Source organism: Streptomyces sp. NPDC007917, assembly GCF_042959105.1.
Classification (GTDB): domain Bacteria; phylum Actinomycetota; class Actinomycetes; order Streptomycetales; family Streptomycetaceae; genus Streptomyces.
Genome location: NZ_JBIBKK010000047.1, coordinates 1 through 42,769, shown reverse-complemented (window position 1 = coordinate 42,769; position 42,769 = coordinate 1). Strand labels below are relative to the sequence as shown.

Sequence of the window (42,769 nt, the reverse complement as noted above, 5' to 3'; positions counted from 1 at the left end):
CAGTTCTACCGGGGCTCCGCTTCTCGCGTCCGCCGCTCTTCCAGATCAACCCACTTGCGGCCACGCCCAGACCCGTAACTTCATGGCCTTGGCCTTTAGGGTGTGCATCCCGGAAGTCCACGGATCGGCCCGGAGGTGCCATGTCCCTGCAGATGAAGTTGCGCGCGATCACACTCGACTGCCCCGATCCGCCGGCGCTGGCGGCGTTCTACCAGCAGGCCACCGGGCTGGAGCCCCACCCGAGATCCGACGCCGAATTCGCCGCTCTCACCTGTGAGGACGGGCTCTTCATCGGCTTTCAGCGCGTCGACGACTATCAGGCTCCGCGCTGGCCCGATCAGACCGTTCCCCAGCAGTTTCACCTCGACTTCGCCGTCGATGACCTGGACGAGGCGGAGGCCCGGCTGCTGGAACTGGGCGCGGGTAAACCGGATCACCAGCCGAATGAGGGTCGGTGGCGGGTCCTCACCGATCCGGCCGGGCATCCTTTCTGCCTGGTCAGAGGCTGACCGCAACCACTGGTGACTGGCTCTCCCCGAGATCGGCCGGTAGCGTGCGGGGACGACCCAGGGGGGTGGGCTGGTGCGGCCGGTGCTGCTGGTGGATGTGGACGGACCGCTGAACCCGTACGCGGCGAAGCCGCACAGGCGCCCCGAGGGCTATGAGACGCACCGACTGCCACGACATGGGAGGAGGAGGCCAACGACTTCCTCGCGCCCCTCCTGGGACTGCCCGCCCTGCCGTTCATCACCTGGCCCGAGCCCCGGCCCGAGCCGGAGAACGGCGTGTTCTGGAAAACACCCGTGATCGTCGCCTGGGCGCGGGGCCGCCCGTTCGCATGGGTCGACGACGAGATCACGGACGCGGATCGCGCCTGGGTCCTGTCCATCCTGTCCCTCCTGGAGAGCGGCGTGTTCACCGAGGAGAAGATCAACGCGATCCGCACGGCGATCGGCGCCTGACCCAACCGCCCTCCACCGTCAGGAGGAACCGTCGAGCGCCCCGGCGATCAGCGCTTCGAGCTCCCCCGCCACCTGGTCCAGCGGTCGCATGCTGCGCTTGGCGCGGCACATGGCGATGGCGCCCTCGACGGACGCCACGATGAGGGCCGCGAGCCCCGGAGCCCGCTCGGGGGCGGCGCCGTGCTCCCGTAGCGCCTGGGTCAGCAGCTCCTCCCAGTCCTCGAACGCCTCGGCGGCGGCGACGAGGGCGGGCGGGATCCCGTCGGCCGGCGGCTCCTCGACGGAGACGGCGAGCACGGGGCACCCGGCGCGGAAGTCGCTCTCGACGACGATGCCGCGCCACAGGGCCAGGAAGGCGCGCAGTCCGGCGACCGGGCCCGCGTCCAGTTCCTTGCCCAGGAGGCGGGCGACGGCCGTGCCCGCGTACCGCACCGCCTCGGTGGCCAGCTGCTGCTTGCCCTCGGGGAAGTAGTGGTAGGTCGAGCCGAGCGGCGCCTTGGCGTGTTTGGCCAGCTCCCGGATGCTGGTGGCGTTCAGGCCGCGCCTGCTGATCATGTCGGCCGCACCGGCCACGATGCGCTCGCGCGACGGCCCGCTGGATTTGGCCATGACCGAGCTCCCCTCTGGCTATAACGCTCGTCATAGTCTAGCGTGGCCGCCGTCTATAACGATCGTTATAGTCCGTGTATGCGGCCGAAGGGAGACTTCGCCATGCCGATGATCCGGCTCACCGTCCCGTCCGGTGCCCTGACCGAGGAGGGCCGCAAGACCGTCCAGCGCGATCTGGCCGTCGTCCTGCTGCGCTGGGAGGGCGCGCCGGACACCGCGTTCTTCCGCGCCCAGGCGTGGAGCCACCTCGTCGAGCTGCCCGAAGGCGCGCAGACCACCGCCGAGGACGACTCGCCCCGCTTCCTCGTGGACGTGACGGTCCCTCAAGGCGCGCTGTCCGAGCGGCGCAAGGCCGGTCTGATCGAGGGCGCCACCAAGACCGTGCTCGACGCCGCCGGGCTCTCCCCCGCCGAGGCCCTGCGCGTCTGGGTGCTGGTGCACGAACAGCCCGACGGCACCTGGGGTGCGGGCGGCTCCGTCATCCGCTACGCCGACCTCGTGGCCCTGGCGAAGGAGCAGCGGGCCGATGCGTGAACTGACCTACGCCGCCCGGCACACCGTCGAATGGCGCGAGGCCCCCGACCCCAAGCTCCGGTCCGACCAGGAGGCGATCGTCGCCCCGGTGGCCGCGACCTCCTGCGACGTCGACTCCGCGATCCTGGCCGGACATGGCTTCGTTGATCCGCCCTTCGCCCTCGGCCACGAATGCGTGGCCAAGGTCGTCGAAACCGGTGACGCCGTGACCACCGTGTCCCCCGGCGACCTGGTGGTCGTCCCCTGGTCCATCAACTGCGGCACCTGCGACCACTGCCGCGCGGGACTGACCGCGCACTGCACGGCCGTACCGCACATGGCCATGTACGGCGCACCGATCGGCGGCAGCTGGGGCGGGCTCTTCTCCGACCTGGTCCGCGTCCCATGGGCGGACGCCATGCTCGTCCCCCTGCCCGCCGGTCTCGACCCGGTCGCCATGGCCTCGGCCGGCGACAACTGGTCCCTGTCCTGGCGCCTGGTCGCACCCCATCTGAAGGCCAGGCCGGGGGCCCGCGTCCTGGTGGTCGCGCGCGGCAGCATCGGCCTGTACGTCTGCGACATCGCCCGCGCGCTCGGCGCCTCCCAGGTGCTGTACGTCGATCCCGACCCCGACCACCGCGAGATCGCCGGCGGCTACGGCGCCACCACCGCCGAGGCCCTCGAGCCCGTGCGGCACGGATTCGACATCGCCGTCGAGGCCACCGGCCGCGTCGACCAGCTCGCCCAGGCCGTGAAATGCCTGGCCCCGGAAGGCATCTGCGAATCCGCGGGCAACCACTTCCGCCCCGGCGAGCTGCCCCTGCTCGACATGTACCTCACCGGCGTCACGATCCGCATCGCCCGCGACAACGTCCGCAACCACATCCCCGACGCCCTCGACCTCGCCCGCAGCGGCCGCGTCGACCCCAGGGCCCGCAGCTCGTGTCCGAGTGCGGCGACGGCCGCGCGTTGGTGGTCCAGTTCCTCGCCTGTCCCCCGGCGGTGGACGAGTTTCCCGGAGGGGCACGGATGTACAGCCCCGTCACCGGCCCCGGCAGCCCGCTCGCCCCGCCCATGCGGATGACCCCGGACAGCGGTGGCATCGTCGGCCACTGCACCCTTGGCATCGCCCACGAAGGCCCGCCCGGCTACGGGCACGGCGGCATGAGCGCCATGCTGCTGGACGAGCTGATGGGCTGGGCCTGCTACGCGGCCGGCACCCCCGCCATGACCGTCTCCCTGCAGGCGCACTACCACCGGCCCGTCCCGCTGGAGACCCCTCTGCGGATCTTCGCCCACGTCACGGGCGCCGAGGGCCGCAAGGTCTCCGTGGCCGGCTCGATCAGCACCGAGGAGAACCCGTCGGTGCCCCTGGTCACCGCGGACGGCGTGTTCGTCGCCCCTGACCCCGACCGGGCCCGCGCCCTGTTCCCTGGCGCGGCTCGCGCGGTGACGCCTCGTCCGGAACTCTGACGATCATGTGGGCGTTGAGTCGCTTGAGCCTTTGAGTGAGGAGCGATCGCATGGCGGCCACACTGGACGAGATCACACGGGCCTGGCTTGAGGAGCCCAGGTTCTGGCAGATGGCCACCTTGAACCCGGACGGTTCGCCGCAGTTGACACCGATGTGGGCCGGCCTGGAGGACGACCTGATAGTGGTCAACACCTCGGTCGGCCGCGTCAAGGAGGAGAACCTGCGGCGTGACCCCCGGGTGTCGCTGTGCTGTATGGACACCGAGAACCCGTACCACCGGGTGGAGATCCGGGGCCGCGCGGTCCGTTTCGTGGCGGGAGAGCCGGCGGTGCGCGTCATGGACCGGCTCGCGCAGAAGTACCTCGGCACGGAGACGTTCCCCTGGCTGATCCCCGGCGAGGTGAGAGTGGCGGTCTACATCGAGCCCTCCCACGTCCACCGTGTCGTCGGCGTCGAGAAGTTCCGGCCCGGGGTGCTGCCGAAGGGGTGAGTGTTCCGAAGGCGGCCCCACGCGTCAGGCGTCGTCGCGTCGTGCGACACGCGGGCGCCCCGGAGGAATCCGGCGTCAGCCGCGTGCCGGCTTCACAGCGCCGAGAGCGGTGTTACATGCCACCGGAGCGGGCCGGGCCGCCGCCGCGGCCGCCGCCGCTACGGCCGCCGTGGAACAGCCCGCTGTGACGACCGCTCGAACGCCCGGAGCTTGTCCGGCGTCAGGATCCAGTAGAACTCGTCGATCACACCCCGCCCCGCGGAGATGGCCAACAGCGCGATGGCGACACCGTCCTTGACGGCCAAGAGAGCGGGAAGGCCATTGGCCTCGACGATGCGGTACTCGTCCCAGGGGATGAACTTCTTGGCGAAGGAGCTGATCCTGGCCACGCGCACGGTGCCGAGGACCGGGATCCGCGCCACTCCCCGCATGCCGTTCCCGTCCGCGTAGGCGATGACGTCGGCCGACAGCAGGTTCTCGAGGGCGTCGATGTCGCCGGTCTCCGCGGCGGCGACGAAGGCTTCCAGCAGGCGCCGGTACTCCGCGGTGTCGACGGGCTCACGGCGCTCGGCCGACAGTCGTTTGCGGGACCGGCTGACGATCTGCCGTGCGTTGGCCTGGCTCAGCCCCAGTACGTTCGCGATCTGGTCGTACGGGTAGTCGAACGCCTCGCGCAGCACATAGGCCGCCCGCTCCACGGGATTCAGTTTCTCCAGGAGGAGCAGCACGGCCAGCTCAACGGCCTCGCCGCGCTCGGCGCCGACGTGCGGATCCACACTGGTGTCGACCGGCTCGGGCAGCCACGAGCCCACATGCGCCGCACGCCGCACCCGCGCCGACTGGGCCACGTTGATCGCCAGCCGCGTGGTCGCCGTCGTCAGGAAGGCCCCGGGATTCGCCACGGCGCTCCGGTCGGTGCCCTGCCAGCGGAGCCAGGCGTCCTGGACCACGTCCTCCGCCTCGTCCACGCTGCCCAGGACGCGGTAGGCGATGCCGAACAGCCGGGGTCGCAGCTCCAGGAAAGCGTCCGCCGCCTCGTCGAGCGAGTCATCGCCGGGCCGCTGTGACGTGTCCATGCCGCCATGCCTCCGCTGTTCGACCGCGGGTGCCACAGACGCGTCGGCCGGCGTCAGGAACGACCCACTCTGCTCATGACGATCCTAGTGACCAGCCTCTCCCGGGTGACCAGCCTCTCCCGGACGGTCGGGAACCGCGGCTCCCGGGTCAGGCGAGCCCTGCCAGGACGAGCGCGGCGGTGACGAGGGCCGCCGGATGCCGCCGCCTGATCTGCTACCTGCTGAGCCAGAGGTCGGGGCCGAAGACCTCGTAGTGGACGGCGGAGGGGTGCAGCCCCTTGTGGAGCAGTTCGCCGCGTACCGCGCGCATGAAGGGCAGGGGGCCGCACAGGTAGGCGGTGGTGTCCTGCGGCAGGGCGAGGTCATCGAGGGTGGCGCGGCCGGGCGAGACGTTGGGGGCGGGGTGCTGGTCGGCGTTGTTCTCGTACCACAGGTGCAGGGTGGCACGGGGCAGGCGGTCCACGAGCTCGGCCTGTTCGTCACGGTGGACGCGGCCGGCGGGTGTGCGATCGGCGTGGATGACGGTGACGGGACGGGTGGAGCCGGTCAGGGCGAGGTGGTCGAGCATGGACAGCATGGGGGTGATGCCGATGCCGGCGGAAGCGAGGAGGAGCGGGGTGTCCGCGTCGGGCAGGACGAGATCACCGGCGGGCAGGGAGACCTCGAGGGTGCGTCCGGGGTTGGCATGGGCGTGCAGCCAGGTGGAGACCTCGCCGTCGGGGGCGGTGCCGTCGGCCGAGCTCTCGCGTTTGACGGTGATGCGCCAGGTCTTGCGTCCGGGGGCGCTTGACAGGCTGTACTGGCGGATCTGGTGGGTGCCGTCCGGCAGTTCGACGCGGACGCTGATGTACTGTCCGGGCCGGAAGGCGGTGGTGGGCAGGGTGTCGGGGCGGCGCAGGACCAGGGAGACGGCGTCGGGGGACTCCTGGTGGCGTTCGGCTATGTCCATCCGCCGCCACACGTCGCCGTCCCGGACCGAAGCCTGGGCGTACAGGCGGGCTTCCATGGCGATCAGGGCGTTGGCCATCAGCCAGTAGACCTCGTCCCAGGCGGCGGCGACCCGGGGGGTGACGGCGTCGCCGAGGACCTCGGCGACCGCCGCGAGCAGATGGCGGCCGACCAAGGTGTACGTGTCGGCGGTGATGCCCAGCGAGACGTGTTTGTGCGCGATGCGCGACAAGATGGCGTCGGGCCGTTCGTCGGGGCGCTCGAGCAGAAGGGTGGCGAAGGCGGCCACCGAACCGGCGAGCGCCTCGCGCTGGGCGCCGTTGACCTGGTTGGCCCGGTTGAACAAGTGCCGCAGCAGCTCCGGACGCTCCTCGAACATCCGCCGGTAGAACAGCTCCGTGATCGTGTTCAGGGAGGCCCCCACCGTGGGAAGCGTCGCCCGCACGACCGGGACCGACTGCGCGGAAAGCATCGGACACACACCTCTGATCCGCATCTGAGATTCTTATTTTCGGCCGCGAGGACACCACACGCCCCTCCGCCGGACGGTGGTGAGCGGTGCCGGACAACCCAGCCGGCGGCCGTGGCCGGTCAGTCCGGGGCGGCACCCAGCGTCAGCAGCACCGGACCCGTCGGCGAGGCCACCAGATCGGCCACGGTCACACGGTCCAGTGAGGCGTAGAACGCCTCCTGCGCCTCGCGCAGCGCCCGCCGCAACCGGCAGGCACCGGCCAGTGGGCAGGGAGCCTCCCCCTCGCACACCACGGCCTCACGGTCCCCCTCCAGCACGCGGATCAGCTCCCCCACGCGCGTGTCCCGGCCCGCACCGGTCAGCATCAGCCCGCCGTTGCGCCCGCGCCTCGCCTCGATGACCCCCAGGTGCTGCAGATGCGCGATGGTCTTCGCCATGTGCGTATAGGGGACGTTCAGGGAATCGGCGATCAGCCTCGTGGTCAGCAGCTCCTCACTGTCCACGACGGCCAGGCGCATCACCGCCCGAAGCGCGAGATCCGTGTACCTGGTCAGCCTCACGCCCACACCTTAGCAATGTGGCATCTCATATGCGTATTTAAGGAGTGTGCACTGCGTCACGCGGGCCATGTTTCGAGGAAGAACCGACACCCAAGGGCTTGACCGCGAGCGAGGCGGCTCCTACATTCCTCACACCCTCGAGGTAGATCGATTAACCACTCGTTAACCGCCTGGTTGGAGACACCCCGCAGTGCACTCACCGCTGACTAGGCGCGGCCTCCTCGCCGCCGGTTCCGGCCTCGCCGCCACGACCGTCCTGCCTGCCCTGTCCGGCTGCTCCCTCGTGGCGGCGGAGGACTCCGATCCCGATACGCTCGTCGTCCACACCCAGTTGGGCACCACCGCCACGGGATCGCCCACCTACCTCGCGGCCCTGGACCGTTTCCGCGAGGAGAACCCGGGACTCAAGGTCAAGAACCTCATCAACGGCGACGACCTCGCGCAGGTCTACGAGACCTCACGCCTGGCCCACAAGGAGCCGGACGTGGTGATGGTCAACCTCTACGACAAGACGCTGGCATGGACGGACGTCGGCGCCACCGTCGACGTCAAGGGCTACATGAACGACTGGGGGCTGCGCGAGCGGGTGCGCCCCGAAGCCCTGGCCGCCTGGACCGACGCCAAGGGCAGGCTACGGGCCTTCCCCTACTTCGCCACGAACTGGCCGATCGCCTACAACAGGGCGCTGCTCGACCGGGCGGGCGTCGACGCGATACCCACCACGGGCGACGAGCTGATCGGCGCGGCCCGCAAGTTGCGCGCCAAGGGGATCGCGCCCGTGACGGTCGGCGGCAACGACTGGACCGGGCAGAAGCTGCTCGCCCAGATCATCCAGACCTTCCTGACCGAGGACGAGGCCAGGCACACCTACTCCACCGGGGACTTTGGCAGCAGGGGTGCCCGGGAGGGCATTGAATACTTCGTGACGCTGCGGGACGCGGGCGTCTTCGCCGACAAGGCGCAGGGCCTCACCTCGGACTTGATGACCACACAGTTCAACACCGAGTCCGCGGCGATCGAGTCCGCGATGTCATCGGCGCTCGCGAAGGTGCCCGAGAAGGTCGCCCGGCACACCGAGGTCGGTGGCTGGCCGCTGACCGACGGCGCCGTGCACGACAGGCCCACCATCCTGCGGACGTACACCCTGATCGGGTTCTGGATCAGCCCGAACGGCATCAAGAAGATCGACGCCGTCGAGAAGTTCCTGCGCTTCATGTACAGCCCGGACACCGTCTCCCGGTTCATCAAGGAGAGCGGCCGCGACATGGCGCTGCGCTCGGACACCCTCAGCACGGACTTCCCGCTGGTCGCCGCCGCGCAGAAGCTGGGCTCCGGGGTGAGCCAGGTGCTGCTGCCCGACGTGTACGTCCCGCCCGCCGCCACCCAGCCGCTGATCACCGCGACCAGCACGTCCTTCACCCGAGGCACCAGCGCCGCGAAGGTCCGCGCCGCGCTCGAAACCGCGTACCGCTCCGCGTGAACCCCCCGCCCGCTCGCTCGTCTCCCGAGCCCGACCTCACGGAAGCCACTTCATGACGACGCTGACGTCGCCCCCGGGCGGGGCCGCGATCCGCCACCCCGCTCCGCCCTCCGCCACAGCCCGTTCGCGCAGCCCCCGGCAGGGCGGCACGATCCTCGCCGTCCCCGCGCTGATCTGGTACGCGATCTTCATGGTCGGCCCGGTGATCGCCATCTTCGTGATCGCCGCCCTGCACTGGCCGGGGATGCTTCAGCCGGTGTCCTTCGCCGGTCTCGACAACGTCCGCGCGGTCCTCGACGACCCCGTGTTCTGGGACGCGGTGAACAACACCGCCGTCCAGCTGGCCGTGGCGCTGCCGATCATGATCGTATGCGCCTATATGCTGGGCTACTACGTCGCGCAGAAGCCCCCCGGACACCGTGTCATCCGCTATCTGCTGTTCATCCCCGGCCTGATCTCCACCCCCGCGAAGGCCATGGTGTTCTACGCGGCGCTGTCCCCGGACGGGCTGGTCAACGGCGCGTTGCAGGCCACCGGACTCGGTTCGCTCACCGACGCCTGGCTCGCCTCTCCTTCGACGGCTCTGGCCTGTCTCATCGCCCTGGACGTGTGGAGCGGGATCGGCTTCACTGCCGTCCTGTTCGCCGCCCGGCTCGACAGCGTCCCGGACGAACTCGGCGAGGCGGCGCAGCTGGACGGGGCCGGCCACTGGCGGACCATGTGGCGCATCCACTTCCCCGTGATCCGCGACTATGTCGGCGTCGTCACCATGCTGCAGTTCCTGTGGACCCTCTTCGGCTCGGCGCAGCACGTCCTGCTGCTCACCCAGGGCGGTCCCGGAAGTTCGTCGACGACGCTGTCGTTCCTCGTGTACCAGAAGGCGTTCATCGCGGCGGACCTGGGTTACAGCCAGACCGTCGGCGTCGTCCTCTTTCTGGCCGGGCTCGTCGGGCTGCTCGCCATCCGCCGTGCGTTTCGCCAGAACTACTGATCGGAGCGGTCACCATGAAACTCGGCAAACGCTGGCTGCCCGCACACATTCTGGTGTGGACCTACGCGGTGCTGCTCATCGTGCCGCTCTACTACTTCCTCGCCTCCGCGTTCAAGAGCAACGAGGAGATCTTCGCCCACCCCTTCGCGCTGCCGGACTCGCTCGGCTTCGGCAACTTCAAGACGGCTTACAACAGCGCCTCCCTCGGCCAGGCCATCGTCAACTCGACGCTGGTGACGGTCCTTTCGCTGGCGCTGACCCTGTTGCTGGCGCTGCCCGCGGCGTTCGCGCTCGCCCGGTCGACCGGGCGGCTGGCCTCGGTGGTGGAGAAGGTCTTCTCGCTCGGCTTTCTGATCCCGACGTTCGCGGCGCTCTTTCCCACGTTCCTGCTCGCCGCGGCCACCGGACTGTTCCACACGCAGCTCTTCATGGTCCTCTTCCTGCCCGCCACGGCGATGCCGCTGTCGGTGGTGATCCTGGTGCAGTTCATGCGGACCATCCCGAGGGAGATGGAGGAGGCCGCCCGGATGGACGGGGCGTCCACCTACACCGTGCTGCGCCACATCTACACGCCGATGTGCCTGCCCGGCATCGCCACCGTGATCCTCCTGAACTTCCTGACGTTCTGGAACGAGTACCTGTACTCGCTGATCATCATCGGCCCCGATCCCGACCAGCGCACCGTCCAGGCGGCCCTGCCCACGCTGAGGGCGGTCGTCGGCACCGACTACGGTGTCCTGACCGCGGGCACCGTACTGACCCTCATCCCCGTGTGGATCGTCTACACGGTGCTCCAGAAGCGCATGCAGCAGGCGCTCATCAGCGGCGCGGTGAAGATGTGAGCGCGCCCATCGGGAAGCAGGGCCGCCGGCCCACCATCAAGGCGGTGGCGGCCGCCGCCGGGGTGTCGACGGCGGCCGTGTCCCAGGCCTTCCACGGCAAGGGCCGGTTGTCGGAGCCGACCAGACAGCGCATTCTGGACACCGCGGGGGAGCTCGGCTGGTCGCCGAGCGCACCCGCCGCCGCACTGCGCAACGCCCGCACCCGCACCCTCGCGCTGGTGGTGCGGCGCCCCACCGATGTGCTCGGCGCAGACCCGCACTTCAGCGAGCTGATCACCGGTATCGAAGGCGAGCTGGCGCCCCGCGGCTACGGTTTGCTGCTGCATCTGGTCGCCGGGGCACAGGAGGAGAACGCCCTCTACCGGCAGCTGACGGCCGAAGGCCGGGTCGACGGAGCCGTTCTGACGGACGCGCGCACGGACGACTCGCGCCCCGCGCTGCTGGCCCGCCTCGGGCTGCCCGCCGTGCTGCTCGGTCCGCCCGACCGTGCCGGCGGGGTGCCGAGCGTCGGCCTCGGCCACCAGGGCGCCGCCGTGGAGGAAGTCGTCCGCCACCTGCTCGACCTCGGACACCGGCGCATCGCCTATGTGGCGGGCCCGGCCGATCTGCAGCACACACGGCTGCGGGGCGGTGTCTTCGAGACGGCTCTCAAGGCGGCCGGTCTGCGGCCGTACGCGGTCCTGCACACCGACTTCACCGAAGTGTCCGCCGTGGCCGCGACCCAGGCGCTGCTGGAGGCCGCCGACCGCGCCACGGCGATCGTCTACGCCAACGACTCCATGGCGGTGTGCGGCATCGGCGCCGCCCAGCGCGGCGGTCTGCGCGTCCCCGACGACCTGTCGGTGGTCGGCTATGACAACCTGCCGCTCGGCCGCTGGCTGCACCCCCGGCTGACCACGGTCGACCAGCAGGTGCAGCGGGTCGGCGCGGCCGCCGCCCGGCTGCTCCTCGCCCGCTGCGGTGAGGACGTCGAGGAGACGGTGCTCGACGACCGGCCGCGGCTGGTCGTCCGCGACTCCACCGGGCCCGCCCCCGTCTCCCCCCTCTGATGCCCGCGGCGCCCCCGCTGCCACCACGGCCGACAGATGCACGAGTGTCCCCCACGCCGCACCACGAGACCCGAGAAGGACCATGCGACGCCACAGCGCCCAGCTCACCCACCACCCCGCCGTCCTGCCCTGGCTCGGCGCCAACTTCTGGTCCCGCACCGGCGGGCCCCTGATGTGGCGCGACTACGACCCGAAGACGGTCCGCGCGGAACTGCGGGTGCTGCGTGAGCACGGCCTGACCATGACCCGGTCGTTCTTCTACTGGCCCGACTTCCATCCGCAGCCGCACCGCGTCGACGAGGCCCTGTGCGAACACTTCCACGACTTCCTCGACGCCCACAGCGAGACGGGCATGGGGACGGTGCCCACCTTCATCGTCGGACACATGTCGGGCGAGAACTGGGACCCGGCCTGGCGCGGGGGCCGCGATCTGTACGAGGACGTGTGGATGGTCGGCCGTCAGGCGTGGTTCGTGTCCCAGATGACCCGCCGCTTCAAGGACCACCCGGCGGTCACCGGCTGGCTCATCACCAATGAGATGCCCGGGTACGGCCGCGTCTACCAGGTGGATCCGCCCTCCTCCGAGGTGGTGACGGCCTGGGCGCAGGCCATGTGCAACGCCGTGCGGGCCGCCGGCGGCACCCAGCCCGTCTCGCTCGGCGACGGCGCGTGGGGCATCGAGGTCACCGGCCGCGACAACGGCTTCTCGCTGCGCGAGACCGCCGAGTACATCGACTTCGTCGGCCCGCATGTGTACCGCTCCGACACCGACCGGCCGCGCCAGCACCTGCGCGCCGCCTTCGAGTGCGAACTGGCCTCGGTCACCGGACACCCCGTCGTCCTGGAGGAGTTCGGTCTCTCCACGGACACGGTGTCCGCCGAGAACGCGGCGGTCCACTACCGGCAGACCCTGCACAACTCCCTGCTCGGCGGGGCGACGGGCTGGATCGCCTGGAACAACACCGACTACGACGATCTGTGGGACCGCTCACCGTACGACCACCACCCCTTCGAGATGCACTTCGGCATCACCGACAGCACCGGGGCCCCCAAGGCGCCGCTGCTCGAACTCGCCGAGTTCGCCGAGGTGTTGAGGGCCGTGGACTTCACCCGCTGCCGACGCGCCGACGCAGGAGCGGCGCTGGTCGTGCCCGCCTTCCTGGAGCGCGGCTACCCGTACAGCAGGCCCGCCGACCGACCGCTGATCTTCACTTCCCTGCACCAGAGCTATGTCGCCACCCGCGCCGCCGACCTGCCGGTGGGCTTCACCCGGGAAGCCGACGGCCTGCCCGGCGACGCGGCCCTGTACCTGCTGCCGGCGACCCGGCAGCTCACCACGCGCACCCGCCGTGAGCTCGAACACCGCGCCCGCGAGGGCGCCACGGTCTACCTGTCGTTCTGCTCCGGGGAGCACCCCGGCACCCGCGGCCCGTGGTTCGACGACCTGGACGGGCTGTTCGGCGTCGAGTTGCAGCTCTCCTACGGTGTCGCCGAGCCCATCGAGGACGACATCCTGGAGATGACGTTCACCGACGACTTCGGCGGGCTGACCGCGGGAGACACCCTGCGCTTCCCCGTCGCGGGCAACGAGGACAGCCGGGCGTATCTGCCGGTCCTCCCCCGCGACGCCCGCGTGGTCGCCGTCGACGCACACGGCCGGCCCGCCCTCCTGGTGCACGACACCGGAGCCGGCCGCACCGTCCTGGCCACCTATCCCCTGGAGCACATGGCCGCCCGCACCGCCCGCGTCAACCCCGAGGAAACCCATCGCCTGTACGCGGCGCTCGCCGATGTCGCCGGGGTCCGGCGCCCGGTGACGGTCGACAGCCCCCACGTCGGCGCGGACGTCCTCGTCCACGAGGACGGGCGCCGCTTCGTGTGGCTGGTCAGCCAGAGCCCCGAGGAGATCGACGTACGCCCCGCCGCCGACGGCACACTGCACGACCTCGGCTCCGGCGCGCCGACCGCGGACGTGAGCCTCGCCCCGTACGGTGTCCGCGTCCTTGAGCTGAAGTGCTGGAGCTGAAGTGACCGATCCCCTCTACCGCGACCCGTCCGCGCCCGTGCCGAAGCGGGTCCGCGACCTGCTGGCGCGCATGACGCTCACCGAGAAGGTCGGCCAGGTCAACCAGCGCATGTACGGCTGGCAGGCGTACGAGCGCACGGCCGGCGGCCACCGGCTCACCGACGCCTTCCGCGCCGAGGTCGCCGCCTACGACGGCATGGGAGCCCTGTACGGGCTGCAGCGGGCCGACCCGTGGTCGGGCGTCGGCTTCGCCGACGGCATCACGGCGGCGGACGGGGCCCGGGTGGCCGACGCGGTGCAGCGGCACGTCATGGAGAACACCCGGCTGGGGATACCGGTGCTCCTCGTCGAGGAGGTCCCCCACGGTCACCAGGCGCTGGACGGCACCGTGCTGCCGGTCAACCTCGCCGTCGGCGCCACCTGGGACCCCGAGCTGTACGAGGCCGCGGCGGCCGCCGCCGGCGCGGAGCTGCGGGCGCGGGGCGGCCATGTGGCGCTCGTCTCGGCCCTCGACCTGGTGCGCGATCCGCGCTGGGGCCGTGCGGAGGAGTGCTTCGGCGAGGACCCGTATCTGGCGGCCCGGCTCACCGAGGCGCTGGTGCGGGGTATGCGCACCGCCGAAGTCGCCGTCGTGCTCAAGCACTTCGCCGGCCAGGGGGCCACGGTCGGCGGGCGCAACAGCGCGGCCACCGAGCTGAGCGCCCGCGAGTTGCACGAGATCCATCTGGCCGCGGCCCGGGCCGGCGTACGGGCCGGTGCCGCCGGTGTCATGGCGGCCTACAACGAATTCGACGGCATGCCCTGTGTCGCCAACCGGGCGCTGCTGACCGAACTCCTTCGAGAGCAGTGGCAGTTCGAGGGCATCGTCATGGCGGACGGCTGCGCCGTCGACCGCCTGGTCCGGCTCACGGGAGACCCGGTGGCCGCGGGTGCCCTGGCCCTGAACGCCGGATGCGACCTCAGCCTGTGGGACGCCTGCTATCCGAGGCTTGCCGAGGCGGTCGCGCAGGGGCTCGTCGCGGAGCACACCCTGGATTCCGCCGTGGCCCGGGTGCTGGCCCTGAAGTTCCGCCTCGGCCTCTTCGACCAGCCCTTCTCGCGTGCCGAAGCGCCTGGGGAGCAGCGCTTTGATCCGAGCGAGCTGAGTGAACGCATAGCCCGCGCGTCGATCACGCTGCTCGCCAACGACGGAGGGGTGCTGCCGATCGCACCAGCACCCCGCCGGATCGCCGTCCTCGGCCCGAACGCCGACTCGATCGCCCAGCAGATCGGCGACTACACCGCGCCTCAGCGGCCCGGCTCCGACCACGTCACGGTCCTGGAGGGCATCCGGTCGGCCGCCCCGCCGGACACCGAGGTCACCTACGCGCGAGGGTGTGCTCTGGTGGGCGGCGACCTCTCCGGTGTCTCGGAGGCGGCCGCACTCGCGGCAGCGGCGGACGTCGCGGTGCTCGTCCTGGGCGGGTCGAGCGCCCGGTCGGGCGACACCACCTTCGACTCCAACGGCGCGGCCGCCGTCACCTCCGCCGACCCGGTGGACATGACCTGCGGGGAAGGCGTCGATCTGGCCGATCTGCGGCTTCCCGAGGGGCAGTTGGCGCTCCTGGACGCGGTAGCTGCCATGTCCGTGCCGTTCGTCGTGGTACTCGTACAGGGCCGTCCGCACGCGGTGCCCGACCCTCCCGGCACCGCCGGGGCCGTGCTGAGCGCCTGGTACCCGGGCCCGTGGGGCGGGCGGGCCGTGGCCGACGTGTTGTTCGGCACGGCCGAACCACAGGGGCGACTGCCGGTGTCGGTCCCGTGGTCGGCCGCGCAGCTGCCGGTGTTCTACAACGCCAAGGACCACGGGTACCGCGGCTATGTGGACCAGCCCGCCACCGCCCGGTACGCCTTCGGCCACGGCCTGTCGTACACCACCGTCGCCTACGCGCCACCACGGCTGTCGCGCGCCCGGGTGACCCCGGACGACCCCACCCTCGTCTGCCGGGTCGCCGTGCGCAACACCGGAGGGCGGCCGGTACGCGAGACGGTGCAGCTCTATGTGCGGCGGCTGTCGGGAGGGTCCTCGTGGCCCCGCGTACGCGAGCTGCGCGGATTCGCCCGCCTCGAACTGCGGCCCGGCGAGGGGGCCGACGCCGTGTTCGAGATCGACGCCGACACCCTCGGCTCCGTCACCCGGGACCTCGATCTTGCCGTGGAAACCGGGGAACTCCTTGTGGAGACCGGGCCCTCATCCGCCCGGACGCAGGGGGCGAGGCTGGTGGTAGCGCGCCCGGACTGAGGGTGTCCTTGGTGGGGCGCACCCCGTCGTGAAGGCCCTCGATGACGGGGCCGGCCGGTCAGCGCCCGGGCGCGGTGCCCGTCGCCCGTCCGGCCACCGGGCGCAGCGCGGTCGGTGGCCGGTTGTCCGGGGGCATCTGTACGGCCAGGCCGTCGGTGTTCTGTGCGAGGCCCAGCTGGGAGATGGCGTTGACCAGGGTCACCGTCTCGCCCTTGGCGGTCAGCTGCCAGCGCTGGGTGCGGGTGTTGTCCGAGCAGGCCTGCTGGGTGATGGTGGCGCCCGCCTCCAGCGGTGCTCCGAGGTAGCGCCTGCCGCTGACCATGTCCAGGCAGTTGCCGGTGGTGGTGCCACCGCGGACGGCGCGGATCCGGTAGTAGCCGTCCGGGGTGGCCGTAAGCGCCCAGGTGGCGTCGGGGTCGGCCGCGAGCTTGGCCGGGGCTCCTGGCGTGGTGCCCGCCGTGGTCAGCCGCTTGGTCGAGTCGGGGAGGGTGAGGGCGTAGGTGCCGTCCTTGAGCGGGAGGCGTGTCACGTTGTCCCAGCCCGGGGCGTGGCCGAGCCGGTCGGCGAGGGCGGCGAAACCGGTGTAGGTCGCGGCGGGTTCGGGGCTGCCCCAGGTGGCCTGGGAGATGAAGCGCAGCGGCATGAACGCGTCGGCCTCGACCTCGTTCTCGGTCTGCTCGGACGCGAAGTCGGGCCACATGGTGATCTTGGCGCCGATGACCTGGGGCTGGGGGCCGGTCAGCGTCTCTCCCTCGAAGCGCAGGGGTGTCCAGTCGCTGTCGTAGAGGGCCTGGGTTCTCATCTTGGAGCCGCCGCGGATCAGGTAGAGGGAGTAGGCGGAGTTCATGACCTGGTGTCCCTGCGCGAGCAGTGCGGAGGGCGGCTGCTGGACCTCGGGGGTCCAGTGCTCCACGTCGATGTTCTTGTCGAGGGAGATGGTGTTGTCGCCGGTCAGTCCGTCGTTCCAGATCCGCAGGGTCCTGCCGTCGGCCCGCACATGGGCGTTGACGCGGTTGACGAAGTCGATGAAGGCGTCCTGCGGGGTGGCCGACGCCCCGTATTTCGCCTTCGCGTAGGCGGCTATCTGCGGGTAGGCGGCGTAGTCGGAGCCGAGCATGTACTCGTCGGCGCCCATGTGCCAGTAGGGGGTGTCCCAGACCCTCAGGGCCTCGTCGAGGAGCCCGGTGTAGAAACTGAAGGCCTCGGGCCGGGTGATGTCGAGGCGCGAGGGTGACGTGGCGCCGGAGGAGTCGGTGAGTTGCAGCTCGGGGTGGTTCTGCAGATAGGGGTCGATGTGTCCCGGTGAGTTGATCTCCGGGACGAGGGTGATGTGGTACTTCTTCGCCATGGCCGAGAGCTGTCGTACCTCGTCCTTGGTGTAGTAGCCCCAGAACCTGGTCTTCGGGTAGTCGTCGCTGGCGACTTTCGCCTCGATCCACAGCTGGTTGAGCTTCAGGTACGACATCTCCCGCATCAGCCGCTCGAACCAGGGCATCGAGATGTGGATGTAGCAGGCGCACACGCCCACGCCGCGTTCGGGGTACCGGGGGACGTCGACCGCCCGGCCGCGCGGCAGTGCGGTCCGGCCGTGGAGCATCTGCAGCACGGTACGGGTGCCGAGGAACAGCCCGTCGTCCGTCGCTCCGGTGATCCGTACGGTGTCGGAGACGAGAAGTTCGTATCCTTCCGCGCCGAGGTCTTCGACGCCGGGGTCGAGGCGCAGCACCACGTCGCCCGCGCGGGGCTCTCCCCCGCTGACCACGGGTAGCCTGAGTCCAGTGGCGGCGGCCAGGTCGTCGGCGAAGGTGGCCGCGTCGGCCTGTGCCCGTTCGGCCGGGGTCGTGAGGATACGGGAGCCCTGCCGCAGTTGGAGGCTGCCGGATCCGGCGGTCCACCCCGTCAGCGCCGGCACCACCTCCGGTGTGGCCGCGGCGCGGGCGGCAGTGGCGGACGCGGGGGTGAGCGCCGAGGCCGGAAGGGCCGGCGGTACGGACAGGGCCAGGGCCGCCAGAAGGCAGACGGCCCAGCGGCGTCTTCCGCGCGCGGCGCGCATTCGTTGGATCACTGTGTCCATCGGCATGAGGGCGACATCGAGAGGCGAACACATCCGATGAATGTGTTCCGGTGTTCGACGAGAAGCGGCCTGCGCCGCGCCATGATCGCCGCTGCGGTCGCGGCGCTGACCGGGGTGACGGCGCTGCCGCCCGCGGCCGCCACGACCGGCGCGGCGGGGTGTCAGGAGCCGGTGACTCCGGCGCCGGTGATGGCCGTGGAGGAGTGCGACAGCCCGGAGCGGATCGTCGAGAAGGCCGCCAGCATCGTGCCACGCCCCTCCCAGGTGGCCTGGCAGCAGCGTGGCATCGTCGGTTTCACCCACTTCGGGATGAACACCTTCACCGACCGCGAGTGGGGCTCGGGCATGGAGAAGGAGTCACGCTTCGCCCCGTCGGCCGTCGATGTGGACCAGTGGATGCGCGCGTACCGGGCGATGGGGGCCAAGCAGGTCATCTTCACCGCCAAGCACCACGACGGCTTCGTGCTCTACCCCACCCGCTACAGCAACCATTCCGTGACCGCCAGCCCTTGGTGGGTCAGCACCGCGGGCTGCGACCAGGCCGGGCAGGCCGCAGCCGCCCGGGCCGCGGCCGAGCAGCGGCGTGACACCGACCCCGCCGCGTACTGGCGGGCGCGGAAGGCGGGCTGTGAACGGCAGGGCGGGGACATCCTCGGCTCCTACGTCCGGGCGGCCCGTGCGGCGGGGCTGCGGGTGGGTGTCTATCTGTCGCCCTCCGACGGGGCCGAACTGCCCCGGGCGTGGCACAAGGACACCTACATCCCGGCGATCGAGGCCAAGCCGGCCGGCTCGCGTTCGACCGCCGAGAAGGCCACGCTGGAGGACGCACCCGCGAGCCCGGCCGGCCAGGGCCGGTACGGCAACTCCAGCACGCCCACACCGCGTACGATCCCGACCCTGGTGCCCGGTGACGACCGTGCCCGTGCGGTGGCACGGGGCACCATGCCGTCGTTCGAGGTCGTCGAGGACGACTACAACACCTACTACCTGAACCAGCTCTACGAACTGTTCACCCAGTACGGGCCGATCGACGAGCTGTGGCTGGACGGCGCCAATCCGTGGGCCGGTTCGGGGATCAGCGAGAAGTACGACTTCACGACCTGGTTCGCGATGATCAAGGCGCTGTCGCCGGACACCGTGGTCTTCGCCGGTCCGCAGGGCACGCGGTGGGTGGGCAATGAGGCGGGTGTGGCGCGGACCGGTGAGTGGAGCGTCGTACCGGCGACGGGCGACCCGGACACGGCGCACAACGAGGGGCTGATCCCCGGTGGCGCGTGGGCCGAGGACATCGGTTCCCGGGCGGTGCTCGCCCGGCCCGAGGTGCGCTATCTGCAGTGGTTCCCGGCCGAGGCGGACTCCTCGATCAGGCCCGGCTGGTTCTACCACCCCGGCGAGCGGCCGCAGTCGGCGGCCGAGCTGGTCGACAAGTACCGGCGGTCCGTCGGGCGCAACGCCGTGATGCTGCTGAACGCGCCGCCCGGCACCAACGGGCGGATCGCCGACGCCGATCTCGCCTCGCTCGCCTCCTTCGGCACGGCCGTACGCGACACCTACCGCACCAACCTGCTGGCGCCCGGGAAGGACGCGACGGGCGCCGCGCTGAGCGACGAGGAGCTGTCCACCGGCTGGTCCCCGGCGGGCCGGGCCACCACGGGCCGTGTGGTCCTGGACCTGCCCCGGGCGCAGAGCTTCGACCAGATCCTGCTCCGCGAGAACATCACCCGGGGCCAGCGCGTCGAGGCGTTCGCGGTGGACACCTGGGACGGAGCCGGGTGGGTGCAGGCGGCGAGCGGTACGACCGTCGGCTACAGCCGGATCCTGGTGCTGGACGCACCGGTGCGCACCGACCGGGTCCGGATCCGGGTCCTGGCCGCGCGCGCGACGCCGCAGCTGGCGACGGTGGGCCTGTACCGTACGGTCGCACCGTCCACCCGGGCCGGTGGCGCCGGGTAGAGCGCCCTGGAACGCTCCACGCCCTCGAAACGCTTGACCTTGCCCCCAGGGGAAGGCCGACGGTGTCCGTGGCGACCCAAGCTGTCGCGACCGAGCCGAGCGCGCCGGCGCGCTCGGCTCCGACCGGACCCGGACGAGAGGGACCCGCATGGACGACGACGCTCTCCTGGCCGAGCAGTTGGCCTACTACAGGGCACACGCGGCCGCATACGACCGGCCCTATGAGGAGCGCGAGGACCTGCAGAAGTTGCTGGCTGCCGTCGATGAGCTGCCGATCGCCGGCGATGTGCTGGAGTTGGCCTGCGGTACGGGCCAGTGGACCCCGAGGCTCGCGGCGCGGGCGCGGTCGGTGACGGCTGTCGACGCGTCAGCCGAAGTGCTGGCCCTCGCGCGGGAGCGCACCGCGTCCCCCACCGTCCGGTTCCTGGAGGCCGATCTGTTCGAGTGGCGGCCGCCACGGCGCTACGACACCGTGTTCTTCGCCTTCTGGCTCTCCCATGTTCCGCCGCGGCGGTTGCCCGACTTCTGGAACACCGTCGCCACAGCGCTCGCGCCGGGCGGCAAAGCGATCTTCATTGACGACGGCCCCGCCGCTGCCGCGGAGGAGGAAGTCCTCGCGAACCTTCCGGTCCCGGCGGTGCTGCGCCGGCTCGATGACGGCAGCCCGTACCGCGTCGTGAAGGTGTTCCACGAGGTCAGAACACTCATGGACGACCTCACGGCGCTGGGGTGGTCGGTCCGTATCCGGCCCATGGCCGGGAACTTCATCGGCATCGCGGAACCGCCGGCCAAGAGCCCGTGACCCCGGCGCGGACGAACGCGCCGGGGCCGGGCGGCGGGCTCAGGACGCGGGCGTCAGCACAAGCCTGGCCTTGTGGCCGCTGACCGACTTCACCGAGATCTTCAGGCTGTTGAGCCTGACGGTGCCGCCCGGGCTGGTGCTGCCGCTCAGATGCGCGCCGCCCGTGGTGGTGGCCGCCATCTTCACGGACCGGGAGCTGACGTGCGTGATCCGCAGCTTTCCGAACCCGAAGCGGTGGCTGTTGACCTTGATGCTGCTGGGCGCCGACACGGTGATCTTGCACCGCCCGTCATAACAGGGCCCGTGGCCGGCGGCATACGCCTCCGGCGCCACCAGGCCGACCCCCACAGCGCCCGCCAACGTCAGCGTCGCGGTGGCCGTCGCGGCCCTCCACCGCGTACCGGTGCTCATCATGGGACCTCCCGTCCTCGAAGGGCGTTTTCCGCGCGGCATTTCTAACCCACCGCCCGCGGGACCCCTCCCGGTGCCCATCCGGGCAGCGCCACCGCTCGTCCGCGCGAGCATGCCCATATCCTCGATATTCGGTGGCGCGCCGAACCCCCGCTGGTGAAGATCGCGGCATGCCCATCTTCCTGGACACCGAACGGCTCACGCTCCGCGCCTTCACCGAGGCCGATGTCGACCACCTGCTCGCGCTGGACAACGACCCCGACGTCATGCGATTCATCAACGGCGGTCGGCCCACGAGCCGCGAGGCGATCCGGACGCGGACCCTGCCGCGGCTCCTCCACGACCACCCGTGCCTCGGCTCCCGTGGCTTCTGGGCCGCGGAGGAGAAGGCCACCAGCACCTTCCTTGGCTGGTTCGAGTTCCGGCCCCTGGACGACCACAGCCCCGCCGTGGTCGAACTCGGCTACCGGCTGAACAAGGCGGCGTGGGGGCGCGGCTATGCCACGGAGGGGGCTCGGGCCCTGATCAGCAAAGGGTTCACCGAGCTCGGGGTGGAGCGGGTCACGGCGAACACCATGGCAGTGAACACGCGGTCCCGGCGGGTGATGGAGAAGGCGGGGCTCTCGTTCCTCCGGAACTTCACCGGCGACTGGCCGGACGCGATCGCGGGCTCGGAGCACGGCGAAGTCGAGTACGAACTCACCCGGGCGGAGTGGGAACGGCGCCAGTAGGCGTTTGTGGGTGGACCGGCTCCGCGTCATCCGGCGTGGCTCGGCAGAGAGCCGAGCCAGTCGGTCAGGTGCTGGTTGACCTCCTCAGGGCGCTCCTGCTGGATCCAGTGGCCGCAGCCGTCGAGGATGTGGGAGGAGCGCAGCCCCGGCAGGGTGGTGGGGTAGGCCTTGATCGCGTCGGCCAGCCATGTGGTGGAGGCGTCCAGGGCTCCGCCGAGGAAGAGCGACGGCTGGGTGAGGGCGGCTCCGTCGAAGTCCGCGAGGTCTTCCCAGTCCCGGTCCATGGCGCGATAGCGGTTCAGGGCGCCGGTGAGACCGGTTCGTTCGAATTCACCGGCGTAGATGTCGAGGTCGTGCTCGCTGAGCCAGGCGGGCAGCCGGCCTTCGGGGAACCGGTCGCGCAGCCTCCCACCGGGGGTGACGAAGTGCGGGTCGGGGGAGCCGGGCGCGGGCATGGTGTCGGCGGACAGGGCGGCGTAGAGACCGGCGAGCCAGCCCCGTACATCCGGCTCGATCTCGGCCTCGGCCCGGCCTGGCTCCTGGAAGTAGGAGACGTAGAACTCGTCCTCCCCGCCCATCCGGGCGAAGACCTCGCTGGGCCGCGGTCCTCCGCGCGGGGTATAGGGGACGCTCAGCAGACCGACCGCGCGGAAGACGTCGGGCCTGACCAGGGCGGAGTTCGCGGCGATGGTCGAGCCCCAGTCGTGACCGACGATCACTGCCGTCCGCTCGCCGAGCGCGTGCACCACGGCGGTGTGGTCCTCGATGAGGTCGAGCATCCGGTAGGCGGCCGTCTCCTTCGGCTTCGAGGAACGGCCGTAGCCGCGGACGTCGATGGCGACCGCGCGGTATCCGGCGGCGGCCAGCACCGGCAGTTGGTGACGCCATGAGTACCAGGACTCGGGAAAGCCGTGGACCAGCAGGACCAGCGGTCCGGTCCCCTGTTCCACCAGATGGGTCCTGCCTGCGGGAGTGGGGATCAGACGGTGTGCGACGTCGGTGATCCGGGCGTAGTGGGACATGACACCTCCGGGGTTGCCGGTCTCTCGTGTGCCGAGCGCGCGGACGCTCGTGAAACGATCATGCGGCGCGTTCCGTACCGGTGCGAATCATGTTGCCGGTTCGGCAAACCGGTGGGGAAAGTCACTCACCGTGGTCCGCGGCGAGGAGGGGGCAAGCCGGTGTGCCAGACTGGCCGGCAGAGCCCGACAGGCTCCTGGACGAGGTGCGCCGTACCCAGACATGACAAGACGACGCGGGGAGTCTGTCATGGCCTGGATCGTTCTCGTGGTCTCCGGCGTTCTCGAAGCCGTGTGGGCCACAGCGCTGAGCAAGTCGGAAGGTTTCAGCCGTCCATTGCCGACCGTCGTCTTCGGGACCGGTCTGGTGCTGAGCATGGCGGGTCTGTCCTTCGCGCTGCGGACCGTGCATGTGGGCACCGGGTACGCGGTCTGGGTGGGCATCGGAGCGGTGCTGACCGCCGCATACGCCATGCTCTTCGGCGGCGAGCCCGTCAGCTGGCTGAAACTTCTGCTGCTCATGGGCATCGTCGGCTGTGTGGCCGGCCTGAAACTCGCGCACTGAAACTGGCCCTGTCAGCGTCGTCGAGCGCACAGGCCCCCTCGTAGCGCCCCCCTTTCCCCCCTTCCCCCTCTTTCCCGTTGAACGGCTGGGCAGTTGGGTTACGCGACGGCCGGACCGAGGGCACAATCCAAGCCTGACCGGCAGTCCTCTCAAGGAGGTTCGGGTGAAGACGGCACGCCGTACCTGGAGAAGTTCCCGACTGGTGGCCGCGGTATCGAGCCTGTTCACCGCGGCTGCCCTCGCGACGGTCGGTACGGGTGCGGCCGCTGCAGCCGAGGCGTCCCCCTCCGCTGCGTCCGAGGCCGCATCGGCCATCGAGTCCCTGGACGTCCCGGGGACCGCCTGGACCGTGGACGAACGCACCGGGACGCTGCGCGTGTCCGTCGGCTCCACGGTCGGGGGCGGCGACCTGGCCAGGCTCGACCGTGCCGCCGAGCGCTCAGGCGGCGCCGTGACCGTCGAACGGCTCGGCGGAGCGCTGCGGACCCTCCTCTCGGGCGGCGACGGCGTATACGCCTCCGCGGGGTGGCGCTGTTCTGCCGGGGTCAATGTGCAAAGCGGCTCCACGTACTACTTCATCACGGCCGGCCACTGCACCGACTCCCTGCCGACCTGGTACACGGGCTCCGATCTGACGACCGCGGTCGGCCCGACGACGGGCACCAGTTTCCCCGGCGACGACTACGGCGTCGTCCGGTACGCCAACACGGCCGTCCCGCACCCCGGCACCGTCGGAACCGTCGACGTCACCGGAACCGCCACCGCCTACGTCGGCCAGCAGGTCTGCCGCCGGGGGGCCACGACGGGCGTCCACTGCGGCCGGGTCACCGGGCTGAACGCCACCGTCAACTACGGCAACGGTGACATCGTCTACGGTCTGATCCAGACCAATATCTGCGCCGAGCCGGGCGACAGCGGCGGCCCGCTCTATGCGGGCGACAAGATCATCGGCATTCTCTCGGGCGGCAGCGGCGACTGCGCCTCGGGAGGCACCACCTATTACCAGCCCATCCAGGAGGCGCTGAGCGCCTACGGGCTCACCGTCTACTGACGGCCGACCGCGCGGACGCGGCGCCGCGTACGATCAACGGCTCACGAACGGCGCGCCTCCACGGGTAGGGTCATCATCAGGCCGTGGCCCCGACCTCGAGGAGGTGCGCATGAGCGCACAGCCCGATCACTCCGTCGACCGCAAGGTCGCCGCCATTCCGCACACCATCAACGCCATCGGTGACGCCTTGAGCGGTGAGCAGCGCGCCCGCTTCTACGGAGAGGTCCTGGCCGCCGAGGAGGCCGTCGTGCCCGCGGTGATGCGGTCCTGGTGGAAGGTCGCGATGCTGGCCAAGGCGCCGTTGGCGGAGCGCAGCCGCGCGAACGCCGCTGCCGGGCGGAACCTGGTCAGCGTCGACGACCTCATGGCCCGGCTCGAGGGAGCGGGCGGGTGAACCATGAGCGTCCCCGGCCGGGCTGGGCCGCGTACATCGAGGAGACGCCGGCCGCGGCCATCGTGGCGATGCCTCCTGAACTGGCCAGGGGCGTCGCCAACTTCATCGCCGCTCTCGCGCTCGAGGCGGGCGGTGCGCTGGACAAGGACAAGCAGCCCCCCGGTGACCCGATGGACGACCGCGACTCGCGGTTCAGCATCCAGGTCGCGGGCGAGCCGGTGATCATCGAGTACAGCGTCCACCACGACGTCCGGGCGATCCGGATTCCGGTCGTGGTCTGGATCGACTGACCGCGGCTTCGGCGCTACGGCGGGCCGGCCCGGGGAAGCGGTGGGATCAGCCGAGGGCGCGGTCGAGGTTGAAGGCGGCGCTGATGAGGGAGAGGTGGGTGAAGGCCTGGGGGAAGTTGCCGAGTTGTTCGCCGGTCGGGCCGATCTCCTCGGCGTACAGGCCCAGGTGGTTGGAGTAGGTGAGCATCTTCTCGAAGGCCAGCCGGGCCTCCTCCAGGCGGCCGGCGCGGGTGAGCGCCTCGACGTACCAGAACGAGCAGATCGAGAAGGTGCCCTCGGTGCCGGGCAGGCCGTCCGGGCTCAGATACGGGTCGTAGCGGTAGACCAGGGAGTCGGACACGAGCTCCTGCGACAGGGCGTCGAGCGTGGCGAGCCACTTGGGGTCGACCGGGGAGACGAACTTGGCCATCGGCATCATCAGCACCGCGGCGTCCAGGATGTCCTCGTCCAGGCGCTGAGCGAAGGCTCCGCGCCGGGCGGACCAGCCGCGTGTCATGATCTGCCGGTAGATGGCGTCGCGGCTGCTCCGCCAGCGGGGGAGATCGGCGGGCAGTCCGCGGCGGTTGGCCAGGCGTATGGCCCGCTCGATGGCCACCCAGCACATGAGGCGTGAGTAGAGGAAGTTCTGCCGTCCCGCGCGGCTCTCCCAGACGCCTTCGTCGGGCTGGTCCCAGTGGTCGCAGACCCAGTTCACCAGGTAGCCCACCTCGTCCCAGTGGTCGCTGCTGATGGGCTGCCCCCACTTGTCGTACAGATAGACGGAGTCGATGAGCGCTCCGTAGATGTCCAGCTGGAGCTGGTTCACCGCGCCGTTGCCCACTCGGACCGGGGAGGACCCCAAGTAGCCTTCCAGGTGGTGAAGCCTGCTCTCGGGGAGCTCACGGCGCCCGTCGATGCCGTACATGATCTGCAGTGGTCCGGTGTCGCGGTCGTCGGCGGTGATGCAGTGCTCGGAGAGGAAGCCCATGAACGCCTCGGCCTCCGAGGTGAAGCCCAGGCGGAGCAGGGCGTAGACGCAGAAGGCGGCGTCCCGGACCCACATGTAGCGGTAGTCCCAGTTGCGCTCGCGGCCGATGGCCTCCGGCAGGCTGGTGGTCGGGGCGGCCACGATGGCGCCGGTCGGGGCGTAGGTGAGCAGTTTCAGGGTCAGCAGGGAGCGCTGGACCATCTCCCGCCACCGCCCGTGGTAGCGGGAGGCGCTCAGCCATCTGCGCCAGAAACGGACCGTGGCCTCGAAGTCGGCCCCGGCCTCGCGCCGGGCGCAGCCGAGGAGGGCGACCTCGTCGTCGACCCGGTCGAGGGCGAAGACCGCGGACTCGCCTTCGAGCAGTTTGAAGCGCGACCGTACGTCCCGGCCGTCGCACTCCAGGGGCGCGGTGGCCGTCAGCGCCAGGGACAGCGAGGGGGAGTCGAAGAGCACCCTGTCGCCTTCCATGCGCGCGGTGTGCGGCTCGGCCCCGTAGCCGAAGCGGGGCGCCACCTGTGCGGTGAAGGGGAGGGTGCCGCGTACGCAGCGCACCCGCCTGATCAGCCGGTGCCGCCCGGCGTCGCGGGAGTCGTCGACGACGGGCATGAAGTCCTGGATCTCCCCCGCGCCGTCGGCGGAGGAGAAGCGGGTGATCAGCACATTGGTGTCGGGGAAGTAGAACTGGCGGGTCCGCGCGGGGACGTCGGTGGCCAGTTCGAAGGAGCCGCCCCGTTCCGCGTCCAGGATCGCGCCGAACACGCTGGGCGCGTCGAAGCGCGGGCAGCAGTACCAGTCGATCGTGCCGTTCGTTCCCACGAGGGCGACGGTCCGCAGGTCGCCGATCAGCCCGTGGTCGGCGATGGGCAGATAGCGCGAGGAGGCCGTCGGGAAGCGGGTCCCCTGCCCGTATCCGGCGTTGTCGAACACCATGTCAGGCCTCCTTGCCGTCGGCCACGGCGTACCGGCGCACGCTCAGCGCGTGCCGGTACGCCGTGCAAACCCCTTGAGCGATGGAGTGGCAAATACTCATCTAACAGGGTAAATCACCTCGCCATCGGCCAGGGCCGGCGCAGATGGGCCAGGTCGTCGGGCGGCGGGATGGCGGGCCGGTAGACGGGCGGGGCCTGGTCGACGGCGGTCGCCGGGGCGTCGGCCAGCTGGAAGCGGCCGCGCAGACGCCGGTAGAACTGCAGGGGGGTCAGCCGCGCCAGGCGCAGGCGGTACGGGGCCCGGTAGGTCGCCATCCAGTCCCCCGGGTCCAGCACCCCGCGCAGCTGCCCGTCGATGCTGACGGCCACGCGTCCGGAGTGGGGCAGCACGCGCACCGCGACGATCTCGTCGGCCCCGGCGATCACGGTGCGGTCGAACGCCATGTGCGGGGCGACCGGGGTGAAGACGATCGCGTCGGCCTCGGGGGCCAGGACGGGCCCTCCGGCGGCGAAGCTGTAGGCGGTGGAGCCGGTGGGGGTCGCCACGATGGCGGCGTCGGCCGAGTAGCAGGCCAGCAGCTGCCCCGCCAGGTACACGGCCAGGTTCGCCTGCCGGTTCCGGGCGAGCTTCTCGAAGACCACGTCGTTGACCGCGGTGACGTCCAGGGGGATGCCCCAGCTGGACTTGTCCATGGCGCCGGGGCGCACGGTCGGCGCGGGCAGCGCGGGGCCGCGTCCGTAGCACAGCGGCTCCTCCAGGCCGGCGGGCGTCTCCAGAGGACGCGACGCCCGGAGGGTGAGCACCATCCGCTCCTCGATGACCGCCTGGTCCCCGTGGAGGGCGTCCAGCGCCCCCTCCACCTGGTCGGTGGTGATCTCGGTGAGAAAGCCGACCCGCCCCACATTGACGCCCAGCACCGCCGCCCCGTCCTTGGCGGCGATCCGCGCCCCGCGCAGAAACGTGCCGTCGCCGCCGAAGGTCATGACCACCCCCGGGTGGCCCGCGGCCACGGCCTCTTCCTGGCCGCCGCGCCGCGCCACCCCCGCCTGCCACACATCGATATCGGCGCAGACCACGCCGTGCGCGGCACACCACTCCCGCGCGGTCCGCGCCGCCGCGACGGCGACCGGACGGCCCTGGTGGACGACGAGTCCGAGCCGGGTCAGAGGCATCGCCTCCCACGGTAGTCCGCACCGGCCGGTCCCGCAGACCGCGTCGGCCGCCGGCTGTCGCCGCACGCCGGGGGCGTCACGGCCCACGGGGTGCGCGGTGACTGGCTGCTGTGGTCAGAACCACTCAGCGGCACGAGGGTGATTGTCCCTGGCTGCCCGTAGAGTTGTTCGCATGTCCGAGATGCCTGAGTCCACGGAGGCCGTGCGCGCCACAGAGCGTGCGAACGAGGCGATCCGGCGATTCATGGCGGCGCGGACCGGGCGCCCCCTGTGGCCGGCGGAGCGGGTGGAGTACGGGCGGCTGCTGACCGCGTGGGCCGAGGCCCAGCGGGGCGGGCTTCCAGAGACGGCCTGACATGCCGCCGCCGCGTCGGCCGGGCGGCGCTTCGAGCAGCCGCGCAGCCGTAGCGGTTGGCCGGACAGCTGACCCAGGGCAGGCGGGGGCACCGACACCGCCGGCGGCGCGAACGTGAATGCCCCTCGCTGACGGGGGAGCAGCGAGGGGCACGTCCAGTGTGACACGGGACAAGCATCGAAGCGCCCGCCCCGGGCAACACATGTCGCATATATCTACAAGCGGAGCCCGATCATCTCGGAGCAGGCCTGGATCGGCGCGGATCAGTCGGCGAGTCGGCGGCTGATGACCAGGCGCTGGATCTGGTTGGTGCCCTCGAATATCTGCATGATCTTGGCCTCGCGCATATAGCGCTCGCGGCGACCAGCGCTGCCACATCCTTTCCCCTGGTCAGAGCGCTGATTCGATCCGCGTTCTACCGGGCTGCTTGGGTGTTGTTCAGGGTTCCCCGGGAGAGGTCGTCTCCCAGATTTCTCCCAGGCTCGACCGGCGGAACCTAAGGCCACCCTTACTCGCGTGGGTGGAGAATGTGCACGGGCCCCCTCCCGTTTCCGGAGGGGGGCCCGCTCGCGCCGGGCCCCCTCGCACGCCCAACTGCAGACCGAGCACAACGTCGGCCGCGGCGTCGTCGAGCATGCCATCGCCCAACTCCGCCGCGAGGGCCTTCTCGAAGGGGTCCGGCGGGCCCGGCCGAGGGTCGCCTACCCTCCGGCTGCGCGTACCCTCGTCGACCCCGATGCGGACTGGCCGGTGCCGCGGGACGCGCGGCAGGTCGAGAGCCGCCCGCGGGCGACCGAGGACTTGGCCGCGCGGCTTGGCATCGAGCCGGGATGTCGCATCACCCGCCGGTCGACCGAGTTGGTGGATGCCGGCGGCGTCACGGTCGGCCTGCGCACGGCATGGTGGCACGGTCGACACCGCAAGCACAATGCGTTCCGGTGTGAGCTTCAGATGCATTCGATCACCGCCACAGAGGCTGAGCTGACGGGTCTCACCGCTGGCGCCGCGGCGTTCCTGCTGCAGTGCACGCGGTACAGCGAGGACGGCCTGCCGGTCGAGGTAGCAGATCTGGTCCTCCCTGCGGATCGCTGGCGGGTGCGACTGTAGCCCTGGGCAGGGCTGGGCAGGGCTGGGCAACAGGAGTGTTCATGTGGGTCGCTCCTGCGCTTCTGGCGGCTCACCCAAGCGGGCGCGGCGGCTGCGGGGAAGAGGTCTGCGCATAGATATGTGCATGACCCACGAATCCGTCACGCTTCGTCTACACCTTGGCCAGAGGTTTTGCCTAGCAGACAGGAGAACAGGCCCACAACTGGACGCCGTTGACGGCGCCGAGGCACCGGGAGGTGTAGAGACGCATGCCGCACAGGGCGCACTCGTAGCCGGCGCGCTGGTCGGGAGTGAGCCGGGCCGGGTCCGGGAGCTCGCCGATCTCCACCCAGACGCACCCCGCGTCCACGTCGCGCCCGCATTCGACGGCGTCCTCGGTGGTGATGCGCTCGTGGGAGTCGCGGGCCTGCCAGCAGTCGCGGCGGTGAAGGCGGCGGGAAGGCCCGTCCTCGGTGTACTCGCGGCGCTTCTCCACGACCCACTGCCGCCCGACGATCGCGCCGTCGGTCGGCACGGCGGAGTAGTCCTCGCCGGGGATGGGGGTGATGTCGTCGGCGGGGACGCTGATCGGGCTGGGGGCACCCATGCTCTTGGTGCGGCCGTCGGTGTGCTCGTAGCGGGCAGGGAGGATCGCCTCGCACTCGGCCCACCAGCGGCCGTCGGGGGTGCGGTTCACTTGGCGAGGATGACGTCGAGCTCCTGGCCATCCGGGAGCACAGCCCTGGCCCACGGTCCGGCCTTCGCCCGCCACTCCTCCACACTCACCGTTCGATTCTAGTTCGATTACCCGGGTGGGTGCTGACCAGGGGCGTAGTGCACCCAGGCGATCTACGGTCGAGCCATGCGGGCCATCTGGAGCGGGGCGATCAGCTTCGGCCTCGTAGCCCTGGATCGGCGCCTCCGGAGTCGGGGCCCAACGCCCCTACGCCCTGCTGGTCGAAGCCCTCTCCCGCAGCGGCAGGCTCGCCATCTGCAAAGTCGCCATCCGCAGCAGAGAGAGGCTGGCGGCGCTCAGGCCGCGGCACGGCATGCTGCTGCTACAGACCCTGCTGTGGCCCGAAGAAGTGCGCGACCCCGGCGACCTCTCCTCCCCCGCGCCACTCACCGACCGCGAGCTCGCCATGACCGAAGTGCTCATGGACGCGCTCGCCGGAGTCGACATCGACCAACTCCACGACGAATACGCGGCGGCACTCAACAGCCTCGTCGGCACCAAAGCCAGCGGCGGCGAAGTTGCCGTTCGGCCCGAGCCGGCGCCCGCAGTCGACCTCATGGCCGCCCTCGAGGAGTCCGTGCGGGCCGCCAGGCGGGACCGCGGCGAGGACATCTGAGCCAACCTGCGTCACTGGCCGCAGCATGGGCACACGAGGGTCAACCCAAAGGGGGAACTTCCCGAAGGAGCACCGTCGTGATCAAGAAGCTGCACGATATCGGCCTGCGCTCAGAGCACGCCTACACCGCCGCCGTCGCCTCCATCGGCCTGTCCGTGTTGACCTGGACCGCGTCTCTCCGCGCCGAGCCCGGCAGGGGCCTCGACCGCGCAGACCGATGGGGCATCTTCGTCGGCGAATGGGCGCCCACGCTCTTCGGCCTCGGCGTGGCCCTCTCCCACTACGAGCAGGAAGAAGGCTCGCTGCTGGGCAAGGCCCACGCCGACGGAGAGCGGCAACGGCAAAGAGTAGGCACCGTATAGCACGACGCCCCGCCGTCAGGGCGGGGCGCCGCGCCATCAGCTCGTTCAGCTAGCACATCTTGTAGTCGGCTCGGGTGGAGTTGCACGAGCAGGAGTCACGGAAGGCGCCGCACGCCGTCCTCAACTACCGGTCTGGGATACAGGGTGCGAGCCGTTCGAGAGGCGGCTGCGCCGAGCGTCGGCCAGGGGTCACTCCTCCGAGGGGTGAAGCCGTTTTAGTCGCGCGGCTATTCGTTGCAAGGCGTCCGCCTGGCGGCGCCCGGCTTCGGCGGTGCTCTTCGAGGACTCCGCTATGTCCTTCGCGCTCGCTTCCAGCGTCTCTCGCTCGAGCGCGGTACTCCGCAGAATGTCGAGATCAACAACGTAGGTGAGCTGCTCTACGGGGCCGAACGGCCCATCTGTCAGGACCGTGATGGTGTAGAGCCGAGGAAGGTCGCTCCCAAAGAGTTGATGGGCCACATCCATGATGAGGGACCAAGTGTCGTTCGCAGCGGGGGCTCCACCTGTACCTGAACGTTCCGCGCCAGGGTGGGGCCAGTGTTCTCGATCACGAATACGAGCAAGGAGGAGCTCGGCACGCGCGGCCGGATGTCCGCGATCACGTAAGGCTCAGCCTGCTCCCGCTGGGCTCGCTCGGTGAGCTTCACCGACTCCACGGCCGAGCGGGCTTGTGCACGCCCGTAGATAAGCGCCCATCCCGCGGCCATCGTGTTCAAGCCAGATAGCCCCAGCGCGACCCCCGTTGCTGCATCCATGAGGTCGCAGCATACGGGTAGCCCACTCCTTCCACACCTACTGCTGGAAGCAGCGGAGCGCGGACATCTAGCGCATAACGTTCCCTTATACGGCGCCCCGCAGCACGCGGTAGTGCCGTACCTTGCGCCCGACGTCCACCAGCGTCGTGTCCCCGACGAGCGTCCAATGTCGCCAGTACGCTGCTCCACCGTGATTCTCGCCCATGCAGGAGCAGGTGCAGTCGTCGCCCGTGGCGCGCTCGCAGTTGGTATCGCATCGTTCCGTGGTCGAGAACTCGAGGTAGACGTCGACCTCACCGAAGCGCTCCGCGAGTGCCATCGTGATGGTGGCAAGGTGAGGGCGAGCTATCTCCCAGCGACCTTCTTCCTTGTTCCAGTCCGGGCGCACGCGCGAGCCCAACTCTTCGAGGATCCAGCGCGTGTACTTCGAGGCCTTGGCTGACGTGGATGATGCTGTCGGCGCGGAGGGCGGCGACTTCTGCGGAGCGGCCGGCGATGGCGAAGGCCATGAGCCAGAGGGCGCGGTCGCGGAGTCCGGTGAGTCCGTCGGCGACGGCGGCGTTCATCTGCCGGAGTTGTTCGGGGGTGACGGCGGCGGCTTTGCCTCGGCCGCGCGCCATGCGTTCGGGGTCGTTCTTCAGCGGCTTGAGGGCCTGCCGCGCGGCGACCGTCGCCGCCTTCGGCACCTCGACGCCTTGCTCGTTCCGTGCGGTGACGGTGACGCCGGTGATGCGGCGGTCGTTGGGTGCGGCGGCCTGACGCCGCATGGCCTGCGCCACTCTCAGAAGGTGTGGCTTGAACGAGGGCAATCACCCTAGGGTGGCCGTAGAGGCGCGTATGGGGCATGTGCTCCAAGGGGTAGAGGGCACGTACTCGCACGTGACGTTGGCGATGGAGTTGGCCATCGCCGAGTACCTCCAGCGGTTGTGGGAGGACTCGCTGAGGGTCGTCGTGGACCGCCGCGAGTTCGGCCTCTATCCCCCTCTTGAGCCTCCCCGCAGAAGCAGAAAACGATCTCCCAAAAATCTCCCATCCGCCGCGTAGCACTGACAGGGAAAGACCAGAAACGCCCTCCCGGTGAGCGGGAGGGCGCTTCTTCGGTCGTTACTCTATGCGCGTCCTACTGCGTGTTGCCCCATCGGCGCGGATCAGTCGGCGAGTCGGCGGCTGATGACCAGGCGCTGGATCTGGTTGGTGCCCTCGAATATCTGCATGATCTTGGCCTCGCGCATATAGCGCTCGACGGGATAGTCGCGGGTGTATCCGTAGCCGCCGAAGACCTGGACCGCGTCGGTGGTGACCTTCATGGCGGCGTCGGTGGCGATGAGCTTGGCGACGCTGGCCTGCCGGCTGTAGGGGCGTCCCGCGTCGCGGCGGCGGGCGGCGTCGAGGTAGGTGGCGCGGGCGGAGTCGACGGCGGCGGCCATGTCCGCCAGCAGGAAGCCGAGCCCCTGGTGGTCAATGATCTTGCGGCCGAACGCGGTGCGCTCATGGGCGTAGGCGACGGCGGCGTCCAGGGCGGCCTGCGCCAGTCCGGTGGCGCAGGCGGCGATGCCCAGCCGGCCGGAGTCCAGGGCGCTGAAGGCGATCTGCAGCCCTTGCCCTTCCCGTCCGATGAGCCGGTCGGGGGCGAGCAGGGCGTCGTCCCAGAAGGCGGCCGTGGTGGGGATGGCGTGCAGGCCCATCTTCTCCTCGGGCCGGCCGAAGGTGAGGCCGTCGGTGTGGCCCGGGGCGAGGAAGCAGGAGATGCCGTCGCTGCCCAGGGCGGTGCGGGCGAAGAGGGCGTAGAACCCGGCTTCGCCGCCGTGGGTGATCCAGGCCTTGGCGCCGTTGATCCGGTAGCCGCCGGCCTCCTTGTCGGCCCGGCAGGTCAGCGCCGCGGCGTCCGAGCCGGCCTGCGGTTCGGAGAGGCTGTATCCGCCGATGAGGCGGCCGCTGAGGATGTCCTCCGCCCAGCGGCCGAGCTGGGTGTCGGCGCCGAAGGTGAGGAGGGGGAAGGCGGCGAGGGTGTGGACGCTCACCGCGACGGCGACGGCCGCCCAGCGCGCGGCCAGTTCCTCCAGGGCCTGGAGGTAGACCTCATAGGGCTGGTCGCCCCCGCCGTACTGCTCCGGGTAGGGCAGGCCCAGCAGGCCCGCCTCGCCGAGCAGGGCGAACAGGCCCTCGGGGTAGGTCTCGGCGCGTTCGTGTCCGTCGACGCGGGGGGCGAGTTCCTTGTCGGCGATGTCGCGGACGAGGTCGAGCAGGTCCTCGGCCTCCCGGGTGGGCAGCAGGCGGTCGACGGTCATGACGATGCTCCTGTGCTCACGCGAGCCTCCTCGACGTCGTGGGGTCCAGGGGCTCAGGACAGCAAGACGAGGCCATAAGTCACAAGGACCTTGTGAGAAGTCGGGAGGAAGACGCAAAGTATTTCCACGAGCAGGATCTTCGGGCAGTTTTGCTTGCGCGTGGTGGGGCTGTTCATCGAACCGGAGCAGGGGCCTGGATGACCGAGATCGACGATGTGGACCGGCAGTTGCTGCGGATGCTCCGTGAGGACGGGCGGCGCACCTTCTCCGAGATGGCGCCCCAGGTCGGGCTGTCGGTGGCCGCGGTCAAGCGCCGGGTGGACCGGCTGCGGGACAGCGGGGTGATCAAGGGCTTCACGGTGCAGGTCGATCACGCCAAGCTGGGCCGGGGCATCGAGGCCTTCGTGGAGCTGTCGTACACGGGCACCACTCCCGTCGGGGAGATCGTCCGCACCGCGTACGAGGTGCCCGAGGTCCAGGCGGTGTTCACGATCGCGGGCGATCCCGACGCGCTGGTGCATGTCCGGGTTCGGGACATCGAGCATCTGCAGCAGGTCATCGACGGGCTGCGGCGCGCGGGGCAGGTCACCGGCACCAAGACGCTGATGGTGCTGGGCTCCTGGACGAGAGACGCCTGAGGAGGCGGGACCGGCCCCGCGGGCCGCGGGATCTCCGGCCGCGGGTCAGTTCGCGGCGGCGATGGCGCAGGCGGGGTGGCCCCAGCCGTCGGGGTTCTTCTTGATGGTCTCCCCCTTCGCGTACGGCGCCCCACAGCGGCACCGGCCGGGGAACTTCGCCGTGATGGAGCCTCCCGAGCGGGCGCCGCTCCCCCGCTTGGCCCCCTTGGCCGCCTTGGGCCCCTGCTTGGCGCCGCGCTCGGCCGGGGCCTGGGGCGGGGGCAGGGCCGAGCCGAGGGAGCTGCCGATGGCCTGCTGGGTGCGGGCCGTGTCGCTGGCCGCCTGGTCCGCTGCCGCGTTGAACGGGTCGCCGCCCACCTGGTGCGCCGCCACGTACACGAACTCCACGTCCCGGCCGCCCAGCAGCTCGTCGATGCGCACCACGAGATCGCGGTTGGCCACCGGGGTGCCCGCGGCGGTCTTCCAGCCCTTTCTGCGCCATCCCGGCAGCCAGGTGGTGACCGCCTTCATCGCGTACTGCGAGTCCATCCGCACCTCGAGCGGCGCCGCCGGGTCGGTGGCCTCCAGCAGGCGCATGAGCGCGGTCAGTTCGGCCACGTTGTTGGTGGCGGTGCCCAGTGGCCCGGCCTCCCACCGCGCCACCGCGCCGTCGGCGCCCGCGATGACCCATGCCCAGGCAGCGGGCCCGGGGTTCCCCTTCGACGCCCCGTCGCACGCGGCAATGATCCGTGTCGTCATCCCCCGATACTGCCACCTCAAAGGACCCGCCCCGCACCTGAGCGACCCCGGGGAAGTGAAGCACGCCCCGCGGGCGCTCAGCGGCTGATGTGCATCCCCGGCAGGATCCGGTCCCGGTACTCCTCCGGTTCGCCGACCCAGCCGGCCATGAGCACCAGGCCGGATCCACGGTGCACCGCGAGGAAGCCGAAGGGCCGGTCGAAGCGGGCGTGGACCAGCTTCGCCCGGTACGGGGGCGTCGACGGGACACCGCCGGGCGCCGCGGCCAGCGCGGTCACCGCGGCGGCCCGGAAGCCGAGGGCGCCGAAGGTCGCCGTCGCGCTCTGCCGCGCCGCCGAGATCGCCAGCGGCGCGGCGCTGATCCCCGGGAAGTGGCCGTGCGAGGCGTCGCGCGCGGAGCGGAGCCCGAACAGCGGCGCGTGGTCGAGCAGATCGTGGTCGCCGTCCACGGTGAAGGGCACCGTGGCGACGCGCAGCACGGGCGCCCCGCCCCAGCTCGCCACGGTCTCGACGGTCAGGCCGGGCCCGGGGGCGCCGGACGAGAGCGCCTCGCCCGCCGTCGTCGGGTACGCCCCGCCGAGCGACGCCACGCCCGCCGACAGCACCTGCCCGCCCGGGGCGTCTTCCGCACCGAGGAGCAGATGCACGTCCAGGCCGCTGTCTCCCTCGACCCGCAGCACGGTCAGCGGGCCGTCCGGGGTGTGCGCGACGGCGATCTCGTCCGACAGCGGGCCGGTGCGGGACAGCCCGGCCAGGGTGCGCCCGGCCCATGGGCCGTGGCGCGGGGCGGTCACGGAGGGGTCGAACGGCTGTCGCCAGGTGGTCCGTACGACCAGGGCCGTGGCGAGCACCAGCAGTGTGTTCGGGTCGACCACCGGGGGCATCTTCTCGATCAGGCCGTCGGTGTGGCGCGCCGCCCAGGCGCTCATCCGCTCGAGGTCGGCGTCCGCATCGCCGGTGAGGGCGCCGTGTGTCCCCAGGGGCAGCCGGCTCAGCCACTCGGGGCGCAGCGGCAGTTCCTGGCGGGTCCACAGTCCGAGGGCCGCGTCGACACCCGGCAGCTCGCCCAGCGCGGTGAGCAGGTGCCGGCCCTGGGCGAGCGCGGTGTCCGCGCCGATCCCCAGGGCCTCCTCGAGCTCCCGCCGAGCCGGGCCGCCGGCGGCGTCGGCGAGCAGGGCGAGGGCCGGCCAGACACCGGCCGCGGTGAGGACCGTGCCGCGCCCGCGCACCGCTTCCCGCGCCCAGTTCGCCGTCATCGCGTTGACGGCCCGCGCCGCCGTGGTGTCCTCGGTGACCATGTTCTCCCCCGTGTCCTGCGACCCCGTGTCGTGCGAATCACCTTAACGATCTCCGGTGCGCCAGATCACACGGGCTCCCGGAATAGGGGCGGTGGCCTGCACGTTCTGCTGATTGTTTCACAGCTGAACATAAAGGGATCGGGTCCATGGGCACGCGATCCAGCGGGAGAAGCAGAACCCGGCGGGAGAAGCAGAACGATGAACGATGCTGACGCACTCAAGCGCCTGGCCGACGAAGGCGTCGCTATCTGGCTCGACGACCTGTCGCGCAGGCGCATCGCCTCCGGCAACCTGGCCGAGCTGATCGACCGGAGCCATGTGGTCGGGGTCACCACCAACCCGTCGATCTTCCAGAAGGCGATCTCCGGCGGCGACGGCTATGAGGACCAGCTCCGCGACCTGGCCACCCGCGGGGTGACCGTGGACGAGGCCATCCGCATGGTCACCACCGCCGATGTGCGCGACGCCGCGGACGTCCTGCGTCCGGTGTTCGAGGCCACCGGTGGCCGGGACGGCCGGGTGTCCATCGAGGTCGACCCGCGGCTCGCCCACCACACCGCCGCCACCGTCGCCGAGGCCAAGCAGCTCGCCTGGCTCGTCGACCGCCCCAACACCCTCATCAAGATCCCGGCCACCGAGGCCGGGCTCCCCGCGATCACCGAGGTCATTGGCGCGGGCATCAGTGTGAACGTCACGCTGATCTTCTCGCTCGACCGGTACAAGGCCGTGATCGACGCCTATCTGGCCGGTCTGGAGAAGGCCCGGGCCGCGGGGCTTGACCTGTCAAAGATCCACTCGGTGGCGTCCTTCTTCGTCTCCCGGGTGGACACCGAGATCGACAAGCGCCTCGACAAGCTCGGCACCGAGGCCGCGCGGGCCCTCAGGGGCCGGGCCGCCCTCGCCAACGCCCGCCTCGCCTACCAGGCGTACGAGGAGGCCTTCGCCGGTGAGCGGTGGCGGTCCCTGGAGCAGGCGGGCGCCAACCGGCAGCGTCCGCTGTGGGCCTCGACGGGCGTCAAGGACCCCGCCCTCCCCGACACTCTCTACGTCACCGAGCTGGTCGCCCCCGACACGGTCAACACCATGCCCGAGGCCACCCTGGCGGCCACCGCCGACCACGGCGAGATCACCGGCGACACCGTCCGCGGCACCTACCAGGACGCCCAGGGAGTCCTCGACGAGCTGGCCGCGCTGGGCGTCTCGTACGACGAGGTGGTCCGGCTGCTGGAGGACGAGGGCGTGAGGAAGTTCGAGCAGGCATGGCTGGACCTGCTCACCTCCACCGAAGCCGAGCTCCGGCGCCTGGCGCCCAAGGAGGCGTGAACAACCATGTCGGCAACCACAGCCGGCCAGTGGGTCAACCCGCTGCTCGATCCGTCGGACCGCCGCCTGCCGCGCATCGCGGGCCCGTCAGGACTGGTCATCTTCGGCGTCACCGGCGACCTGTCGCGCAAGAAGCTGATGCCCGCCGTCTACGACCTGGCCAACCGCGGTCTGCTGCCCCCGGGCTTCTCCCTCGTGGGCTTCGCCCGCCGCGACTGGGAACACCAGGACTTCGCCCAGGTCGTGCACGACGCGGTCAGGGAACACGCCAGGACCCCGTTCCGCGAGGAGGTCTGGCGGCAGCTCGCCGAGGGCATGCGCTTCGTCCCCGGTGAGTTCGACGACGACAAGGCCTTCAAGCAGCTCCGCGAGACCGTCGACGAACTCGACGCGGCGCGCGGCACCAGCGGCAACTTCGCCTTCTACCTCTCGGTGCCGCCGAAGTTCTTCCCCACCGTCGTGCGGCAGCTCAAGCGGCACGGGCTGTCCGACGCGCCCGAGGGCGCCTGGCGGCGCGCGGTCATCGAGAAGCCCTTCGGACACGACCTGGCCTCCGCCGAGGAGCTGAACCAGGTCGTCCACGAGGTGTTCGCGCCCGACCAGGTCTTCCGCATCGACCACTACCTGGGCAAGGAGACGGTCCAGAACATCCTGGCGCTGCGCTTCGCCAACCAGATGTTCGAGCCGATCTGGAACCGGTCGTACGTCGACCATGTGCAGATCACCATGGCCGAGGACATCGGCATCGGCGGGCGCGCCGGCTACTACGACGGCATCGGCGCGGCCCGCGACGTCATCCAGAACCACCTCCTCCAGCTCCTCGCGCTGACCGCGATGGAGGAGCCGGCGGGGTTCGACGCCGAGTCGCTGGTGGCCGAGAAGCTGAAGGTCCTCAAAGCGGTCAGGCTCCCCGCCGACCTCGGTGCGCACTCGGTGCGCGGGCAGTACGCGGCCGGCTGGCAGGGCGGCGAGCTGGTGCGGGGCTATCTGGAGGAAGAGGGCATCGCCTCGGACTCCAGGACCGACACCTACGCGGCCCTCAGGCTGGAGGTCGACAACCGCCGCTGGGCCGGGGTGCCCTTCTATCTGCGGACCGGCAAGCGGCTCGGGCGGCGGGTCACCGAGATCGCGGTGGTCTTCCAGCGCGCCCCGCACTCCCCCTTCGACGCCACCGACACCCAGGAGCTGGGACAGAACGCGCTGGTCATCCGGGTGCAGCCGGACGAGGGCGTCACGGTCAGGTTCGGCTCCAAGGTGCCCGGCACCTCCATGGAGATCCGGGACGTGACGATGGACTTCGCGTACGGCGAGTCGTTCACGGAGGAGAGCCCGGAGGCGTACGAGCGGCTGATCCTCGACGTCCTGCTCGGCGACGCCAACCTCTTCCCGCGCACGGAGGAAGTCGAGGAGTCCTGGAAGATCCTCGATCCCGTTGAGGGGTACTGGGACACCCACGGCCGGCCGGAGCAGTACACCGCCGGCACCTGGGGCCCCAAGGCCGCAGACGACATGCTCGCACGAGACGGACGGAACTGGCGCCGGCCATGAACATCGATCTGACCAACACCACATCGAGCAGGATCAACGCGGCCCTGGTGGAGGCCCGGCGAGCGGCGGGCAGCCCCGCCGTCGGCATGGTGCTCACCCTGGTGGTCGTCACCGACGAGGGCAACCACTACGACGCGCTCAAGGCCGCCGCCGACGCCTCCCGGGAGCACCCCTCCCGCATCCTGGCGGTCATCAAGCGGCCCGGCCGCTCCCCGCGCGACCGCCGCACCGCCCGCCTCGACGCCGAGGTGCGCGTCGGCGGCGACGCCGGGGGCGGGGAGACCGTCGTCCTGCGGCTGCACGGCGAACTCGCCGACTACGCGGACTCGGTGGTTCTGCCGCTGCTGCTGCCCGACGCCCCGGTCGTGGTCTGGTGGCCCGTCGACGCCCCGGCCCGGCCCGCGCAGGACCCGCTGGGGGCGCTCGCGCAGCGGCGGATCACCGACGCGTACGCCGTCGAAGACCCGCTCGAGCAGCTGGCCGCCCGCGCCGCCTCGTACGCCCCCGGCGACACCGACCTGGCCTGGACCCGGCTCACCCCGTGGCGAGCCATGCTCGCGGCCGCGCTGGACCAGGCACGTTCGCAGGTCACCTCGGCGGTGGTGGAGAGCGAGGCGGACAATCCGAGCGCCGAGCTGCTGGCGCGCTGGTTCGCGGGCCGGCTGAGGGTGCCGGTCGAGCAGGTGGTCACCGACGGTCCGGTGGTCACGGGCGTGCGGCTGCGGACGGCGGCCGGGGACATCCACATCGACCGCCCGGACGGTCCGGTGGCCAAGCTGTCCATCCCGGGCCAGCCCGACCGCACCCTCGCGCTGAAGGTGCGCAGCACCGCCGAGCTGATCGCGGAGGAGCTGCGCCGGCTCGACCCCGACGAGGCGTACGCCGCCGCCCTGCGCGCCCGGGTCACCGCCCCGGCGCCGACCGCTCCGGCCACCGCGGCTGTCTCCGAGAAGGTCTCCGAGAAGGTCTCCGAGAAGAAGGAGCAGAAGGATGTCTGACCCCGCCCGCCTCGACCGACTCCCCGAGTGGGCCGCGCTCGCCAAGCACCGCGAGGAGCTGACGGGGGTCCATCTGCGTGATCTGTTCGCCTCCGACGCCGGGCGCGCCGACCGCTACGTGGTGCGGGTCGGGGATCTGCGCATCGACTACTCCAAGCACCTGGTGACCGACGAGACGCTGCGGCTCTTCCGGGAGCTGGCGAAGGCGCGCGGGGTCGCGGAGCTGCGGGACGCGATGTTCCGCGGCGAGAAGATCAATGTCACCGAGCAGCGGGCGGTGCTGCACACGGCGCTGCGCGCTCCGCGCGACGCGGTGATCGAGGTCGACGGCGAGAACGTGGTCCCGGACGTACACGCGGTGCTGGAGGCGATGGCCTCCTTCGCGCGGCGGGTGCGCTCGGGTGAGTGGACCGGCGCCACCGGCAAGCGCATCCGGACCGTGGTGAACATCGGCATCGGCGGCTCGGACCTGGGCCCCGCGATGGCGTACGAGGCGCTGCGCCCGTACACGGCTCGGGAGTTGGACGTCCGCTTCGTGTCCAATGTGGACGGCGCCGATCTGCACGAGGCCGTGCGGGACCTGGACCCGGCCGAGACGCTGTTCATCGTCGCGTCGAAGACCTTCACCACGATCGAGACCATCACCAACGCCACCTCCGCGCGCGGCTGGCTGCTGGCCTCCCTCGGCTCCGACGCCGGCGAGGAGGCGGTGGCCAGGCACTTCGTGGCGCTGTCGACCAACGCGGAGAAGGTGACGGAGTTCGGCATCGACCCGGCCAACATGTTCGCGTTCTGGGACTGGGTCGGCGGGCGCTACTCGTTCGACTCGGCGATCGGACTGTCGCTGATGATCGCCATCGGCCCGGAGCGGTTCCGCGAACTGCTCGACGGTTTCCATCTGGTCGACGAGCACTTCCGCACCGCCCCCGCGGAGGCCAACGCGCCGCTGCTGCTGGGGCTGCTGGGCGTGTGGTACGGCGCGTTCTTCGACGCCCAGTCGCACGCGGTGCTGCCGTACAGCCACTATCTGTCGAAGTTCACCGCGTATCTGCAGCAGCTGGACATGGAGTCCAACGGCAAGTCGGTGGACCGCGAGGGCCATCCGGTCGGCTGGCAGACCGGCCCGGTGGTGTGGGGCACCCCCGGCACCAACGGCCAGCACGCCTACTACCAGCTGCTGCACCAGGGCACGAAGGTCATCCCGGCCGATCTGATCGGCTTCGCCCGGCCGGTGGCGGAGCTCGGCCCGGAACTGGCCGCCCAGCACGACCTGCTGATGGCCAATCTCTTCGCCCAGGGCCAGGCGCTGGCCTTCGGCAAGACCGCCGAGGAGGTACGCGCCGAGGGCGTCGCCGAGGAGCAGGTCGCGCACCGCACCTTCCACGGCAACAAGCCCACCACCACGATCCTGGCCGCCGAGCTGACCCCCTCGGTGCTGGGCCAGCTGATCGCGCTGTACGAGCACAAGGTGTTCGTCCAGGGCGCTATCTGGAACATCGACTCCTTCGACCAGTGGGGCGTCGAGCTCGGCAAGGTCCTGGCCAAGCGCGTCGAGCCCGCGCTCACCGAAGGCGCCGCCGTCCCCGGACTGGACGCCTCCACCGCCGCCCTGGTCGCCGCCTACCGCTCGCTGCGCCACCAACAGCAAAGGAACATCTGAGATGCAGCTTGGACTCATCGGCCTGGGGAAGATGGGCGGCAACATGCGCGAGCGCATCCGCCGCGCGGGCCACACCGTCATCGGCTACGACCGTGACCCGGGCCTTTCCGACGTCGCCGATCTCGCCGAGCTGGTCGGCGCGCTCGAGGGGCCGCGGGTGGTGTGGGTCATGGTGCCGGCCGGTATCGCGACCCAGACCACCATCGACGAGCTGGCCGAGCTGCTGTCGCCGGGCG

Annotated in this window: 43 protein-coding genes, 2 pseudogenes and 1 riboswitch; of the genes and pseudogenes, 29 read left to right on the top strand and 16 right to left on the bottom strand. The window is 70.8% G+C overall.

All coding sequences use genetic code 11. From position 1 onward, the window contains the following. Positions 1-140 precede the first annotated feature (140 nt). Positions 141-509 (top strand): VOC family protein, encoded by a 369-nt coding sequence (locus ACFZDL_RS45990; RefSeq protein WP_353596809.1) that lies wholly within the window; start codon positions 141-143, stop codon positions 507-509. A gap of 70 nt (positions 510-579) precedes the next feature. Next, positions 580-881: pseudogene (locus ACFZDL_RS45985) on the top strand (hypothetical protein); the annotation flags it as partial. A gap of 99 nt (positions 882-980) precedes the next feature. On the opposite strand, the gene ACFZDL_RS45980 reads toward ACFZDL_RS45985, so the two are convergent. Next, entirely contained in the window at positions 981-1,571 is a 591-nt protein-coding gene (locus tag ACFZDL_RS45980) for a TetR/AcrR family transcriptional regulator (protein ID WP_353596810.1), read from the bottom strand. Positions 1,572-1,673: 102 nt separating this feature from the next. Between ACFZDL_RS45980 and ACFZDL_RS45975 the strand changes: the two genes are divergently transcribed. From ACFZDL_RS45975 to ACFZDL_RS45960, 4 genes are read left to right on the top strand one after another with little or no spacing between them, the layout of a single operon-like run. Next, complete coding sequence (locus tag ACFZDL_RS45975) at positions 1,674-2,105, top strand: tautomerase family protein (RefSeq protein ID WP_353596850.1); 432 nt, start codon at positions 1,674-1,676, stop codon at positions 2,103-2,105. Then, positions 2,098-3,168: an alcohol dehydrogenase catalytic domain-containing protein gene (locus ACFZDL_RS45970; RefSeq protein WP_353596811.1), complete on the top strand. Its 1,071-nt coding sequence runs from the start codon at positions 2,098-2,100 to the stop codon at positions 3,166-3,168. The genes ACFZDL_RS45975 and ACFZDL_RS45970 overlap by 8 nt, the downstream gene beginning before the upstream one ends. Then, positions 3,114-3,557 (top strand): PaaI family thioesterase, encoded by a 444-nt coding sequence (locus ACFZDL_RS45965; protein ID WP_353596812.1) that lies wholly within the window; start codon positions 3,114-3,116, stop codon positions 3,555-3,557. Before ACFZDL_RS45970 ends, ACFZDL_RS45965 begins: the two co-directional genes overlap by 55 nt. A gap of 50 nt (positions 3,558-3,607) precedes the next feature. Next, a complete protein-coding gene (locus ACFZDL_RS45960; RefSeq protein WP_353596813.1) occupies positions 3,608-4,048 on the top strand; it encodes a PPOX class F420-dependent oxidoreductase in 441 nt (146 codons plus the stop codon). Between the two features lie 158 nt (positions 4,049-4,206). Here ACFZDL_RS45960 and ACFZDL_RS45955 read toward each other — a convergent pair whose 3' ends face one another. The 3 genes from ACFZDL_RS45955 to ACFZDL_RS45945 form a co-directional block, all read right to left on the bottom strand. Next, positions 4,207-5,124, bottom strand: a complete 918-nt coding sequence (locus ACFZDL_RS45955) for a sigma-70 family RNA polymerase sigma factor (protein WP_353596814.1) — start codon at positions 5,122-5,124, stop codon at positions 4,207-4,209. A 214-nt stretch (positions 5,125-5,338) separates the two neighbouring features. Further along, the gene (locus ACFZDL_RS45950; RefSeq protein WP_353596815.1) at positions 5,339-6,544 is read right to left on the bottom strand and encodes a globin domain-containing protein; all 1,206 of its coding nucleotides are present in this window, start codon (positions 6,542-6,544) and stop codon (positions 5,339-5,341) included. A 119-nt stretch (positions 6,545-6,663) separates the two neighbouring features. Further along, entirely contained in the window at positions 6,664-7,104 is a 441-nt protein-coding gene (locus tag ACFZDL_RS45945; protein WP_353596816.1) for an Rrf2 family transcriptional regulator, read from the bottom strand. A gap of 190 nt (positions 7,105-7,294) precedes the next feature. Between ACFZDL_RS45945 and ACFZDL_RS45940 the strand changes: the two genes are divergently transcribed. From ACFZDL_RS45940 to ACFZDL_RS45915, 6 genes are all read left to right on the top strand, one after another. Next, positions 7,295-8,584, top strand: coding sequence for an ABC transporter substrate-binding protein (locus ACFZDL_RS45940; protein ID WP_353596817.1), 1,290 nt, complete (start codon positions 7,295-7,297; stop codon positions 8,582-8,584). A 52-nt stretch (positions 8,585-8,636) separates the two neighbouring features. Continuing rightward, positions 8,637-9,575, top strand: a complete 939-nt coding sequence (locus ACFZDL_RS45935) for a sugar ABC transporter permease (protein ID WP_353596818.1) — start codon at positions 8,637-8,639, stop codon at positions 9,573-9,575. Positions 9,576-9,589: 14 nt separating this feature from the next. Then, entirely contained in the window at positions 9,590-10,417 is an 828-nt protein-coding gene (locus ACFZDL_RS45930; RefSeq protein ID WP_353596819.1) for a carbohydrate ABC transporter permease, read from the top strand. Continuing rightward, positions 10,414-11,466: a LacI family DNA-binding transcriptional regulator gene (locus tag ACFZDL_RS45925; protein ID WP_353596820.1), complete on the top strand. Its 1,053-nt coding sequence runs from the start codon at positions 10,414-10,416 to the stop codon at positions 11,464-11,466. The genes ACFZDL_RS45930 and ACFZDL_RS45925 overlap by 4 nt, the downstream gene beginning before the upstream one ends. A gap of 82 nt (positions 11,467-11,548) precedes the next feature. Further along, the gene (locus ACFZDL_RS45920; RefSeq protein ID WP_353596821.1) at positions 11,549-13,492 is read left to right on the top strand and encodes a cellulase family glycosylhydrolase; all 1,944 of its coding nucleotides are present in this window, start codon (positions 11,549-11,551) and stop codon (positions 13,490-13,492) included. Between the two features lies 1 nt (position 13,493). Next, on the top strand, positions 13,494-15,773 hold the full coding sequence (locus ACFZDL_RS45915; protein ID WP_353596822.1) for a glycoside hydrolase family 3 N-terminal domain-containing protein: 2,280 nt from the start codon (positions 13,494-13,496) through the stop codon (positions 15,771-15,773). A gap of 58 nt (positions 15,774-15,831) precedes the next feature. On the opposite strand, the gene ACFZDL_RS45910 is transcribed toward ACFZDL_RS45915, so the two are convergent. Next, positions 15,832-17,847 (bottom strand): family 20 glycosylhydrolase, encoded by a 2,016-nt coding sequence (locus ACFZDL_RS45910; RefSeq protein WP_391194444.1) that lies wholly within the window; start codon positions 17,845-17,847, stop codon positions 15,832-15,834. A gap of 81 nt (positions 17,848-17,928) precedes the next feature. Between ACFZDL_RS45910 and ACFZDL_RS45905 the strand changes: the two genes are divergently transcribed. Next, positions 17,929-19,800 (top strand): alpha-L-fucosidase, encoded by a 1,872-nt coding sequence (locus ACFZDL_RS45905; RefSeq protein ID WP_353596824.1) that lies wholly within the window; start codon positions 17,929-17,931, stop codon positions 19,798-19,800. Between the two features lie 148 nt (positions 19,801-19,948). Next, the gene (locus ACFZDL_RS45900; RefSeq protein ID WP_353596825.1) at positions 19,949-20,602 is read left to right on the top strand and encodes a class I SAM-dependent methyltransferase; all 654 of its coding nucleotides are present in this window, start codon (positions 19,949-19,951) and stop codon (positions 20,600-20,602) included. A 39-nt stretch (positions 20,603-20,641) separates the two neighbouring features. Here the strand turns inward: ACFZDL_RS45900 and ACFZDL_RS45895 are convergent, their stop codons facing one another. After that, entirely contained in the window at positions 20,642-21,013 is a 372-nt protein-coding gene (locus tag ACFZDL_RS45895; RefSeq protein WP_353596826.1) for a hypothetical protein, read from the bottom strand. Positions 21,014-21,183: 170 nt separating this feature from the next. Here ACFZDL_RS45895 and ACFZDL_RS45890 point away from each other — a divergent pair, with 170 nt between their 5' ends. Then, positions 21,184-21,744 (top strand): GNAT family N-acetyltransferase, encoded by a 561-nt coding sequence (locus ACFZDL_RS45890; RefSeq protein WP_353596827.1) that lies wholly within the window; start codon positions 21,184-21,186, stop codon positions 21,742-21,744. Between the two features lie 26 nt (positions 21,745-21,770). Here the strand turns inward: ACFZDL_RS45890 and ACFZDL_RS45885 are convergent, their stop codons facing one another. Next, positions 21,771-22,766 (bottom strand): alpha/beta hydrolase, encoded by a 996-nt coding sequence (locus ACFZDL_RS45885; protein ID WP_353596828.1) that lies wholly within the window; start codon positions 22,764-22,766, stop codon positions 21,771-21,773. 176 nt (positions 22,767-22,942) lie between these two features. Beyond that, a riboswitch (guanidine-III (ykkC-III) riboswitch) is annotated at positions 22,943-23,004 on the top strand. Positions 23,005-23,013: 9 nt separating this feature from the next. Between ACFZDL_RS45885 and ACFZDL_RS45880 the strand changes: the two genes are divergently transcribed. From ACFZDL_RS45880 to ACFZDL_RS45865, 4 genes are all read left to right on the top strand, one after another. After that, positions 23,014-23,328, top strand: a complete 315-nt coding sequence (locus ACFZDL_RS45880) for a multidrug efflux SMR transporter (RefSeq protein WP_353596829.1) — start codon at positions 23,014-23,016, stop codon at positions 23,326-23,328. Between the two features lie 163 nt (positions 23,329-23,491). Further along, the gene (locus ACFZDL_RS45875) at positions 23,492-24,379 is read left to right on the top strand and encodes a S1 family peptidase (protein ID WP_353596830.1); all 888 of its coding nucleotides are present in this window, start codon (positions 23,492-23,494) and stop codon (positions 24,377-24,379) included. 109 nt (positions 24,380-24,488) lie between these two features. Continuing rightward, positions 24,489-24,773 (top strand): hypothetical protein, encoded by a 285-nt coding sequence (locus tag ACFZDL_RS45870; protein ID WP_353596831.1) that lies wholly within the window; start codon positions 24,489-24,491, stop codon positions 24,771-24,773. Further along, positions 24,770-25,063, top strand: a complete 294-nt coding sequence (locus tag ACFZDL_RS45865) for a hypothetical protein (RefSeq protein ID WP_353596832.1) — start codon at positions 24,770-24,772, stop codon at positions 25,061-25,063. The genes ACFZDL_RS45870 and ACFZDL_RS45865 overlap by 4 nt, the downstream gene beginning before the upstream one ends. 46 nt (positions 25,064-25,109) lie before the next feature. Here the strand turns inward: ACFZDL_RS45865 and ACFZDL_RS45860 are convergent, their stop codons facing one another. Continuing rightward, positions 25,110-26,960 carry a glycoside hydrolase family 15 protein gene (locus ACFZDL_RS45860; protein ID WP_353596833.1) on the bottom strand — a complete coding sequence of 617 codons (1,851 nt, stop codon included), beginning with the start codon at positions 26,958-26,960 and terminating at the stop codon, positions 25,110-25,112. A gap of 113 nt (positions 26,961-27,073) precedes the next feature. Beyond that, positions 27,074-28,132 carry an NAD(+)/NADH kinase gene (locus tag ACFZDL_RS45855; RefSeq protein WP_353596834.1) on the bottom strand — a complete coding sequence of 353 codons (1,059 nt, stop codon included), beginning with the start codon at positions 28,130-28,132 and terminating at the stop codon, positions 27,074-27,076. A 172-nt stretch (positions 28,133-28,304) separates the two neighbouring features. Between ACFZDL_RS45855 and ACFZDL_RS45850 the strand changes: the two genes are divergently transcribed. Further along, entirely contained in the window at positions 28,305-28,487 is a 183-nt protein-coding gene (locus tag ACFZDL_RS45850) for a hypothetical protein (protein WP_353596835.1), read from the top strand. A 263-nt stretch (positions 28,488-28,750) separates the two neighbouring features. Here ACFZDL_RS45850 and ACFZDL_RS45845 read toward each other — a convergent pair. After that, positions 28,751-28,867, bottom strand: a pseudogene (locus tag ACFZDL_RS45845) (acyl-CoA dehydrogenase family protein); the annotation flags it as partial. A 370-nt stretch (positions 28,868-29,237) separates the two neighbouring features. On the opposite strand from ACFZDL_RS45845, the gene ACFZDL_RS45840 reads away from it, so the two are divergent. Further along, on the top strand, positions 29,238-29,594 hold the full coding sequence (locus ACFZDL_RS45840) for a hypothetical protein (protein WP_353596837.1): 357 nt from the start codon (positions 29,238-29,240) through the stop codon (positions 29,592-29,594). 175 nt (positions 29,595-29,769) lie between these two features. Here the strand turns inward: ACFZDL_RS45840 and ACFZDL_RS45835 are convergent, their stop codons facing one another. Further along, positions 29,770-30,270: a DUF6233 domain-containing protein gene (locus ACFZDL_RS45835; RefSeq protein WP_353596838.1), complete on the bottom strand. Its 501-nt coding sequence runs from the start codon at positions 30,268-30,270 to the stop codon at positions 29,770-29,772. Between the two features lie 214 nt (positions 30,271-30,484). Between ACFZDL_RS45835 and ACFZDL_RS45830 the strand changes: the two genes are divergently transcribed. Together ACFZDL_RS45830 and ACFZDL_RS45825 are read left to right on the top strand one after the other, a co-directional pair. After that, on the top strand, positions 30,485-30,925 hold the full coding sequence (locus ACFZDL_RS45830; protein ID WP_353596851.1) for a Ku protein: 441 nt from the start codon (positions 30,485-30,487) through the stop codon (positions 30,923-30,925). A gap of 77 nt (positions 30,926-31,002) precedes the next feature. Next, positions 31,003-31,287 carry a hypothetical protein gene (locus ACFZDL_RS45825; protein ID WP_353596839.1) on the top strand — a complete coding sequence of 95 codons (285 nt, stop codon included), beginning with the start codon at positions 31,003-31,005 and terminating at the stop codon, positions 31,285-31,287. 189 nt (positions 31,288-31,476) lie between these two features. On the opposite strand, the gene ACFZDL_RS45820 is transcribed toward ACFZDL_RS45825, so the two are convergent. The 3 genes from ACFZDL_RS45820 to ACFZDL_RS45810 form a co-directional block, all read right to left on the bottom strand. Continuing rightward, positions 31,477-31,752, bottom strand: a complete 276-nt coding sequence (locus tag ACFZDL_RS45820) for a hypothetical protein (protein ID WP_353596840.1) — start codon at positions 31,750-31,752, stop codon at positions 31,477-31,479. Positions 31,753-32,335: 583 nt separating this feature from the next. Then, positions 32,336-32,821, bottom strand: coding sequence for a hypothetical protein (locus ACFZDL_RS45815; protein WP_353596842.1), 486 nt, complete (start codon positions 32,819-32,821; stop codon positions 32,336-32,338). 369 nt (positions 32,822-33,190) lie between these two features. Beyond that, a complete protein-coding gene (locus tag ACFZDL_RS45810) occupies positions 33,191-34,330 on the bottom strand; it encodes an acyl-CoA dehydrogenase family protein (protein WP_353596843.1) in 1,140 nt (379 codons plus the stop codon). A gap of 197 nt (positions 34,331-34,527) precedes the next feature. Between ACFZDL_RS45810 and ACFZDL_RS45805 the strand changes: the two genes are divergently transcribed. Further along, positions 34,528-34,968, top strand: a complete 441-nt coding sequence (locus ACFZDL_RS45805; RefSeq protein ID WP_353596844.1) for an Lrp/AsnC family transcriptional regulator — start codon at positions 34,528-34,530, stop codon at positions 34,966-34,968. Positions 34,969-35,013: 45 nt separating this feature from the next. Here the strand turns inward: ACFZDL_RS45805 and ACFZDL_RS45800 are convergent, their stop codons facing one another. Then, a complete protein-coding gene (locus ACFZDL_RS45800) occupies positions 35,014-35,706 on the bottom strand; it encodes a ribonuclease H (RefSeq protein WP_353596845.1) in 693 nt (230 codons plus the stop codon). Positions 35,707-35,783: 77 nt separating this feature from the next. Then, positions 35,784-37,004: a serpin family protein gene (locus ACFZDL_RS45795; protein ID WP_353596846.1), complete on the bottom strand. Its 1,221-nt coding sequence runs from the start codon at positions 37,002-37,004 to the stop codon at positions 35,784-35,786. Positions 37,005-37,202: 198 nt separating this feature from the next. Here ACFZDL_RS45795 and tal point away from each other — a divergent pair, with 198 nt between their 5' ends. The 5 genes from tal to ACFZDL_RS45770 all read left to right on the top strand — a co-directional run. Beyond that, positions 37,203-38,327 carry a transaldolase gene (gene tal, locus ACFZDL_RS45790; protein ID WP_353596847.1) on the top strand — a complete coding sequence of 375 codons (1,125 nt, stop codon included), beginning with the start codon at positions 37,203-37,205 and terminating at the stop codon, positions 38,325-38,327. A gap of 6 nt (positions 38,328-38,333) precedes the next feature. Then, a complete protein-coding gene (zwf, locus tag ACFZDL_RS45785; protein ID WP_353596848.1) occupies positions 38,334-39,875 on the top strand; it encodes a glucose-6-phosphate dehydrogenase in 1,542 nt (513 codons plus the stop codon). After that, positions 39,872-40,873, top strand: a complete 1,002-nt coding sequence (opcA, locus tag ACFZDL_RS45780; protein ID WP_391194430.1) for a glucose-6-phosphate dehydrogenase assembly protein OpcA — start codon at positions 39,872-39,874, stop codon at positions 40,871-40,873. Before zwf ends, opcA begins: the two co-directional genes overlap by 4 nt. Next, the gene (gene pgi / locus ACFZDL_RS45775) at positions 40,866-42,533 is read left to right on the top strand and encodes a glucose-6-phosphate isomerase (protein WP_353597328.1); all 1,668 of its coding nucleotides are present in this window, start codon (positions 40,866-40,868) and stop codon (positions 42,531-42,533) included. Before opcA ends, pgi begins: the two co-directional genes overlap by 8 nt. Before the next feature lies 1 nt (position 42,534). Continuing rightward, positions 42,535-42,769 (top strand): NAD(P)-binding domain-containing protein (locus ACFZDL_RS45770; RefSeq protein WP_353597327.1); only part of this gene is annotated, 235 nt, incomplete at its 3' end.

What these genes read in the sequence shown, in the direction of transcription:
- ACFZDL_RS45970 (WP_353596811.1), top strand. Translation starts at nt 2,098, where the DNA reads ATGCGTGAACTGACCTACGCCGCCCGGCACACCGTCGAATGGCGCGAG.
- ACFZDL_RS45805 (WP_353596844.1), top strand. Translation starts at nt 34,528, where the DNA reads ATGACCGAGATCGACGATGTGGACCGGCAGTTGCTGCGGATGCTCCGT.
- ACFZDL_RS45885 (WP_353596828.1), bottom strand. Translation starts at nt 22,766, where the DNA reads ATGTCCCACTACGCCCGGATCACCGACGTCGCACACCGTCTGATCCCC.
- ACFZDL_RS45960 (WP_353596813.1), top strand. Translation starts at nt 3,608, where the DNA reads ATGGCGGCCACACTGGACGAGATCACACGGGCCTGGCTTGAGGAGCCC.
- ACFZDL_RS45965 (WP_353596812.1), top strand. Translation starts at nt 3,114, where the DNA reads ATGTACAGCCCCGTCACCGGCCCCGGCAGCCCGCTCGCCCCGCCCATG.
- ACFZDL_RS45795 (WP_353596846.1), bottom strand. Translation starts at nt 37,004, where the DNA reads ATGGTCACCGAGGACACCACGGCGGCGCGGGCCGTCAACGCGATGACG.
- ACFZDL_RS45810 (WP_353596843.1), bottom strand. Translation starts at nt 34,330, where the DNA reads ATGACCGTCGACCGCCTGCTGCCCACCCGGGAGGCCGAGGACCTGCTC.
- ACFZDL_RS45880 (WP_353596829.1), top strand. Translation starts at nt 23,014, where the DNA reads ATGGCCTGGATCGTTCTCGTGGTCTCCGGCGTTCTCGAAGCCGTGTGG.
- ACFZDL_RS45800 (WP_353596845.1), bottom strand. Translation starts at nt 35,706, where the DNA reads ATGACGACACGGATCATTGCCGCGTGCGACGGGGCGTCGAAGGGGAAC.
- ACFZDL_RS45850 (WP_353596835.1), top strand. Translation starts at nt 28,305, where the DNA reads ATGTCCGAGATGCCTGAGTCCACGGAGGCCGTGCGCGCCACAGAGCGT.
- ACFZDL_RS45935 (WP_353596818.1), top strand. Translation starts at nt 8,637, where the DNA reads ATGACGACGCTGACGTCGCCCCCGGGCGGGGCCGCGATCCGCCACCCC.
- ACFZDL_RS45910 (WP_391194444.1), bottom strand. Translation starts at nt 17,847, where the DNA reads ATGGACACAGTGATCCAACGAATGCGCGCCGCGCGCGGAAGACGCCGC.
- ACFZDL_RS45905 (WP_353596824.1), top strand. Translation starts at nt 17,929, where the DNA reads ATGATCGCCGCTGCGGTCGCGGCGCTGACCGGGGTGACGGCGCTGCCG.
- ACFZDL_RS45955 (WP_353596814.1), bottom strand. Translation starts at nt 5,124, where the DNA reads ATGGACACGTCACAGCGGCCCGGCGATGACTCGCTCGACGAGGCGGCG.
- opcA (WP_391194430.1), top strand. Translation starts at nt 39,872, where the DNA reads ATGAACATCGATCTGACCAACACCACATCGAGCAGGATCAACGCGGCC.
- ACFZDL_RS45930 (WP_353596819.1), top strand. Translation starts at nt 9,590, where the DNA reads ATGAAACTCGGCAAACGCTGGCTGCCCGCACACATTCTGGTGTGGACC.
- tal (WP_353596847.1), top strand. Translation starts at nt 37,203, where the DNA reads ATGAACGATGCTGACGCACTCAAGCGCCTGGCCGACGAAGGCGTCGCT.
- ACFZDL_RS45860 (WP_353596833.1), bottom strand. Translation starts at nt 26,960, where the DNA reads ATGGTGTTCGACAACGCCGGATACGGGCAGGGGACCCGCTTCCCGACG.
- ACFZDL_RS45820 (WP_353596840.1), bottom strand. Translation starts at nt 31,752, where the DNA reads ATGGATGTGGCCCATCAACTCTTTGGGAGCGACCTTCCTCGGCTCTAC.
- ACFZDL_RS45870 (WP_353596831.1), top strand. Translation starts at nt 24,489, where the DNA reads ATGAGCGCACAGCCCGATCACTCCGTCGACCGCAAGGTCGCCGCCATT.
- ACFZDL_RS45980 (WP_353596810.1), bottom strand. Translation starts at nt 1,571, where the DNA reads ATGGCCAAATCCAGCGGGCCGTCGCGCGAGCGCATCGTGGCCGGTGCG.
- ACFZDL_RS45975 (WP_353596850.1), top strand. Translation starts at nt 1,674, where the DNA reads ATGCCGATGATCCGGCTCACCGTCCCGTCCGGTGCCCTGACCGAGGAG.
- ACFZDL_RS45950 (WP_353596815.1), bottom strand. Translation starts at nt 6,544, where the DNA reads ATGCTTTCCGCGCAGTCGGTCCCGGTCGTGCGGGCGACGCTTCCCACG.
- ACFZDL_RS45855 (WP_353596834.1), bottom strand. Translation starts at nt 28,132, where the DNA reads ATGCCTCTGACCCGGCTCGGACTCGTCGTCCACCAGGGCCGTCCGGTC.
- zwf (WP_353596848.1), top strand. Translation starts at nt 38,334, where the DNA reads ATGTCGGCAACCACAGCCGGCCAGTGGGTCAACCCGCTGCTCGATCCG.
- ACFZDL_RS45990 (WP_353596809.1), top strand. Translation starts at nt 141, where the DNA reads ATGTCCCTGCAGATGAAGTTGCGCGCGATCACACTCGACTGCCCCGAT.
- ACFZDL_RS45920 (WP_353596821.1), top strand. Translation starts at nt 11,549, where the DNA reads ATGCGACGCCACAGCGCCCAGCTCACCCACCACCCCGCCGTCCTGCCC.
- ACFZDL_RS45895 (WP_353596826.1), bottom strand. Translation starts at nt 21,013, where the DNA reads ATGAGCACCGGTACGCGGTGGAGGGCCGCGACGGCCACCGCGACGCTG.
- ACFZDL_RS45900 (WP_353596825.1), top strand. Translation starts at nt 19,949, where the DNA reads ATGGACGACGACGCTCTCCTGGCCGAGCAGTTGGCCTACTACAGGGCA.
- pgi (WP_353597328.1), top strand. Translation starts at nt 40,866, where the DNA reads ATGTCTGACCCCGCCCGCCTCGACCGACTCCCCGAGTGGGCCGCGCTC.
- ACFZDL_RS45890 (WP_353596827.1), top strand. Translation starts at nt 21,184, where the DNA reads ATGCCCATCTTCCTGGACACCGAACGGCTCACGCTCCGCGCCTTCACC.